Consider the following 56506-nt stretch of genomic DNA (forward strand, 5'->3'; position numbering starts at 1 on the left):
CGGCGCCCGGGGCGCGGGTGCAAGGCTTCGTTGGCGATCTTTCGAATGAAGCGGGGTGCGATGCGCTGGTGAAGGCGCACCCGCAGGTGGATATCCTCGTGAACAATCTCGGCGTTTTTCAGCAGCAGGACTTCTTCGAGATTCCCGATGCCGAGTGGCTGCGTTTCTTCGAAACGAACGTGATGTCGGGCGTGCGCCTCTCGCGCGCCTATGCGAATGCGATGGTCGCGCGCGGCTGGGGGCGCATCGTATTCATTTCTTCGGAGTCGGGGCTGAACATTCCCGCCGACATGATCCACTATGGCCTGACGAAAACCGCGCAGCTCGCGCTCGCACGCGGCCTCGCGAAGCGGCTTGCGGGAACGGGCGTCACGGTCAATTCGGTGCTGCCGGGTCCGACGCTTTCAGAAGGCGTGGCGAAGATGCTCGAGGAAGAAGTGGCCGCATCGGGAAGAACCGTAGAGGAAGTGGCCGCACAGTTCGTGCAGACGCATCGCGCCTCTTCCATCATTCGGCGTGCGGCAAGCGTGGAGGAGGTCGCGAACATGATCGTCTACGTGTGCTCGAAAGAGGCGTCCGCGACGACGGGTGCCGCATTGCGCGTGGATGGCGGCGTGGTGGATACCATCGCGTGATGCGCGGGTCTCGACCGCGTGAAAGCGTTTATTCGTAATACGAAACAGTTGTCGCGCTCAGGGAGCACGAAGTATCGCAGCCCGCGTGGGGCCTGCGATACTTCGCTCGCCGGTTATCCGCGTCGCACGACGCCGAGCACCAGCGTGACGAGGAAGATCACGAGGAAGATGAAGAACAGGATCTTGGCGATCGACGCCGCACCCGCTGCAATGCCGCCGAACCCGAACACGGCTGCGATGATCGCGATGATAAAGAAAATGACAGCGTATTGAAGCATGACGTCCTCCTGTGCCCGGAGCAGTCCGGCTCAAGGGTGGTCGCCGCGCCCCGGCGCCGCGTGCGGTCGCTCGATGCCCGGCATGTGGTGAGGGCCCACGACTAGCGGCCCCGACAGGACGGATTCGTGCGCCCGCCCATGCCGCACACGTGCAGCAAAGGGAATGCCTGAATGGAGGTGTCGGGCACGCGCGCCTGAAAAAAGCGCGCGCCATGAGCGATCAGACGACTTGGGGATGCCAGCCGGCGCGCTGGAATGCCGTGGCGAAGAAGAGCACCTGATAGCGGATCGAGTTCGACCAGTAGGACCAGTTGTGGCCGCCTGGTCGTTCCGCATAGTCGTGAGGCACGCCGAGTTCGATGAGCTTTTCATGCAACGTGCGATTGGACTGCACGAAAAAATCGCTCACGCCGCAGTCGATGGTCAACGCGATATGCGAACGTTCGAAATCCTGTGCATTGTCCACGATCGCGTTGCTGTTCCAGAACGACGCGTGCCGCATGGGGTCGCCGAACACGTGATCGATGCCGGGCTCGTCTTCGCAGTTGCGCGGATCGACCGCGCCGCTGATGCTACCGGCCGCGCCGAACGTCTCGGGCCGGTCCAGCGCGATGCGCAGCGCGCCGAAACCGCCCATGCTCAAGCCTGTGATCGCGCGCGCCTCGCGCGTGGCGATCGTGCGGAAATGCATGTCGACGTACGACACCACCTCGCCGCCCACGTATGTTTCATAACGACTACTCCGATCGTACGGGCTGTCGATATACCAGCTCTCATGACCGCCGTCCGGCATCACGAGCACCACATGGTAACGGTCGGCCAGCTTGCCGATGCGAGTGTTCGAAGTCCAGTCGGCATAACTGCCGCCCGAGCCGTGCAGCACATAGATCACCGGAAAGCGCGCGGCATGGTTGCCGCGCGCGTAGTCGTCGGGCAATACGACGGTCGCGTCGAATGAGCGCTGCATCGCGGCGCTGGGGATCGAGACGATACGCGTCTGGTATGCCCAGACGGGAGCACTGAGGAGCAGCGCCAGAACGAGCCAGCACGCGCGGAAGATAGCCATGAGAAGTCGCTCTTGTGTTGACTGCCACGAAAGACAACTGCTTTCATGGACTGTAACAAGGACCACTTACAGCCAAATTTCAATGCGGCCATTTAACTGCTCGCGAGGGTGTGAAAGATCACATGCGGCAAATGAAATGGCGCGACCCGTTCTGAGCGCGTCCGCTATCCCATGCGATCCCGCGCCGCCGCTTTCAATCGCCATTTCGCCGCCTGCGCTGCAGGCGCCCCTCCGGCTCGCCTTGATGCAGCAGGCCCTTTTGGCGCGGTGTGAGCGGGTCCGTCAAACACGGCTCCGCGTCGAGTTCCTGCTCGAAACGCTCCCACATGCCGGCAGGCGTATTGGCCGTACCCACGCGCGTGCCGATCGTGAGCCGGATCTGGTTGGCCCGGCTGATGGTGGAGCGCAGCCGGTGGATCTCCCAAAGCAGGCGCAACACGACAGGCAAGGGATTCCGGTCGTAAATGTCAGCCAACTCCGCAGCCGTGAGCGGTGGGAAGTGGCGATGATCGCGTCCCATTTTTCATAGCAGAAACACTGTATATTTATACAGGCTACCACATGTCAGAATGATTCTGAAGGATTGGGACGGAGGGACGACCATGTGCACGAACTACGCCGCCGCACGCCGCGACTACCTCTTCAGGCATTACGGCGTCATGCCGCCGGACGACCCGTGGCGCGACGAGATCTACAAGGACTACGCCGCGCCGGTAATTCGTCGAACGAGCGGCGGGCCCGAGCCACGCGAAGCCCTGCTTGCGACGTTCGGCATGGTGCCGCGCAAGCACATTTCGCCGGGCGTGAAAGTGTTCGACACGATGAACGCGCGCGCCGAATCGATAGGCGAGAAACGCAGTTTCTGCGACGCGTGGAAAAAACTGCAACTCTGCCTGATTCCAGCGGAGGCGTTCTTCGAGCCGAACTACGAGACGGGCAAGCCGGTGCGCTGGCGCGTCGGGCTTGCCGACGGCGCGCCGTTCGCCATTGCCGGTCTGTGGCGCGAGTGGGACGAGGGCGAGGAAGGGAAGGCGTACTCGTTCACGATGCTCACCGTCAACGCGAACGATCACCCGCTCATGAAGCGCTTTCACAAGCCCGGCGATGAAAAGCGTTCCGTGGTGATCGTGCCGGCTTCCGAGTATGAGAACTGGCTCGAAAGCCGGTCGATGGACGAGGCGAGGTCGTTTCTCAATCTTTATCCGGCGGAGCGAATGGCGGCGGAAGCGGACCCCGCGCCGCCGCGTGGGACGCCGAAACCGGTTTTGAACGAACAATAACGAAACGGCCCGGCATTGCCGGGTTGCTTCGCGGCTTCCAGCCCAGGTTGATTGCAACCGAACTACGCAGGTGCCTGGTCTGGCGGGATAAACCGGACGAGCAATGCCGCGACGAATGTCGTAGCCGCGGCAAAGAGAAACACGCCACTAGCTGATACGCCCACGAGCATGCCGGCAATCGCGGAACCGATTGGGAACCCCGACAGATTCAAGCTCATGGAAACCGAGAGAACTCGACCGAACTTCGAAGGCTCCGTTCGCCGTTGTCGTAGCGTCAGTAGTCCTACATCTATCGGACCAGCAGCCATGCCTGCGATGACCAACCCGATCACGAGACCTGCTGAACCTATACATGCTGCAACAGGCCAACAAGCGATAGCGGTTACCCCCATGCCAATTGCCATCACAATCCGCTCCCGTCCCGTCCTTCGAATCCGCCCGACAATCAAGGCACCAACTGCCCCAGAAAGGCCAACGATGGCCCAAAGAAAGCCTGTCAACCTGTCACTGGCTGGAGCCTGAAAATGCAACCCAATAATCACTGGGACCACGATCACCAGTGCACCCCACGTCATCTGATACAGGGAATAGGAAATTGCCAGTCCGCGCAGCGTAGGTTCTTTAACGACTAACGCTAGTCCGTCCATAGCTTGGCGCCATATTGAGCCTGTGCAGTTACTGTGGCCCCCAGCAAGCTGGATCGGAATGACGCACGAGGCTGCGATCCCATACGCGACGGCAACTACAGCGAAGGTGGCCGTCCCGCCAAGAAACGAGAACAACGCACCGGCCAGCGCGGGTCCCAGCACGTCTACAACTGCGTAGATAGCTGTGTCGACTGCGTTTATCCGATCAAGATCTGCTGCGGAAACCAGCCGCGGCAACAGGGTTCTGATCCCGGCAGCGCCAAGAGGATTCGTCAGCGAATAAATTGAACCGATCAGCAGGAGAGTCGACTGACTAGCCAAACCGAGTACATCAACGATGACCAGCGTTGCAACAAGCACACTGCTGACGATCAGGTCCATCACGATCGCCCGTTGAGCGCCCACCCGATCAAGAAGCGCTCCCAGGACTGGACTGACGATCAGGCCTGGCACCATTCCCGCGAACGACAACCACCCCGCGAATTCGTGTGATCCGAATCGGGACAATGCGTGGAGAATAATCAGGAGCGAGAACATGCGGCCGCCTAAACGAGACATGCAAGCCGCGATCAGCACCAGAGGAATATTTTCGATCGCTAACAACCCGCGGTAAGAGGTGCTTTCAGATCTCATGCCGATTGCCGTCCAGATAGCTGTCCATTTGATCCACCTCGATATGCCGTTATTCTCGCTGTGTTTGACGGATGTCCGCTTTAACACAGCCTGAACGTATCAGGAATCATCCCTGACTTGCACATACGGCAGACCTCTCGTATGGCCTGTCGAAACATTGGGCAGGCCCGCATCGGCAAGGCGAGGAGCAGATATCAATGAACTGTGCGGACTTCGCCACGCCATTGGCAAGCCATGGCTTCGTACAGGCGCGATCGTGAGGATGGTGGGCAGCCGCGTCTTCGTAAGAATCCGACATGATGAGGAGCAGTCCATATGAGTGTTGGATTTCAACCGCCCGGGAAGCTGAACGACCGCATCACGCGCGACTCGATGACTTGATGGAGAACGGCCAGCACGACTGTGCCCGCGGTGAGGATCAGCGCCACGCGATAATCGCCAGCGATCAGGACCGCACCTGCTGCATTGGCGCTGAACAGCAAGGGTAAGCCTATGCCGAGTACGATTTGCCATGCGCCACCCGGCATCACACTTGAGGGAAGAAAAACCATGCGGCTTAGCTCGGACACCATGAAATCCGCTGGTGCCAGGCGTTGTGTCACGAGCGCGGTGAGCGAGATCACCGCAAATACCACGATGATGGAGAGCACGCCAACCGCCAGAATCGCGAGACCGCCTATCCATGCTTCCATCGGGCGATGAGGCTGAGGATCGATGAGTGGCCAGCAGCACAGCAGCGCGACGACGGGAACCAGAAATCCTGGTTCTGACCAACGGAGTAGCTGGAGCGTGCGGCGTCTCAGCGGCATGATCAGCACGGGATCCAGGAGACCGCGGACCAGCCGCAGATAATACTGGTGGATTGAGCAGATGAAGCATTCCGCCGTTAGGGTCACCATCGTAGCCAGATAAAACACGAAGATCGCCTGTTCCCGGGTCCAGCCGTTGAGCGTATCCGTGTAGATGAACACCGTATGCAGGTAGAACAGGGTCAGCATCTGCGCGACAGCCTGGATGGTGATATAGGAGACGTAATTTCCCAGGTAATGAATCTGCCTGGCAAAGGCTTTTTCAATGAGCACCAGCATGTCAGCCCCCTCCCCCGGTGTAGGTATTGATGGCCCGATACCACATCAACTTGATCAGGAGCATGAACAGCAGGATGTAAAGCATCGCGACGGCTAGCTCGACAGCGCCGACAGGCACGTCACCGCTGATGATCAGAGCCGCTGGTGCGGCAATGAAGTACTGGAACGGATTGAACGCCATGAGTGGGCGGATGTACTCCGGCCAGTAGCCCGGTGGAATGATCGCTCCGCCCAGGAACGCGGTGATCGTGGTCAGGCAAGCCAACACGAAATCCGCCTGCATCAGCCAGAACGTCAGGAGACCCAGGAATACGCCGATGCAAAAACTCAAGACGGCGCCAGCGAGCAGGAAACCGATGATCAACAGCCCGTAGCTGAACAGTTCGGCTGGCGATCGAGACACCCTCTCGGGGTTGTTCAGCCAGTAGACGACGCACAGGATGAGAACCGGTATTGCATATAGGGCACCGCCGCCCAGATAAGCTGCGAACTTCTGTCCGATATAGCTGACCGGTCTTGCCACTTGCGTCTCGAGGCGTCCCTCGATAATTTCATCGGAGATCTCCTGAACCAGGTCGTAGCAGTTGTTCAAGCGAGACAGGTAAATCGTGAAGGCGCAGTAGTAGAGAAGCTTCTCTAGCGTAAACCCGTGTATTTCCTCGTGCGCGTCATAGACTGCGCTCCAGACAAAGAACTGAATCAGGAAGGCAACGCCGGTCGCAATGAAGAAATCGACGAACAGGACGCCGCGATCTACCAGCAGGACGCGTAGGCCATTGATGGCGAAAGGACGAAGCCGATCAATCATCCTCTTCTCCCATAACGTTCACCCGCGTGGTGTTGCAGAACGTGCGTTCCTCGTCGGTGGTCATGCCACGTGTTCGGAAGGTATCGATGAGGCGGGACTCCAGCAGGCCGCCGTTATCCCGTGACACGCCGAATTGCCGGAGCAGGTCGTCCATGGCCTTGACCTGGAACACGTTGCCGCCCTGGATGAACGCGATATGCGTGCAGCAGGCCGTCAAGTCGGTCACATCATGGGTCGTGAGCAAGGTGGCAACTTGCCGTTCCACGACAACGCGATTGATCAGTGTCCTGAGCTGCTGTTTGGACTCCATGTCAACGCCGATCGTGGGTTCGTCCAGCATCAGGACGCGAGGACGATGAGCCAATGCCAGCACCACTTCGCATTTGATGCGCTCGCCGAGACTCAGTTGGCGCACCGTACGGTCCATCAGCTTGTCGACGTGAAGCATGTCGGCAAAGAGGACAACATCCTCGCGAAACGCCTCGACCGGTACGCGATAGATGCGTCGAATTGCATCGAATGAGTGCCGTACGGGAAGATCCCACCAGAGCGATGTCTTGTGCCCGAACACAGCGGCGATCTGGTTAAGAAAGTGCGACGACAGGCGGCCCGGCTCATGCCCCAGAACTGAAATCCGGCCCGATGACGGTTTCAGGAGACCGGTTAGCAGCTTGATCATGGTTGACTTGCCGGCCCCGTTCGGGCCGACCAGCCCCAGGCACTCGCCAGCACGAATCTGAAGGTTCACCTGGTTGAGTGCCGTATGCGTCTCAAAAGTCGGCTTCAGCAATTGCCGCCACAGCGGACTCTCGTGACGACGGGTCCGATACATGCGGCTGACACCAACGACGTCGACCACGACAGTGCCGCGCTCCGTCTCGCGCTGTGCGTCTTCATTCATTGAATGATCCCAGCGATAGGCTCTGGCAAATTTAGAGCAGTGATTCTTGAATCTCCAGAAAAATTACATATCTCCTACTAGATTCCTACTTACACCTACCTTAGCTGTCAGGCTCCGGACGTAATGAGGTTAGAAATGGCAATCCGGACGACGCGCTCGTCATGACCAGGTTCGAGGAACCAGCCGATACCTGAATGGACCGCAAGCAGGCGCGAAAACGAAAACGCCAATTCTTTCCGCTTCAATCTGCAACTGCGGTGCAAACGAACAAAAGCCCGCGAACGACGCATCGTTCGCGGGCCTTGTGCATGCGAGCGCACCTGTCTCCAGTGCGCGACGACGGAATCAACTCATCGCATGCAAATAATGATAGAGCCCGGCCGCGGCCGCGCCGCCGGCAAGCGGCCCGAGCACCGGAATCCACGCATAGCGCCAGTCGCTGTCGCGCTTGCCCGGAATCGGCAGTAGCGCATGCATGATGCGCGGCGAGAGATCGCGCGCCGGGCTCATCGCATAGCCGGTCGGGCCGCCGAGCGAAATGCCGATGCCGAGCACGAGCAGCCCCACAGGCAGCGCATCGAGCGCGCCGAGCCCCACCTGCGGCGCGGCCAGATAGAGCACGCCGAGGATCAGCACGAAAGTGCAGATCGCCTCCGTCAACACGTTGTGCCGCTTGCTGCGAATCGCGGGCGCGGTGCAAAACACCGCGAGCTTGATATCCGGGTCGGCTTCTTTCGCGAAGTGCTGGCGATACGCGAGCCACACGAGCAGTGCGCCGGCCATACCGCCCAGCATCTGCGCCGCGATATAGCCGCCCACTTTCGACCACGCGAACTTGCCCGCCAGCGCGAGGCTGATGCTCACGATCGGATTGAGGTGCGCGCCGCTGAACGAGGCCGTCACGTAGACCGCCACGAACACGGCCATCGCCCAGCCCATCACGATGACGATGAGGTCGGCGCCCTTGCCCTTCGTTTTTGCTAGCAGCACGTTGGCGACAGCGCCGTTGCCGAGCAGCACGAGAATGGCCGTGCCGATGAATTCCGCAATATAGGGTGACATGATTGTCCAGTAGTCTCTCTGCCCGCGCTGTGCATACGCACGAGGCGCATGCAATCCAGCGGCGGGTTATGTTAGTTAGTTATGCTTTGTGACTGAAAGCCTGACCACATCGCTCAATGCGAGTCGTCGGCCCAGGCCTTGGCCGCGCGCACCGCCCGCTGCCAGCCCGCGCGGCAGGCATCGACCTGCGCAGCCTGCATCGACGGCGTGAAGCGCCGGTCGAGCTTCCACTGGCTCTGCAGTTCGCTCACGTTCTGCCAGTAACCGGTTGCGAGGCCGGCGAGATAGGCGGCGCCGAGCGCCGTGGTTTCGGTGATCTTCGGGCGCACCGCATTCACGCCGAGCAAGTCTGCCTGAAACTGCATGAGCAGGTTGTTCGCGCTCGCGCCGCCGTCCACGCGCAGCTCGCCCACGCTGATGCCCGAATCCGCTTCCATTGCGGCCAGCACGTCGAGCGACTGGTACGCGATCGAATCGAGCGCCGCCCGCGCCAGATGCGCCGAGGTCGTGCCGCGCGTCACGCCGAACAGGGTGCCGCGCGCACGAGGGTTCCAGTGCGGCGCACCGAGGCCAGCGAAGGCCGGCACGAGGTACACGCCGTCCGTATGCGGCACGCTCGCGGCAAGCGCCTCGATCTCGGGCGCGCTCTTGATGATGCCCATGCCGTCGCGCAGCCACTGCACCACGGCTCCTGCAATGAAAATGCTGCCTTCCAGCGCATAGTTGATCTCGTCGCCGATCTGCCAGGCGATCGTCGTCACGAGATTGTTCTTCGACTCGATGGGCTTCGCGCCCGTGTTCATCATCAGGAAGCAGCCCGTGCCGTAGGTGTTCTTCACCATGCCCGTGCTCGTGCACATCTGGCCGAACATCGCGGCCTGCTGGTCGCCCGCGATGCCAGCGAGCGGGATCTTCGAGGCGAACACCGTGGTCTTGGTCGGACCATAAATTTCGGATGACGAACGAACTTCGGGAAGCATGCTGCGCGGAATTTCGAGGGCGTCGAGCAATTCGTCGTCCCATTGGCGCGTGTGAATATTGAAGAGCATGGTGCGCGACGCGTTCGTCACGTCGGTCACGTGCAATTCGTGCTTCGTGAAGTTCCATACGAGCCAGCTGTCGACGGTGCCGAAAGCGAGCAGGCCTCGCCGCGCCTTTTCGCGCGCGCCGGGCACGTTGTCCAGGATCCAGCAGATCTTCGTTGCCGAAAAGTACGAATCGATCGGCAAGCCGGTTTTCGCGCGCACTGTCTCTTCGAGACCGCGTGCCTTGAGCGAGTCGCAGAAGTCGGCCGTGCGCCGGTCCTGCCAGACGATGGCGTTATAGATGGGATGGCCCGTCTCACGGTCCCAGACGATCGTCGTCTCACGCTGGTTCGTAATGCCGATTGCCGCGATGCTGGTGCCGTTCAGGCCCGCGCGCGTGACGGCCTCGGCGGCCACGCCGGCCTGCGTCGACCAGATTTCCTGTGGATCGTGCTCCACCCAGCCCGGTTGCGGATAAATCTGTTCGAACTCTTTCTGGGCAATCGAAACGATGTTGCCCGCGCGGTCGAAAAGCATGGCGCGCGAACTCGTGGTGCCCTGGTCGAGCGCAAGGATGTACTGTTCCGGCATGTCTCTCATCTCCATCTGTAAGTAGTTGTGCTAACGCGCCGGGAAAATCGGCGCGTGGCGATGCTCAAAGCTGCATAGAACTGCTTGACGTCGCTGAACGGCTCAAGCCGGCGAACTTCAGTGCTGCGCGGTCGCCGTCGCGCTTGTTGCGGCAAACCAGCCATCGATAGCAGCGGCCACGCCGGAAAGCGTGCCCGGCGCGACATGCAGGCCGAGCTTCGAGCGGCGCCACAGCACGTCTTCGGCGCGCGTCGCCCATTCGTTGTCGCGCAAATAGCGCAATTCGGCTTCGTAGATGCCGGGCGCGACCTCGGCGCCCAGCTCCGCGAGCGACTGCGCGTTGCCCACCAGACGCCCGGCGCGCGTGCCGTACGCACGCGCGTACCGGCGTGCCAGCGCGGCGGGCAGCCACGAGTGACGCTTCGCGAAGTCCTGCGCAAAAGGCTCGAAGCGCGCCTGCGCGATGTCGCCGCCGGGCAGCGGCGCGCCGGCTGTCCACGCCGGTGCGGTGCGATCAAGCGAGCGGCACAGCAGGTCGGACGCTTCTTCGGCCAGCTTGCGAAACGTCGTGATCTTGCCGCCGAACACCGAAAGTAGCGGCGCGCCCGCGGCCTCGTCGAGTTCGAGCTTGTAGTCTCGCGTGACGGCGGACGCATTCTCCGCGCCCTCTTCTTCGAGCAGCGGACGCACGCCCGAGTAGGTCCATTGCACGTCGGCCGGCGAGATCTTGCGCTTGAAATAGCGGTTGATCGATTCGCACAGATAGCGCGTTTCGTCGCCGTCGATCGAGACCTTCGCGGGGTCGTTGCGATACTCCACATCGGTCGTGCCGATCAGCGTGAAGTCATGCTCGTACGGAATCGCGAAGATGATGCGCTTGTCCGGGTTCTGAAAGATGTACGCATGGTCGTGGTCGAACAGGCGCTTCGTCACGATATGGCTGCCTTTCACGAGCCGCACGCTGTGCTGCGCGCCGCGCCCGAGCGCACCGTGCAGCACCTCGCCCACCCACGGGCCGGCCGCGTTGGCGATGGCGCGTGCGCGCACCTCGAAGGTGCTGCCGTCCGGGCGGCGCAGGAGCGCCTTCCATTCGCCACCCGCGCGACCCGCGCCATCCCCGCCGTTCGCGGCGTTCGTGCGCACCGCCGAAACGAGCTTCGTGCGTGTGACGATTTGCGCGCCGCGCTCCTTCGCGTCGAGCGCGTTGAGCACGACGAGGCGCGCGTCGTCGACCCAGCCGTCCGAATAGACGAAGCCGCGCCGGATCGAATCGACGAGCGGCGCGCCCGCCGCATGGCGGCGCATGTCGATACCGCGCGAGCCCGGCAACAGTTCGCGCTTCGCGAGGTGATCGTACAAAAACAGGCCCATGCGAATGAGCCACGCGGGACGCAGGTTCGGCATGTGCGGCATGACGAAACGCAGCGGCCACATGATGTGAGGCGCCGCGCGCAGCAGCGTTTCGCGCTCCTGCAGCGCCTTGCGCACGAGCCCGAACTCGTTGTACTCGAGATAGCGCAGCCCGCCGTGAATCAGCTTGGTGCTGCACGACGAGGTGTGCGAGGCGAGGTCGTCCTGTTCGCAAAGGAGCACCGACAGGCCGCGCCCTGCCGCGTCGCGCGCGATGCCCGCGCCGTTGATCCCGCCGCCCACGACGAGCAGATCGTACCGATTCTGTTGAGTCACCTGCTGTCCCTGAAGATAAATCGAACTTCGAAATGTTCGAATTCGAAATTTATCGAACATGAACGAAAAAGTAAAGGTTCGATTTCGACCTATGCGACGTGGATTTGCGCGAAATCGAACGAAAACGAAAAACCCGAAAATGAAATGGGGCGCGAATGCGGGGACTCCCAGGCGCGGTCCCAGGTCGCTTTTATGGAAGCAACGACCCTGCCCGCGCTCGAAACGCGCCGGATTTCAGAGGGTAAACAGCGAATACGTCTTGCGAAACGCGCCGAAAAAGCGCGCGCGAAGCCGCCGGCTACGCGGCGACGTGAACCTGCGTGCCCGCGGCCAGCACCGCCTCGCTCATTTCCGCGGGCAGCGGCTGGTCGGTGAAGAGCGCGTGGATCTGGCTCAGATGCCCCTGGCGCACGAGCGCCGGGCGGCCGACCTTCGAGTGGTCGGCCACGAGGTAGATCGTGCGCGCATGCTCGATGATGGCCTGCGCCACGCGCACCTCGCGCGTGTCGAAGTCGCGCAGCGTGCCGTCGGGCTCGATGGCCGAGGTGCCGATGATGGCGTAATCCACCTTGAACTGGCGGATGAAATCGATGGTGTGCTCGCCGACGATACCTTTGTCCCACGGCCGCACGACGCCGCCCGTGATCATCACTTCGCAATCGGGATAGCCGCTCATCAGGCTCGCCACGTTGAGGTTGTTCGTGACGACGCGCAGCCCTCGATGATGATTGAGCGCTCGGGCGACTTCCTCGGTCGTCGTGCCGAGATTGATGAAGAGCGATGCCTGATCGGGAATATGCTGGGCCGCTAGCGCCGCGATACGGCGCTTCTCCTCATGGAACATGTGCTGACGCGCGCTGTACGAGACGTTCTCGGAACTCGTCGGCAAACTCGCGCCACCGTGATAGCGGCGCAGGAGATTCATGTCGGCGAGCCAGTTCACGTCGCGGCGGATGGTTTGCGGCGTGACGTCGAAATGAGAAGCGAGATCGTCGACCGTGACGAAGCCGTCGCGTTGCACCCATTCGAGCATTTCCTGCTGGCGCGCGTTCAGGGTGAGGCGAGGATCTCGTGTCATGGGCTCGTTTTGCATACGGATGAGGACGGGCCTATTGTAGGGCTTGCCAACCCGATTCAGGAGACAGCCGATGCACACCCTAAGCAAATGGATGGCAGGCGCAGCCCTGTTCGCCGCGACCGCCATGCTTGCGCCGTTGCCCGCCGCCGCGCAAACGAACCCGGGTGCCCCGCAACTCGCCGCACCCGCGGGCGACGGCACCTTCCTTCTGACGATCTTCCTGAAACACGACGAGTCGAAGCCGCTGCCGAAGATCAATCAGCAGCTCGCGGAACAGGGGTTCTACAAGGCCTTTCCGCCGCCCGGCATCGAAGTGGTGTCGTGGTATGTGATGATGGGGATCGGCCAGGTCGTGACGCTGCGCGTGCCCGCCAACCGCCTGCGCGAGGTGAATCGCGCGATCGAGCAAACGGCATGGGGCGGCTACCACACCGAGTTCTATCCCACCTACGACTACAAGGCGCTCGCCGAACAGGCCCGCGCGCGCAACGGCGAATAGCCGGGTGATGACGCGTCGTCGACCGGCGCGTCTGGCAGACCATCGCCTCCGTCGCCGCGTGTGCGCTTTTTGTTGACCTTTATTTCCAATTTATTAGAAAATGCCTCCATCATCATGGAACGCGGCCAAATGGACAGTCCGAACGACCCCGGAATCAACGAGCGAATCGCCCGTTGCGTGCGCGACTTGCGCGCCACGCGCGGCCTGACGCTGGACGCACTGGCCGCGCGTAGCGGCGTGAGTCGTTCGATGATCTCGATGATCGAGCGAGGCGCCGCCAGCCCCACCGCGGTCGTGCTGGAGAAGCTCGCTGCCGGGCTTTCCGTGTCGATGGCGAGCCTCTTCGGCACGAGCAGCGAAGACACACCCGCCGAACCCCTGGTGCGCCGCGAACAGCAGGCGCAATGGCGCGACCCGCAGTCCGGCTATACGCGCAGGAGCGTGTCGCCGCCCAACTGGCCGTCGCCGATCCAGCTGGTCGAAGTCGATTTCCCGGCCGGCGCGCGCGTAGCCTACGAAACCAGCCGCCGCGAAAACGTGCTTCACCAGCAGGTCTGGGTGATGGAAGGACGTATCGACGTGGAGCTGGGCGATCAACGGCATTCGCTCCATGCGGGTGATTGCCTCGCCATGCGGCTCGACCGGCCCCTGATCTTCAGCAATCCGGGCACGCGGGCCGCGCGCTATGTCGTCGCCATCTGCGACATGAGCGGTGTCTGAACCCACGTAGCGCGGTCCAGCCTGCCACCCTTTTCATTTAAAGAGGATTCCCTATGAACTCGAAATCAAAGAGCGACGCTGTGCGCTTCATCGACTGCAACGAAGCGGAGCATGCGACGGCGATTCTCGAGATCCTCAACGACGCAATCGTCAATTCGACGGCGCTCTACGACTACAAGCCGCGCCCGCCCGAGGCGATGGCGGCCTGGTTCGGCGCCAAGCGCGCGAACGGCTTTCCGGTAGTGGGCGCCGTGGACGAGGCCGGCACGCTGCTCGGCTTCGCGAGCTGGGGCACGTTTCGCGCGTTTCCGGCGAACAAGTACACGGTCGAACACAGCGTGTACGTGCATCGCGACCAGCGCGGACGCGGCCTCGGCGAGCGCCTGCTCCTCGAGTTGATCCGGCGCGCCCGCGGGCAGCAGATTCATGTGCTCGTGGGCTGCATCGACGCGGCCAATTCCGGCAGCATCGCCCTGCACACGAAGCTCGGATTCACTCACGCAGGCACGATCAAGGAAGCGGGATTCAAATTCGGCCGCTGGCTCGACGCCGCTTTCTACCAGCTCAATCTGGAGATGCCCGCGCCGCCCGTGGACGGCTGAAGTACGCGCGCTTTCTTGCGCGCAGCCGCTCACGGGCCGCTCGCATCGAGGCGCACGCCGCGCGGGACGCGCGCAGGTTCACGTGACTGCGACTGAGGCGCTCGGCTTTTCGCCTGGCGCGCCGCGCTTGCCAGCGCACAACGAGCACAGCGCACCCTACTGCCGCAAGCACGGCCGCGCGAAACGGCTGCGACTCGAACGCCTTGATCGGCACGTGCAGCAGCACGATCGAAACGACCACGGCAGCCTGAATGAGGACCAACGAAAGCGAAGCGGCGATAACGTAGACGCGCAGGCGGTCGGTCGGCGGCTTCATGCGGCTGTACTCCCGGAAGGTTGCGCGAACAACGATGTCCAGCGTGGCTGGCACCAGCCTTGCCCCTCGCGACTGTCAGTCACATGGCGGCGCGCAACAGTGGGCAAGGTCATGCGATCGTGACCGCTGTTACCTGAAGAGAACCTTAAGAGAAGCTGCGTGCGATGACGTTTTTTCGTCTGACGAAATTTCCTTTTTTGGTCCATTCAGCGCTTACATAAGGTTGGCTTAAGTTGGCGCAGGGTACGCTGGAACGCTGCAACCCGTATGGCCAATGCAGTCATGAATCGCACCTACGAATATCGCGGCTACGCAATCCGCGTTGGCGTCGAAGCGAATGGCCCGGTCCCGCTCGAGCGCTCGGAAATCAAACGCCCTCGTTACGCGGCCGTGGTAAGCATCGCCTCAAGCGACAATCCCGCCGCGCCCTCGTCCGCCCTGAAAATCGACGACGCTGCCGGGCTCCCCTTCAGCTCCGATATCGACGCCTTGATGGGCGGCTACAGCGCGGCCCGCCGCCTGATCGACGAACAGCTCGCCGATACGCAAGGCTGACCCCCAAAGCCAAAAAAAGGTTCTTCGCGGATTTGCGCACTCTGAGTATGGCCCAGCGCATACGGGCTAGACGGATCAGCTATCTGCAAGAGCCAACAGCGCTTCACCCTTGGCGGCAGCCCGTTGAAAGGCGTCTCGCTGTGTAACCCTGCCGACATACTCCAGGAAGGCGTCACGCCTGGGCAGGGTCTCGAGCCCCAGACCCCAGCCAATATGCGATCCGACGTAGACGTCGGCCGCAGTGAATCGCTCTCCGGCAATGAAAGTACTTGAACGCACTGCGCGTTCGAGTTGGTCCACCGTGCGCTCATAGCTGCCGTGGCCGAAGAAGAACTCCTGCTCCGCAGCCGGCACGAACCCGGCTCGATGGTTGGTGACAGCCTGCTCGACCGGTCCCGCCGCGAAAAACATCCACCGGTAGTAGTTGGCCCGCTCTTGCGCAGTGGGCGCCAGGCCAGCGTCCGGGAAGGTTTCGGCGAGGTACGCGCAGATTGCCGCACTCTCCGATATCACCCGGCCGTCATGCACAATTGCCGGCACCTTGCCCATCGGGTTCACCTCCGTGAAAAAGCGACTACGCTCGTCGAGAATGCCATATGAGCGCGCGAGCGCTGCGCCGCCCCATCGATCCGCCTCGCTGGAGCGTTCGTAATCGAGCACAACCGTTTCGTACTCGCACCCTGCCTCTTCGAGCATCCAGTGCACGATGCGGCCGCGGGAGTTGGGGTTGGTATAAAACGTCAGTGGCAATGTCCCACTCACCCGAATCAGATCTTCTGCTTCGTTGCGCTCTCTCGCCTGCATCGTTACTCTCCTCTGGACATTCCGCCCGCTACGTGGATGACGGGACAAAGATAAAACATTGGCCGCACGGTCGCATCAGCTTGACACGCCAGATAACTTGCGGAGTACGCCAATCGCGAATACAGTGCGATCCACGCCGATTGCAGACGAAGGTTGCTCTCAAATCCTTCCTGAGCGGACGGCCTCCTCTATCCTGCAACTGGCGCAGCGAACGGTTCCTTCCCGTTCGCCAGGAATCTTCGACGCGTGTGGGGCCAGGCAGTCGAAGCCCTTAATTGCGCGTGGCGTCATCGAAGGCAAACTCAATGAAAGACGTTCGTGGGGACCGCTGCAAAGTGCCGGAATCCTTCTGGCGCGCCGTTGAGCTACAGGGACTGCGTTCTGAGGCGGTCCTGAGGGTGGCCGGTCTTCCTGCCATGCTCCGTCACGATGCAGCTGCGAGCATCAGCACCGCTGAGCTTTTCGCAATCTGGCGTGCCATCGAATCACTGTCAGGTGATGCAGGCTTCGGCATCAAAATGGTCCGAGACACCAGCACCGCAACGCATAAGCTTGCGTTCCTCGCCGCTACCTATGCCGAAAATTATCGTGATGGTCTGGCGAGGGTTATCCGATTCAAGCGGCTTTGCAGCCCCGATAAGCTCCATTGCGAGGAGAAGAACGGCCGTGTCTCGATCACGATCGAATGGCCGCACGGCACTGAGCCGGAGCCTGATCTCTCGGTCGATGCCAGCTTTGCAATGCTGATCGAGTTGGGACGGCGTGGAACGGGTCAACATCTAAGCCCGGTAGCGATCGAGTTCAAACGGGCCCGCCCCGTTACGGACTTCCACGACGCCTACTTCAACTGCCCGATCCGCTTCGGCGCGGCACAAAACCGGTTAGTTCTGGCTTGCGCCGATCTTGACCGCCCGTTTATCAATCACAACCCGGAGCTCTTGCATATGCTTGCGCCCGCGCTGGCGCAAGCGATGAGCGAACTGGAAGCGGAAAGCACCCTGGTCGAGCAAATCAAAACGGTGCTCAAACGGATTATGCCGAGCGGCCGACCCGAGATTACCAGTGTCGGTCGCGAGCTCGGCATGAGCGAACGCACTTTGCAGCGTCGGATTACAGCGGAAGGCACGACGTTCCGTGCGCTCCTCGGCGATGCTCGTCAGGAGCTTGGCATGCAGTTGCTGTCGGACCCCGCTTTAGAGATCCAGGAAGTGGCTTGGCTCTTGGGTTACCAGGATACCAACTCGTTCTATCGTGCCTTCCGTGAATGGGCGGACACGACGCCAGGGAGATGGCGTCAAATGAAACGACGATCAGCAAATAGCGGAAAGCACCCCGGTTGAGCAAATCACAACGGCGCCCAACCGGGTTATGCCCAGCGCCGTCCCGAGGTCGCCGGTGTCAGTTGTGAGCCAACCCGCGGCCGAAATCTGCGAAGAGCAAAAAAAAGCGCGAAGGCCCGAAGCCCTCGCGCGCTTTTGCAGGGACGCCTTACGAGCGCACCCCGCTTGGGGCTCAGTCGCGGTTCGCCTGCAACACCGTCAACGCGGCCATGTTGATGATGCGTCGCACCGTCGAGCTGGACGTCAGCACGTTCACCGGCGCATTCACGCCCAGCAGGAACGGGCCGACCGCCACGTTGCTGCCCGCACCCGTCTTGAGCAGGTTGTAGGCGATGTTGCCCGAGTCCACGTTCGGGCAGACGAGCAGGTTCGCGGCACCCTTGAGCTTCGAATGCGGCAGGATGCGCAGGCGCAGCGCTTCGTCCAGTGCGCAGTCCCCGTGCATTTCCCCATCGATTTCCAGGTCGGGATTCTTTTCCGTCACGAGCTTGAGCACTTCGCGCATCTTGGTGCCCGAGGCCGAGCTGCCCGAGCCGAAGTTCGAACGCGAGAGCAGCGCGACCTTCGGTGCGAGATTGAGCCACTCCATCTGACGCGCGGCCGCCAGCGTGAATTCGGCGATCTGCTCGGCGTTGGGGTTGTCGTTCACGTGCGTGTCGACGATCGCGACCGTGCGCTTGTCGAGCAGCAGGATGTTCATCGCCGCGTACGTATTCGCGTTGCGCTGCTTGCCGATCACCTCGTCGACGAAGCGCAGGTGGTCGTGATAGGCGCCCACCGTGCCGCACACCATGCCGTCGGCGTCGCCGAGGCGCACCATCATCGCGCCGATCAGCGTGAGGCGGCGGCGCATTTCCACACGCGCCATCTCCTTCGAAATGCCATCGCGGCAACGCAGTTCCCAGTAGGTCGTCCAGTACTGGTGGAAGCGTTCATCGTACTCGGGGTTCGTGACTTCCACGTCTTCGCCGAGCTTCAGGCGCAGACCGAATTTCTCGATGCGGGCGAGCAGCACCTCGGGGCGGCCGATCAGGATCGGACGCGCAAGCTTCTCGTCCACGATCACCTGCACCGCGCGCAGCACGCGCTCTTCTTCGCCTTCGGCGAACACGATGCGCGACTTGCCGCCGTCACGCACGAACTGCTTCGCGGCCGCGAAGATCGGCTTCATGAACGCGCCCGAGTGATACACGAACTGCTGAAGTTCGTTCGTGTAGGCGCCGAAGTCGTCGATGGGGCGCGTGGCCACGCCGTCTTCCATCGCGGCCTTGGCCACGGCCGGAGCGATTCGTACGATCAAACGCGAGTCGAACGGCTTCGGGATCAGGTACTTCGGCCCGAAACGCAGGTCGTAAGCGCCGTAGGCGGCGGCCACCGAGTCGTTCAGCTCTTCTTCCGCGAGCTTGGCGATAGCATGCACGGCCGCGATTTCCATGTTGCGCGTGATGGTCGTTGCGCCTACATCGAGTGCGCCGCGGAAGATGTACGGGAAGCACAGCACGTTATTGACCTGGTTCGGGAAATCCGAACGGCCCGTGGCGATCACCGCGTCCGGGCGCGCTTCGAGCGCGACCTCGGGGAAAATTTCCGGCGTCGGGTTCGCGAGCGCCAGAATGAGCGGCTTGTCCGCCATCTTCGTGACCATGTCGGCCTTGAGCACGCCGCCCGCCGAAAGGCCGAGGAACACGTCCGCGCCTTCGATCACTTCGGAAAGCGAGCGCGCCGAGGTGTCCTGCGCGAAGCGTTCCTTGTCCGGGTCCATCAGCGTCGTGCGCCCCTGGTAGACCACGCCGTCGATGTCGGTCACCCAGATGTTCTTGAGCGGCAGGCCCAGATCCACCATGAGGTCCAGACACGCGAGCGCCGCCGCGCCCGCGCCCGAGGTCACGACCTTGACCTTCGTGATGTCCTTGCCGATCACCTTCAGGCCGTTCATGAACGCGGCCGAAACGGTGATCGCGGTGCCGTGCTGGTCGTCGTGGAAGACCGGAATCTTCATGCGCTCGCGCAGCTTGCGCTCGACCGTGAAGCAGTCGGGCGCCTTGATGTCTTCCAGATTGATCCCGCCGAACGTGGCTTCGAGGCTCGCGATGATGTCCACGAGCTTGTCGGGATCGCTTTCGGTGATTTCGATGTCGAACACGTCGATGCCGGCGAACTTCTTGAAGAGCACCGCCTTGCCTTCCATGACCGGCTTGGAGGCCAGCGCGCCGATATTGCCGAGGCCCAGCACGGCCGTGCCGTTCGTGATCACGCCCACCAGGTTGCCACGGCTCGTGTAGCGAAACGAGTTCTGCGGATCTTCGACGATCTCCTCGCAGGCCACGGCCACGCCCGGCGTATAGGCAAGCGCGAGATCGCGCTGGGTGACGAGGGGCTTGCTGGCCGTCACCGAGATCTTGCCCGGCGTGGGGAACTGGTGATATTCGAGGGCGGCCTGACGATCGGTCTTGTTCATGTTCCTCACTCTGATGATGTGCCCCACGCACGGAAGGCGCGGCGGTCGTGTCCGAATGAGACGATTCTAGAGAGCCGTCATAACCTGCCCATTTTGATTTAGTATGGGGCCATTATTTTTTTGTTATGCCCCCGGTTATTGTGTCTTTCAGCATCGACGAAGTGACGAGGCGGTTGAATACGCGCCTGAAAATGCGCCATCTGGTGCTGCTCCTGCAGATTCGCCAGCACGGCTCGCTCACGCGCGTGGCGGAGCACATGGCGACGAGCCAGCCCGCCGTCACCAACGCGCTGGCCGAAATGGAGAGCATGTTCGGCGCGCCCCTTTTCGAACGTTCGTCGCGCGGCATGACGCCCACGGCGCTCGGCAACGTGGTGCTCGCGCGTGCCCAGGCCATGCTGCACGACCTCGATCACCTCGCGCGCGACATCGAAGCCGTGGTGGCCGGCCACGCCACGCGCGTGCACGTGGGCGTGATTCCGTTCATCTCGGGGCGCACGCTCGCGGCGGCGATCCGCGTTACCCAATCGCGCCTTCCGCAGCGCGTCACCATGACGATTCACGAAGGCACCAGCGACGCGCTCCTGCCGCAGTTGCGCGACCACACCCTCGATATCGTGATCGGCCGCGCGTCTTCTGCTGTCGATGTCTCGCAGCTGCGCTTCGAGGTGCTGCATCAGCAAAAGCCGCGGCTCATCGCGAGCCGGCGGCTCGCGGCGCGTCTCGCGCGCGGCAAGCTCAACTGGGAAAAGCTCGTCGAGCTGGACTGGATACTGGGCGCGCCGCACACGCCCATGCGCGAGCAGATTTCCGATCTCTTCCTGCACGCGGGCGTGGCGCCGCCCGTACCCATCGTGGAAAGCTACACGTCGCGGCTGATCGGCGAAATGATCGTTGCGAACGAAAACGCCGTGTCGATCGTGCCCGCCGATATCGCCGAGGAACTCGTGCACTTCGCGGGCGTGGCGATCGTGCCGTACACGCTCGACTGGACGCTGCCGCCCGTTGCCATGTTCACGCGTGCCGGCGTGCTGCGCGATGTCGATGCGACCTTTGGGCAGTCGCTGCGCGAGTTGTATCAGGAGGCGGAGAAGGCGCGGGGTTAGCGCCTTTTCCTGCAACTCGCTTTCCTGCTCTTCCAGCTCCAGCCCGTGCGTGCGGTCGTGGTCGAGCAGTTCGCGCACGAGTTCTTCCAGCGTCATGCGCCGAACGCCGTCGCGCAGCCCGCAGCGTAGCCGCTGCTCGGGCGTGAGGCGCTTGAGCGATGCGCAAAGACGGCGCCGGCCTTCGCTGAATTCGCCCATGGCCGTGACGAGATCCTGGCGCAGGTATGCGCGCGCTTCGGCGAGCGCCGTGCCGTCCACGGAGGCGATTTCCGGCAGTTGGACCTTGCGCACGGCGCTGAAACGCTCCGCAAAAACCGTGTCGAGATCGCGCAGATGGCAGGCGTACTCGAGCAACGAGAAGCCCGTGCCCTCTCTCAAACCCCTCGCCCGCCTCCAGCCGGAGCACGATATGCGTGTCGCCCGCGTTCGCGCCGTCGACATAGCGGTCCTTCAGATACGCATCCACGCTCACTGGCGCATGATTCGCCCCGCCGTGACCGACGGGTGTCGACGAACTGCCGCGCGAGGTCCTGAAAGAGATCGATGTCCTCGACGAGGACCACGCGCAAATTCCAGCGCGTGACGCTCATGGCATAGGCGCGCAATCGCGCCGTCCGCGATTCGATCTGCCGCGGGAAAGCGCCCGAGCGGGCCACGATCGCCGCGTTTTAGGTGTTTACCCGCGATCGTATTGTCAGCCAGTTATCGATATGCCGATAATACTCTCATGGATGTGAAAACTGCAGTGCGCGTCTTCGACGTGGTCAACCTCTTTGCCGAAGTCCGGCAACCGATGATCTACAGCGAGATTGCGCGTCGAACCGGGATCCCGCTGTCGAGCTGCCACGCGCTGCTACAGACGATGGTGGCCAAAGGCTATCTGTACGCGCCGGGCGTCAAGGCCGGCTATTACCCCACGCAGCGCCTGCTGCATGTCGCGCGCGACATCTGCAGCGAGGACCCGCTCACGCTGATGTTCCAGCCGCTGCTCACCGCGCTGCGCGACGCCACCGGCGAGACGGCCGCGCTCGCCACGCTCGCGGGCACCCGCGTGGTCTATCTCGACGTGATGGAGTCGCGCCAGAAGATTCGCTACAGCGACGAACCGGGCGGTTTCATGACCATCGCCAGCGCGGCGGGCAAGGCGCTGCTCGGCGCGCTGCCCCCGGCCGCGCGCCGCAAGCTGCTCGACAGTTGCGAGCCGCCGTTGCGCTCGGCCAGTGGCGCGGTCATCGAGCGCGGCGCGTTCGAGCGCGACGTCGAGCAGGGCGTGACCGACGGCTGGCATCGCTCGACGGGCGAAAGCGTGGAGGACGTGGCCGGTCTCGCGCGCGGCTTCCTGATTCATGGCGAAGCGTTTGCGCTCGTCATCGGCGCGCCCAAGGCGCGTCTTCTGAAGAACGAGCAGAACGCCGTGAAGGCGCTGCTCGAGGTGTACGCGCAAATCCCGCCCTCGCTGCTCACCGCTTGAGGCGCCTCCCGGACACTGCAGGTAGCGATGCACGAACGCGGCCGGTTGATCCGGCGCGCTTGGCTTCCCGAAGTTGGAGATAGACAGCATGCGTTGGAAGAACCGGCCGGAAGGCTCGACCTGGGGCGACTTCGGTCCCGACGATCAATTGGGCCGCCCCAATCTCATCGGCGCGGAGCAGGTGCTCAAGGGCGCGCAGGAGATACGCGCGGGTCTCACGTTCACGCTTTCGCTGCCGCTCGACTTTCCGGGCGAGAGCAAGCTGAACGTGCGCCGCCATCCGCCCGTGCTGCGTCCCACCTTCCGCGACGGCCTGCCCTATGTGAATTTTCCGTTCGCGCGCAACGAAGCGGGCGCCACCGACGTGGTGAGCGACGATCAGGTGTTGCTCTCGCTGCAATATTCCACGCAGTGGGACTCGCTCGCGCACGTGGGCGCGCGCTTCGACGCCAACGGCGACGGCGTGGCCGAGAGCGTTTACTACAACGGCTATCGAGCGAACGTGGACGTGATCGGCCCGATGGAATATCGCGCCGAAGACAATTTCGCACCTCACGCGTGCGGCGGCGAGCATAGCCATGCGGACGTGCTCGGCATCGAGCACCTCGCCGTGAAGGGCATGCAGGGCCGCGGCGTGCTGATCGATTTGACCGCGCATTTCGGCCGCGAATTGCGCACCGTGGGCTACGACGACCTGATGCGCGTGATCGAGGCCGACGGCGTGGAGGTCGAGCGCGGCGACATGCTGGTGCTGCGCACCGGCTTCGCGGAGATGGTGCTCGACATGAACCGCCAGCCCGATGAAGCCGTTTTGTCGAGCCACTGCAGCGCACTCGACGGGCGCGACGAGCGCCTGCTGCAATGGATCACCGATTCGGGCATCGCCGCGCTCGCCGCCGACAACTATGCCGTCGAGCGCTTTCCCGCGCGCGCGCCGGACACGCCCGGCGATCATCCGCTTTTGCCGCTGCATCACCACTGCCTCTTCAAGCTCGGCCTGCCGCTAGGCGAGCTTTGGTATCTGCGCGATCTCGCGCTGTGGCTGCGCGAACACGAGCGCTCGCGCTTCATGCTCACCGCGCCGCCGCTGCGGCTGCCGGGCGCGATGGGCTCGCCCGTCACGCCGGTCGCCACGGTTTGATCGACTCATTCGTATTCCTCTGTTTTATCCACATTCCTGAAAGAACATGGCGAAAGAAAGAGTCCTGATTACCGGCGGGGCCGCCGGCATCGGCGCCGCGTGCGCCGCGCGCTGCGAGGCCGACGGTTACGAAGCGGTCGTGATCGACCGCGTGGGCGACGGCATCCTGGCCGACCTCTCCGACACCCGAGCAACGGCGGCCGCGCTCGCCCGCGCGCTGGAAGGCGGACCGATCACGCGGCTCATCAACAACGTGGGCGTGGTCGTGCCCAACGATGCCGGGCACCAGACGCTCGAAGAACTCGAACGCGCGTGGGCGCTCAACGTGCGCTGCGCGCAGCAGTGCATGCAGGCGCTCCTGCCCGACATGAAAGCCGCAGGCTTCGGGCGCATCGTCAACATGTCGTCGCGCGCCGCGCTCGGCAAGGAGCTGCGCACGGCCTATTCGGCCACCAAGGCCGCGTTGATCGGCATGACGCGCGTATGGGCGCTCGAACTCGGCGCGTTCGGCGTCACAGCGAACGCCATTGGCCCCGGCCCGATCCGCACCGAACTCTTCGACCGCGCCAATCCGCCCGGCGCGCCACGCACGGAAGCCATCATCAACGCCGTGCCCGTGAAGCGCGTGGGCACGCCCGAAGATGTCGCGCACGCGGCGTCGTATCTGCTCGACGCGCGCAGCGGCTTCGTCACGGGCCAGGTGCTCTATGTGTGCGGCGGCATGACCGTCGGCTTCGCGGGGGTTTGACGATGGCGAGCCCTGAACCGCGCGTGCGACGACGTGCCGGCATCGTCGGTGCGGGCAGCATCGGCGTGGCGTTCGCCATCTGCTTCGCGCGGGCCGGCTGGCGCGTGCGTCTCTACGATCCCGACGCTGCGCGCCGCGCCGCCGCGCCTGAAGAGATTGCGTCGCGCCTCGACGATCTCACGCAATACGCGCTGCTCGACGAAAGCGCGAGCGAGATCGCCGCGCGCGTCTCGATTGTCGATACGCTCGAAGCCGCCGCGGCCCAGTCCGATCTGGTGCAGGAATGCGCGCCCGAGCGCGCCGGGCTCAAGCGCGAGATCTTCGCGCAGCTCGACCGCGCCGCGCCGCCCGAAGCGATCCTCGCGAGTGCTTCGTCGTTCCTCGCGGCGTCGAAGTTCGTGGACGAGGCGCTGACGGGCCACGCACGCTGCCTCGTCGCCCATCCCGGCAACCCGCCCTACCTCGTGCCCGTGGTCGAGATCGTGCCCGCGCCTTTCACTTCCGAAGCGGCGGCCGCACGCGCCATCACGCTTTACGGCGAAGCGGGCATGAAGCCCGTGCGCGTGAAGCACGAAGTGGAAGGCTTCATTTTCAACCGCCTGCAAGGCGCCGTGCTGCGCGAGGCGTATTGCCTCGTGCGCGATGGCGTCGCGACGGTGGAAGACATCGACACCGTGATGCGCGACGGTCTTGGCCCGCGCTGGTCGGTGATCGGTCCGTTCGAGACCGTCGATCTGAACACGCGCGGCGGCATCGCCTCGCATGCGCAGAAGATGGGGCCCTCGTACGAGCGCATGGGCGCAGAACGCGGCCAGCACGACCCGTGGACGCCCGAACTCGTCGCGCACGTCGAGGCGGCAAGGCGCGCGGCGCTACCGCTCGAACAATGGGACGCGCGCGTGAGCTGGCGCGACCGCCAGCTCATGCGGCTCGCCCGCCATCGCAAGACCCAAAGCCACGACGACTCATAAGCGCTCGCCAGTGCCCGTCACGCGCGCGCAGCGAGACCCGAAGAGACCCTACAACGACTACGATTCCGATAGAGAAACTTCCATGCAGAAAGTCACCGCATTCTTTACCGAGCTGATGCGCCGGTATTTGCCCGATCCGTTCGTCTTCGCGATCGGCCTCACCCTGCTGACGATGGCGCTCGCCGTGATCGTGCAAGGGCAAGCCGTCACGGCCCTCACCACGAGCTGGGGCAAGGGCTTCTGGGCGCTGCTCGCATTCACCACGCAAATGGCGGTGATTCTCGCGATGGGCTACGTGCTCGCGACGGCACCGCTCACCGACCGCTTCCTCAACCGCCTGGTGGCGCGCGTCAACGATCCGCGCATGGCCGTGATCGTCGCGACGCTGGTGGGCGGCATCGGCAGCTATCTGAACTGGGGCTTCGGCCTCGTGGTGGGCGGCATCGTCGCGCGCAAGCTCGCGCTGCGCGTGAAAGGCGTGCACTACCCGCTCATCATCGCATCGGCCTATAGCGGCTTTACGCTCTACGGCCTCGGACTTTCGGCGAGCATTCCCGTGCTGATCTCGACGAAGGGGCATCCGCTCGAGGCGCAGATGGGCGTCATTCCGCTCTCCGATACGATTTTCTCGCCCGCCATGCTCATCACGAGTCTCGTGACCATCATCACGCTGCCGCTCCTGAATGCCTGGCTGCATCCGAAGGCCGGCCAGCCGATCAAGGAGATCGACCGCGCCCTCGAAGAAAAGCAGCAGAAGGACGCTGCGCCCGGCGTGGATCTCGACGAAGGCAACACGCTCGCCAACCGCCTGAACAACAGCCGCCTTCTGAGCTACTTGATCGGCCTGATCGGCATGGGCTACGTCGCGCTGCACTTCGTGCAAGGCGGCTCGATCGACCTCAACCTCATCAACTTCTTCATTCTGTTTCTCGGCATTCTGCTGCTCGGCACGCCGATCCGTTATGTGGAGAAGCTCAACGAAGGCATTCGCACGATCAGCGGCATCATTCTGCAGTACCCGTTCTATGCGGGCATCATGGCGATCATGGCGTCTTCGGGTCTCGTCAATACGTTTTCCGAAGCGTTCGTGAAGGTCGCTACACCGGGCACGCTGCCGTTCTGGGGCTTGATCAGCTCGTTCGTCATCAACTTCTTCGCGCCTTCGGGCGGCGGCCACTGGGTCATTCAAGGCCCGTTCATGATCGAGGCGGCGAAGACGATCGGCGCCTCGGTGGGCCACACTTCGACGGCCGTGATGCTCGGCAACGCCTGGAACGACCTCGTGCAGCCGTTCTGGATCCTGCCCGCCCTTGCGCTCTCGAAGCTCAAGCTCAAGGACATCATGGGCTACACGGTCATCATGATGTTCTGGATCGGCATCGTCTATTCGGTTGCGATTCTCGCCTGGGGCTGACTGGATCTCACACGCGCGCTTTTCCGAACCCGCATCCTTACCGGAGACCATTCATGCTGTATCTCGTGCACATGCAGGTGCAAATTCCGCACGGCACCGACGCAGCCTTCGCCGACGCGCTGAAGGCCGAAGAAAAGGCGTTTTCGCAGAAGCTGCAACGAGAAGGCAAATGGCGCCACCTGTGGCGCGTGGCCGGCGAGTACGCGAATTACAGCGTATTCGACGTCGAATCGAACGATGAGTTGCACACGCTGCTTTGCGCGCTGCCGCTCTTCCCGTTCATGAAGATCAGCGTGACGCCGCTCGCCCAGCATCCTTCGGCCATCGCGCCGAACTGACGGGAGCGCGCCATGCCCTTTCTCATCGAAACATTCGACAAGCCCGGTCACGCCAAGGTGCGAGCACGCGAGCGCGACGCACATCTGGAATTTCTCGCGCGCAACAAGACGCTTTTGCTCGCGTGCGGCGCGAAGCTCAACGACGACGGCAGCAGCGCAGGCGGCGGCATCTATATCGTCGACGTCGAAACCCGTGAGGAAGCTGAGCGCTTCATCGCGCAGGACCCGTTCACGCTCGTCGGGCTGTTCGAGAGCGTGAAGATCGTGCGCTGGCGCAAGGCCTACGTCGACGGGACCTGCTACCTGTAGGCGCCACGCGCGCATCCTTTCGAACGTTCCGTTCGTTATCGACACTCGAACGGCGCCGTGCTCCCCTGTACGGCGCCGCTTTGGCCCGGCGTGTGCCTCCGCACGCCGGGCCGTTTTTCGTTTCCAGCTTTCCCGGGATTGCCCTCGTGGGCCCGTTGCCGCATCAAGCCGCGCGCTGGTAGTACAGGTTCTGCGGGTGACGCGCCTGCGCAAAGAAAAACCAGCGCTCGGCGACGAGGCCCGCGTACTGTACGACGCAAGCCGCGATCAGCAGCGTCGCGGACAGCGGTTGCAGCCCCTGGAGCACGACCACGAGCAGCGCGAGCGGCACCACGAAGACACCCGCAATAAACCCCCACTTGACCCGCCGCATCACCGCATCGGACTGGCCGTGAAAGAACTCGCGCAAATTGAAGGCGCTTGCCGTAAAGCCGCGCGAAATCTGCCTCACCTTGCTGGCCTGGATACCGGTGGCGGATTGCAGCGTCGAGCGCGGGTGCAGCCGTTCATTGCGAGCGAGCGTGGCGACGCGGCTCACGCAACCCGCCACCGTCAGCAAGCTCGCGACAAGTCCCAGCGCAGGCACGATGACGGGCGCGAACCAAGCTGCGCACGCCGTCGCCATCGTGAAGCCCGATGCGCAACCGAGCAGCACGAAATTCGCGAGCGTGAGCGGCGTTGCCCATTCCTGAAGGAAGCGCAGGCAGGCATAAATCATTGCCGTGCAAACGAAGAGGCTGATGCTCGCCAGCGCGGCTATCCCACCGGCGGCGAGCGACCATGACGCATTCATCCAGTGAGCCACGCCGTACAGGAACGTCGCAGCGAGAAACACGGGAAGCGCCAGACATTCGCGCGAAAGCCACGAAGTGCGCCACATGGCGATGGCGCGCCACGCGCGTTCCGGGTGCCCGAGATGGAAGACCGAGGCGACGAGTCCCAGCACGCCCAGCGTCAGCGCGAGCCCGGCCCCGAACACATAGAACGGCTGCGGAACGTGCAGCGATGCCGACCATTCCGGATGCAGCCGCATGAGCCACTCGACGCCGAACAGCGCAATCAGCAAGCCTTGCCCCGCGCCGCAAAGCGTGGTCAGGAAAACGACGGAAAATGCGGGTCTCATTCAAATCTCCGTGGTCGCTTCCGGTCGCGGGCGCGCGAAGAGCGACTTCACTCGTGTAGCAAACGCGGCCAGATTGAGCTTGCCGGCGTCCCGTTGCACATCGTGCCGCCCGGCGACAGGCATCGCAGGCGTGCCGCGCCGGATCGCGAGGCTCACCAGGTCGATGGGCTCGCCGAGATCGGGCATGTCGATGGGCGCGCCTGTCGACGCGCCGCTGCCACAGCCGCACGAACCGCTGCCGCAACTGCTGCCTGTCTTCTGCCGGGGCAAATAATGATTCGAAGGCCTGGTCCCCCACTCCGGCATCAATTGATAGCCGCCGCGCGCCTCTATCGCCTTCGACACCTCCGACTCGGGGTCGTGAATGTCCCCGAAAATGCGCGCCGACGTGGGGCACGCGAGCACGCAAGCCGGTTTGCGGTCGCGCTCGGGCAGCGCTTCGTTATCAATGCGGTCCGCGCACAGCGTGCACTTGGTCATTTCCTTGCGCGCTTCATCGAGTTCGCGCGCGCCATAAGGGCAGGCCCACGAGCAATACTTGCAGCCGATGCACTTGTCGTAGTCGACGAGCACGAGCCCGTCTTCCTTGCGCTTGAAGCTCGCGCCGGTCGGGCAGACCGGCACGCACGGCGGGTCTTCGCAGTGCAGGCACGATTTCGGGAAGTGAATGGTGTCCGAGTCCGGAAACTCGCCCGCCTCATAGGTCTGCACGCGGTTGAAGAAGGTGCCGGACGGATCGGCGTCGTAGGGGCGCACATCGGAAAGGCTGCCCGCCTGCCCCGAGGTATTCCATTCCTTGCAGCTCGTCACGCATGCGTGACACCCCACGCAGACGTTCAGGTCGATCACCAACGCCATTTGTGTCATTTCGGTGTCCTCCTTACTTGCGCGTTACGACATTGCGCAGGCGCGCAGCGAACTTGCCGCCGCCCGCGAAATACGCCTGCACCCGCCCGACCGGGCCGGTGGAACCCGGCAAAGGCCGCATCGGCTCGAACTGGGGCAGCGTGTGGTCGGCATCGGCCTCGGCCGGATAGACGCGCACGCGCACGTCGTACCACGCCGCCTGCCCCGTAACCGGATCCGAGTTGGAGACGCGCCGGCCTTCGTCGAAGGGCAGTTCTTCGGTAATCAGATGGTTGAGCAGGAAGCCGCGTTGCGACTCGTTGGCGTCCGGACCGAGATTCCACGCACCGGCCGCCTTGCCGATCGCGTTCCAGGTCCATACGGTGCCGGGCTCGACTGCCTCGCTGTAGCGGGCCATGCAGCGCACCTTGCCCCACTGCGACTCGACATAGATCCAGCCGCCGTCCTCGATGCCGTTTGCTTTCGCCATGCGCGGATTCAGGTAAAGGTAGTTCTCGCCGTGAATTTGCCGCAGCCACGCATTCTGCGAATCCCACGAGTGATACATGGCCATGGGGCGCTGCGTGACCGCCGCCAGCGGAAAGCGTTCGAGATCGGTTGCCGCGAGTTCCAGCGGCGCGTACCAGAACGGCAGCGGATCGAAATACTGCTCAACGCGCGCGCGCAAATGCTCTGGCGGCTGGCGCGCGTCAGTCTTGCCTTGCGCGGCGAGGCGGAACTTCTGCATCACATCGGAATACAGCTGGATAAGAATCGGTTCTCCAAATTTCCGGAATCCCTTCTCGACCGCGAACTGCAGGTAAGGCCCGTTCACGCCGCGCATGTACTGCATTTCCTCCGGCAGCGTGTAATGGAACACGCAGTTGTTCTTCGCGTACTCCTCCCATTGGCGGGGATTGGGCTCGCCCACGAGCGCCTTGTCGCCGTCCTTGCCGCGCCAGCCGATCAGGAAGCCGACACCGGAATCCGGCGCGGTCTGGAAATTGACGATGAAGTCCGGATAGTCCTTGAATTTGCGTTTGCCTTCCGCCGTCGTGAACGCGGGCAGTTTCAGGCGGCTCGCCAGTTCGACGAGCACTTCCTGGAAAGGACGGCACTCGCCGGTTCGCTCCAGCACCGGCACGCGCACGGAGTCCACCGGTCCGTCGAATTCGGAAATCGGGCGGTCGAGCATCGACATCGCGTCGTGCCGCTCCAGATAGGTCGTATCGGGGAGGATCAGATCGGCGAATGCCGTCATCTCCGACTGGAACGCATCGCACACCACGAGGAACGGGATCTTGTACTCGCCGTCCGGCCCGCGGTCGGTCAGCATCTTGCGGACCTCGCCCGTGTTCATCGACGAGTTCCACGCCATGTTCGCCATGAAGATCAGCAGCGTGTCGATGGGGTACGGGTCGCCTCGCCACGCGTTCGTGATGACGTTGTGCATGAGGCCGTGCACGGCAAGCGGGTATTCCCACGAGAACGCCTTGTCGATTCGCACGGGCTCGCCCGCTTCGTCGATGAAGAGATCGCCGGGCGCCGCTGGCCAGCCGAGCGGCCCCGACGGCAACGGCGTATTCGGCTTGACGTCGTTCGGACTGGATGGCGGCTTCGCCGACGGCGGCACTGCGCGCGGATACGGCGACTTGTGACGGAAACCACCGGGCCGATCGATCGTGCCAAGCAGCGACATCAGCACGGCCAGCGCGCGAATCGACTGAAAGCCGTTGGAGTGCGCGGCGAGTCCCCGCATGGCGTGAAAAGCGATTGGGTTGCCCGTCACGCTTTCGTGCTTTACGCCCCACGCGTCCGTCCACGCAATCGGCAATGTGATCTTGTGGTCGCGCGCCGTCTGCGCCATCTCGCGCGCGAGACGGCGGATCGTATCCGCCGTGATCCCGGTGATCTCCTGCGCCCACTCGGGCGTCGTCTCCTTGAAGCGCTCGCGCAACAGCGCGAAGGAAGGGGCGACGGGCGTGCCATCGGGAAGCACATAGCGTCCGTCGAGCGCGGGCTCGGCGCCGGGCGTGTGATGCTGCACCGCCTTGCCGGTCTTTTCGTCCCACCACAGATGGTTTTGCGGGAAGAGCGGATTGCCCGCGGCAAGCGCGGGATCCTTCACGAAGAGGCCGAACGTGTCGCTCTCCGTTCGCATGTCCAGCAGTTCGCCCGCGTTTGTGTAGCGCTTGACGAACTCGTGATCGTACGCGTTCGCCTCGATCAGCTCGTGGATCAGCGCCATGAACAGCGCGCCGTCCGTGCCGGGCCGAATGGGCACCCATTCGTCGGCGATGGCCGCATAGCCGGTGCGGATCGGGTTGATCGCGATGAAACGTCCGCCCGCGCGCTTGAACTTCGAAATGGCGATCTTGAGCGGATTGGAGTGATGGTCCTCCGCCGTGCCGATCATGATGAAGAGCTTCGCGCGGTCGAGGTCCGGGCCGCCGAACTCCCAGAACGAGCCGCCCATCGTATAGATCATGCCCGCCGCCATGTTCGCCGAGCAAAAGCCGCCGTGTGCCGCGTAGTTCGGTGTGCCGAACTGCCTCGCGAAGAGGCCGGTCAACGCCTGCATCTGGTCGCGGCCCGTGAACAGCGCGAATTTTTTTGGATCGGTGGCCCGCAGGTGCGCGAGGCGCTTTTCGATGGTTTCGAGCGCCACCTCCCACGAAACGGGCTCGAACTGCGCTTCGCCACGTTCCGCACTCCGCTTGCGCATGAGCGGCTGCGTGAGCCGCGCCGGGGAATACTGCTTCATGATCCCCGACGAACCCTTCGCGCAGATCACCCCCTGGTTCAGCGGGTGTTCCGGGTTGCCGTCGATATAGCGGACTTCCCCGTCGCGCAGATGGACGCGAATGCCGCAGCGGCACGCGCACATGTAGCAGGTCGTGGTCTTGATTTCCAGCTTTTCGTCTTGTGTTCGGGCGCCGTGTTCCACGAGCAGGCCTCCATTACGTCCGACAGGCGCCCGGTAAGGGCCGGCGCTCGCCATTCATACGGCAGAAATGGTATTCCCACATGATTGACCCATCAACTTTGCATTCCGGATATCAGCCATCACGGATTCCGATAGTTTTCCTTCGCCCCCCCCTGCTGCGGGAAATCCCGATTCCCCGAACGCCATCCCGCGCGGTATGGTCCAGCCCTTTGCAACTCCCCATCCCACACGTTTGCAAAGCATGGATATCCGAACAACGCGCATTCGCAATCAGTTGCAGGGGCGAATCGTCTCGATCATCAGAGGCGCGGTCCATTCCGAAGTCGATGTCGTCACTGCGGCAGGCCTCTTCACGTCCGTCGTCGAAACGGAGCTACTGGACTTGATCGGCTTGAAAGCGGGGTCCGCGGTCGTCGCAACCGTCAAGTCATCGGACGTCAAACTCGCGGCGGCTTGACGCGCCACGCACGTCATGGGGTTGCGCGCCGGGGGCTCCCATATAGTTGACTTTTCAAGTTAACCGCCGAAGCGGGAAGCGAGTATGCGACATGCGGGCCGTGCGCCTTTCAGGCCCATGCTTCACACGCCGCTGCACAGCAAACGCCGGAATGTCATCTTCAGGTCATGCGAGCGCGCCATCGTTGGGCCTACACCCACCCTGCGATGCCTGCGTCCGCGCGCGTCAGTCATGGAGTACGCGAGCGCTGGCTTCGCCCCTCTGCCCGCGAGGCGAGACGACATGACCCAAAAAGACATCCCCGAGAATGCACCCACCGAAAGCGGCGCCGGCGTCTCGCGTCGCGGCTTCCTCAAGCTTGCCGGCGCGTCGGGCTTCGCGAGCGCGGCCAGCGCCTTCGCGGGCAGCGCGAAGGCCGATGCCGCCGCACCCGACGGCACGCCCGAGCAGATCCACCTCACCTGGGGCGAAGACCCGACTCGCGAAGTCGTCGTATCCTGGGCCTCGCTCGCGTCTTCCACGAACCCGCGCGTGACCTGGAGCGCCGATCGCGGCAAGCGCGAGACCGTGCACGCCGTTCAGCGCACCTATACGGACGGGCTCACGGGCGCCGTCGTTTTCACGTATCACGCGCGGCTGCGCGGGCTGGACCCGGCCACGACCTATCGCTACGAAGTCACCGCCGATAACGACAGCCGCGCCGGCAGCCCCTTCAGTTCGAGTTTCTCCACGGCGCCGCGCGCTCGCGCGCCGTTCCGCTTCACGAGCTACGGCGACCTCGCCACGCCGAATACGGGCTGGGTGCTTTCGTCGCCGCAAAGCCGCTTCGCCGTGGAAGCGGTCGAGCGCTTCCAGCCGCTCTTTCATCTGTTGAATGGCGACCTCTGCTACGCGAACCTGAATCCCGCACACCAGACCGACGTGTGGCGCGACTTCGGCAACAACAATCAGAGTTCGGCGGCGAACCGTCCCTGGATGCCGTGCCCCGGCAATCACGAGATCGAGTTCTACAACGGCGCACAAGGCCTGAACTCGTATCTCACGCGCTATACGCTGCCCGACAACGGCACGCCGTTTCCAGGGCACTGGTACAGCTTCCGCGTGAGCAACGTGCTGTTCGTCTCGCTCGACGCCGACGACGTGGTCTACCAGGACGCCGCCGCCTTCGTGGCTGGCCCCAAACCGCTCACGCCCGCGGCCAGCACGGGCAATGCGCCGATCCCGCCGGGCACGTCGTTCTACGTGCGCGGGTACAGCAACGGCGAGCAGACCCGCTGGCTCGAAACGACGCTCAAGCGGGCGAGGCACGACGACGACATCGACTGGATCGTGGTGCAGATGCACCAGGACGCGCTCAGTTCGTCGAAGACGGGCAATGGATCGGACAAGGGCATACGCGAGGCATGGCTGCCTCTGTTCGACCGTTACGGCGTGGATCTCGTGGTGTGCGGCCACGATCACGATTACGAGCGCAGCTACCCCGTGCGCGGCTGCAATCATCATGCGGGCGTCGACGCGAAGACCGGTGCAATGGTGGATACGCTCCAGCCGCGCCCTGTTTCGCACGCGCAAGGTCCGGGCAACACGTTCGACACGAGCCACGGCACGATCCACCTGATCCTCGGCGGCGGCGGCACGAGCGCACCGCTCGACGTTTACGGCGTGAATGTCGGCAACGGCAATCCGCAAGCGCAGGTGTTCACGAAGCCCAATCACCCGGTGGCGGGCGCGACCCCGGGCACGTACGCGCGGCCGACGGCGGATGCGCGCGAAGACGCGATCTGGTCGGCGCAGCGCGATACGGGCACGGGCTATGGCATCGCGGTGTTCGACGTCGACCCGGGCACGCACGGCGGCAACACCACGATCACCTTGAACTACTATCACGCACCCGGCGCCGATCATGCGCCTACCGGGAATTATGAGTTGTTCGAAACGATTACGCTGTCGAAGGCGCGATGAGCAAAAACGCGGGGCGCTTGCGCCCCGCGTCGCGTTCAGACTTCGAGAGCCGCCTCCTGCCGCTCCCGCACCGCGACCGCACCGGACGCAAGCCGCCGATAGCGTGCCAATGCCCACAGCGGAAAATACGCCGTATAGCCGTGATACTTGAGGTAGTAGATACGCGGGAAGCCCGGCGCATTGTGCGAGCGATGCCACCAGAAGCCGTCGTCCTGCTGCACGGATAGCAGATACGCCACGCCGCGCCGCACGGATTCGGATTCCCAGTCACCGAACGCCATCTGCGCGAGCAGCGCCCACGCGGTGAAATTAGAGGCACTCTCGCCGCCATTGGTGCCGGCAAGGCGCTCATCGATGTAGCTGTCGTTGGTCTCGCCCCAGCCGCCATCCGCATGCTGGCGGGCGCGCAGCCATGCGAGCGCACGGGCGATGTACGGTTGGCGCGGATCCTCGCCCGCGAGCGCGAGACCCGCCAATACGCTCCACGTGCCGTAAATGTAGTTGGTGCCCCAGCGGCCCCACCAGCTGCCGTCGGGTTGCTGCGTCGCCTTCACGTACTCGATGGCGCGCGCGAGCGCCGCCTTGTCCCCGGCGCGGCCCGTCACGCCGAAGCACAGCAGCACGCGGCCCGTTACGTCCTCGGTTGGCGGATCGAGCAGCGCGCCGTGATCGGCGAAGGGAATGGCGTTCAGATAGAGGCGATCGCAGTCGGCATCGAAGGCGGCAAAGCCGCCGTTGCGCGATTGCAGGCCGCGCATCCAGTCGAGCGCCCGCGCCACCCGGGCGGCGTACGGATCCACGCCCGTCTTGCGCGCTTGTCCACGCCCGCGCCGATGCAGCATGGCCGCCACGACCGCTGTGTCATCGATGTCGGGATAGTAGGGGTTCTCGTACTGAAACGCCCAGCCGCCGACCGGGGTGTCGGGCTGCGCATTCTCGATCCAGTCGCCGCGCACGTCTTCCACCTGGCGCTCGGCGAGCCAGTCGTACGCGCGCGCGATGCGCTGCTGCAGTTCGTGATCGCTGAAGGCAACCGCCGCCGGATCGGCGGGCGCGACCGTGCGCGCCTGTTCGAGCGCCATGGTGCTCCACGCGGTGTCCCACACCGGGGAGAGACAGGGCTGGCAGTAAACACTGCCGTCCGCGCGTTCGACGAGCAGCTTCTCCAGCGCATTCTCGCAATCGCGGCGCAGCGGATGATCCTCAGGATACCCAAGCACCTGCATCATCTGGTAGCTGTAGACGATGGGCGGGAAAATGCCGCCCATGCCGTCCTCGCCATTCATGCGCTCCGCACACCAGGCTTCCGCGCGCTTCATGGCGCGCTGGCGCAGCGCGCGCGGCAGCAGCGGCTCGATATGGCGCACCGCGCGGTCCAGCGCGAGAAACAACCGGCGTATGCCCTTGCCGCGCGGGAAGTATTCCCGCTCCTCTTCCGCTGGGGTGACGAACAGTTCGGCAATCGATATGTCATGCGGGTTGGCCGCACGCGCCTTCAGCGAGCAAAGCGCGAGCAGCGGCACCATCGTCGTGCGCGCCCAATAGGCGACCTTGTACATCGAAATCGGCACCCACTTCGGGAACAGCACGAATTCAATCGGCATGAACGGCGTGGCGCGCCACGGCACCTGGCCGAAGGTCGCGAGCAGGATGCGCGTGAACACGTTCGACTTCGCCGCGCCGCCGAGCTTCAGGATGGTCTCGCGTGCGCGCACCATGTGCGGCGCGTCGGCTGCGTCGCCCGCCGCCTTCAGCGCGAAATAGGCCTTCACGCTGCACGAGACATCGGGCGCGCCGTCCACGTAGAGATCCCATGCGCCATGCGTCTGCAAACGCTGAATGGCGCGCAGATAGCGCGCCATCTTCTCCTGGCGCACGGTGTCGATCTTGCCCATGAAATGCATCATGAGGATATATTCGGCGGTGATCGTGGCGTCCGATTCGAGCTCGAAGCACCAGCTTCCATCAGCGTCCTGGAGCCGGACGAGCGCTTCGCGGCCGCGGATGATCGAGGCGTCGAGCGCCGCCATGGCGGCCGGGGAAGCGGAAAAAGGCGGGGCGAATTTTTTCATCGGCGAATCATACCATCCGTACGGAATGTTTAGCCGCAGAGCCTCGCAATGGTATGATTCACGACATGAAAGACTCCTCCGTCAAGGCGCCGGCGCGCGCGACAAGGCGCGGCGCGAAGGCGGCTGACGCGGTGGCCGCGCTTGCCAGTTCGGCGTCTTCGACCTCGCGGCCCCCTTCCCCACGCGATAACGGCGCACCCGCCGCCGGAACGCGCCGCAAGAAAGCCCCAATCCAGGTGCGTGCGCAGTTGCTGCAGGCGGCCTCCGATATCGCGACCGATCAAGGCGTGCCCGCCGTGACGCTGGACGCCGTGGCCGAACGCGCGGGCGTCACGAAGGGCGCGCTGCAATATCACTTCGCCAACAAGCAGGGCCTGCTCGATGCGCTGTTCGAGCAGACGATGGAGCGCTTCGAGCAGCAGATGCACGCGCGCATCGAAGAAGGCGTGGCGCAAGGCATGGCGAAGCATGGCGCCGCCGCGCGCGCCTACCTGCACACGACCATCGACGAGGCGAACCCGGCCGCCAGCACCAACGTGCTGCGGGTGCTGGTCGCCGCGATGATGACCGACACAGCGATCCGCGAGCGCTACGCCACGCCCATGCGCAAGTGGACGCGCCCCGACCCCCTGCCGCTAGAAGCCTCGGCACGCCTGATGATTTGCCGTCTCGCCGCAGACGGCCTGTGGATCTCCGACCTGCTCGGCTACCAGAACATGCCGCCGCGACTGCGCGCCGAAGTGGTGCGTCAACTGGAGCAATTGGCGCTCGCTGAAAACTGAACGCCCAGCGCGCCAGGGTCCACCCTCACCGCTGCGCCTTCGCGCGCGGCGCACTATGCAGAAATCGTCACCGCATACGGGCCGTTCGAGCAAGACGGCCAAAATCGCGCGGCCTACGATTGTCCGCATGAAAACCCTGACTGTCATCGATTCCCATACGGGCGGCGAACCCACCCGCCTCGTGATCGCAGGCGGCCCCGAACTGGGCCACGGCCCGCTCGCCCAGCGCGCGGCCGTTTTCCGGCGCGACTTCGACAACATGCGCGCGGGCATCGTCAACGAGCCGCGCGGCTCGGACGTCATGGTCGGCGCGCTGCTCTGCGAACCCCACGATCCGTCCTGTTCCGCCGGCGTGATCTTCTTCAACAACGTCGGCTTGCTCGGCATGTGCGGGCACGGCACCATCGGTCTCGTCGCTTCGCTCGCATATCTGGGGCGCATCGCACCGGGCGTGCATCGCATCGAAACGCCGGTGGGCAACGTCGAAGCCGAGCTGCACGGCGACGGCACGGTCACCGTGCGCAACGTCCCCGCATACCGCTACCGCCAGGCGGTGCCGCTCGACGTGCCCGGCTACGGCCGCGTGCATGGCGACATCGCCTGGGGCGGCAACTGGTTCTTTCTCGTCGCCGATCACAACCTGACGCTCGAGGCGAGCAACGTCGAAGCGCTCACCGAGGCGACCTGGGCCATGCGCCAGGCAATCGAGGCGAACGGCATTACCGGCGCCGATGGCGCGCTGATCGACCATATCGAACTCTTCGCGCATGCCGGCAAAGCGGGCGTGGACAGCCGCAATTTCGTGCTGTGCCCCGGCAAGGCCTACGACCGTTCGCCGTGCGGCACCGGCACGAGCGCGAAGGTAGCGTGCCTCGCTGCGGACGGCATGCTCGCACCGGGCGCGCTGTGGCGCCAGGAAAGCATCATCGGCAGCGTGTTCGAGGCGAGCTACGAGACCGCGCCCGAGCTGCCCGCCGGATACGTGCGCCCGAGCATACGCGGCAGCGCGCATATTAGCGCGGAGTCCAAACTGATTTTCTCCGACGACGATCCGTTCGCCTGGGGCATTCGCACGTGACGCAAGGTTCGAACGCTCGTCCCGATGTGATCGTGATCGGCGCGGGCATCGTGGGCGCGGCATGCGCGCATGAACTCGCGGCGCAAGGCCTGAACGTGCTCGTCATCGAGCGCGCGGGCGTGGGCGGCGGCGTGACGGCTGCCGGCATGGGCCACCTCGTCGTCATGGACGACACGCCCGCCGAATTCGCGCTGAGCGCGTGGTCGCTCGCGCTGTGGCACGCGCTCGCACCGCGGCTCGACGCGCGCCACGCGTTCGTGCGTTGCGGCACGCTGTGGGTTGCCGCGGACGAAGAGGAACTGGCGCTCGCGCAAACGCGCCAGCAAGCGCTTCAGCGCCAGGGCGTGGCGTGCTCCATGCTGGACGCGCGCCAGTTGCGCGAAGCGGAACCCGGCCTGCGCAACGGCCTCGTGGGCGGCATGATCGTCGACGACGACGCCGTGGTCTATGCGCCCGCCGTATCGGCATGGCTGCTCGAACAACCGGCTAGCGGCCGCATTAAGTGCCGGACGCAAACGCAGGTCGCACGCATCGACCGCGCTGGCGTGCATCTCGCCAACGGCGAAGTGCTCGGCGCGGGCGCGGTGCTGGTCGCCAACGGCCTGCAGGCGCTCGACCTGATGCCGCGTCTGCCGCTGCGGGCCAAGAAGGGGCATCTGCTCATCACCGACCGCTACCCCGGCACGATCCGCCATCAGATTCTCGAACTCGGCTATATCAAGAGCGCGCACAACGCGTGCGGCACTTCGGTCGCGTTCAACGTGCAGCCGCGGCCGACGGGCCAGTTGCTGATCGGCTCGTCGCGCCAGTTCGACAGCGCGGACCCCGCTGTCGAGCCCGCGATTCTCGCGCGCATGCTGCGGCGCGCCGCCGACTACCTGCCGCAATTGCCGGCGCTCAATGCGATTCGCGCATGGACGGGCTTTCGTCCCGCGTCGAGCGACGGCATGCCACTGATCGGCCCTGCCGAACCGTTCGCCGCCGACGACGGCCATCCGTCCACTTGGCTCGCCACCGGGCACGAAGGCCTGGGCGTGACCACAGCGCTCGGCACGGCAAAGCTGATCGCGGCGCAAATGCTCGGCCGCGGCGCCGACATCGACGCGACGCCGTATCTTCCCGCCCGCTTTGCTGTAGAGGGGACCGTGCATGTCTGAAGCCACGACGACCTTGACGGTCGATGGGCGCAACGTGGGCGTCGCGCCAGGCAGTTCGGTGGCCGCGGCCATTGCCATCGCGGCGAATGCGGGGCAGGCGGCGCTCGTCACGCGGCGTTCAGTGAGCGGCGCGCAGCGCGGGCCGTTGTGCGGCATGGGCATTTGCCAGGAGTGCCGGGTCACCATCGACGGCGTGCCGCACCGGCTCGCTTGCCAGACCGTCTGCGTCACGGGCATGAATGTCGTCACCGGGAACGCGGCGTCATGAAGTTCGATATCCTGATCATCGGCGCAGGGCCGGCCGGTTTGAATGCGGCGCGCACGGCCGCACAGGCCGGTGCGAGCATAGGCATCGTCGATGACAATGCGCTGCCCGGCGGCCAGATCTGGCGTCAGGGCCCCGAACATCGCGCCACCGGCCCCGCGCGCGCGTTGCTCGATGTCCTCGCCGCGCGCGCCAACGTCACGCTGCTGAGCGGCAAGCGCATCGTGCAGGCGCTGCCCGGACAGCAACTGCTCGCGGAAGGCGCCGACGGCGCGCTCATGCTCGCTTACGGCAAGCTCATCGTCGCCTCGGGCGCGCGCGAGCGCTTCCTGCCCTATCCCGGCTGGACCTTGCCGGGCGTCACGGGCGCGGGTGGCTTGCAGGCGCTCATCAAGGGCGGCATGCCCGTGCGTGGCGAGCGCATCGTCGTCGCGGGCAGCGGGCCGCTGCTCTGGGCTGCCGCCGCGACCGCGCGCGAGCACGGCGCGACGATCGCCGCGCTCGTCGAGCAAGCGCCGCCGCCGGCCGTGCGTCGCTTCGCTGCGGGCCTCGTCCATACCCCCGCGAAGCTCGCCCAGGCGCTGCGCATGCGCTTCGATCTGCGCGCCACGCCTTACTGGTGCGATGCGTACGTCACCGAGGCCATCGGCGCATCGCGCGTGACGCAGGTGCGCGTGCGGCGGGGCAGCGACGAGACGCTCGTCGACTGCGACCGCCTCGCCTGTGCCTATGGCCTAGTGCCGAATATGGGCCTCGGCGCGGCACTAGGCTGCGGTCTGGAACCGCGCGCGGGCTCTGCGGCAATCGCCGTGAACGAATTCCAGCAAACCTCGGTTGAATCGATCTACGCGGCCGGCGAATGCACGGGCGTGGGCGGCATGGAACTCGCCGCAGTGGAAGGGCGCATTGCGGCCCACGCCGCGCTCGGCGACAACGCCGGCGCACAGCGCCTGTTCACCGAACGCAAACGCTACCGCCGGTTCGCCGAACGCCTCCACGAAGCCTTCGACCTCAATCCCGCCCTGCGCACGCTTTCGCAACCGGACACCGTGTTCTGCCGTTGCGAGGACGTCGCCTGGCGCGATGTCGCCGGCCACGCATCGTGGCGCGATGCCAAGCTGCAGACGCGCTGCGGCATGGGCCCCTGCCAGGGCAAGATCTGCGGCGAGGCTGCGGCGTTCTGCTTCGGCTGGCCGCAAAACGGCCAGCGGCCGCCGTTCTCGCCCGCGCGCATCGACACCTTGCTGCAGGCGGAATCCGCCGAATAGCGCAGCACGCGCTTTTTGATTACTGCATGCGCGAGGGCGAGCGAAACGGCACAATAGCGGTCTTCCTCGATCCCGCCTTGTGCTCAAGCGATGCCCGAACTGGTCCTGCCCGCCGCCCTCGAAAACGCCACGTTCGCGCAGATGGTCGCGCATTTCGCCATGCTCGAACCGCTGTTCGACGCCATGCCCGACGTGGTGTTCTTCGTGAAGGATCACGAGGCGCGCTATGTGATCGCGAACACCACGCTCGCCGCGCGCTGCGGCTTCAAGGACAAGCGCGCGCTGCTCGGCAAGACGGCCGAGCAGGTCTTTCCCTCGCGCTTCGGGCACAGCTACACCGCGCAGGATCAGGCCGTCGTGCGGCTCGACAGCAGCCTCGTCGATCAGCTCGAACTGCATCTGTATCCCGGGCGGCAGCCGGGCTGGTGCCTCACGTCGAAAGTCCCGCTGCACGACGCGCGCGGCCGCGTGCTGGGCGTGGCGGGCATCTCGCGCGACCTGCAGGCCGCCGAAGGCACGCATCCCGCCTACCAGCGGCTCGCGGTCGCCGCGAAGTACATCCAGGACAACTATGCGCAACCCGTCAAGCTCGCGCAGCTCGCGAAGCTCATCGACATGTCGGTGGCGCAGATCGAGCGTTACTTCCACAAGATCTTCCACCTCACGCCGCGCCAGATGCTGCTCAAAGCGCGTCTCGACGCGGCCTCCATGCTGCTGGCGAGCGACCTGAGCATCACCGACATCGCCACGCAATGCGGCTATAACGATCACAGCGCGTTCACGCGGCAATTCAAGGCCACGGTGGGCATCACGCCGAGCCAGTATCGCGCGTTGCTGCAGGCGCACGAAAACGCGGAACCGTCCGGCGCCTAAGCGTCGCGGCGGCGCACCCAGGGTTTTCCCGCCGTGGAAGAAGGGAAGCAGCGGACTATGCAGATTTCGTCTTCCTGAGAAGCGAAAGGCCCCAAGCGTCAAACGATCTGGACAGCGATACTCCACTCATATTCAACAGGTACCGGCGCGAGCCGCTACGCATTCAAGGAGTGAGTCACAGTGAGCGCTATCCAGTGGAGCGGGGTGTTCCCCGCCGTCAGCACGCAGTTCAAGGCGGACTTCTCGGTCGACATCGACGCGACGCACCGGGTGGTGAGCAACCTCGTGAAGGACGGCGTGTCGGGGCTCGTGGTGTGCGGCACCGTCGGCGAGAACACTTCGCTCGCGACGCATGAAAAGATCGCGGTGATCGAAGCCGCGCGCGACGCCGCCGGCGGCAAGGTGCCGGTGATCGCGGGAATCGCCGAATTCACCACCGAGTTCGCGCGCCAGACCGTGAAGGAAGCGGCGCGCGTGGGCGTGGACGGCGTGATGGTGATGCCGGCGCTCGTCTATTCCGCGAAGCCGCACGAGACGGCCGCGCATTTTCGCGCCGTGGCTTCGAGCACCGACGTGCCCGTGATGGTCTACAACAATCCGCCGATCTACAAGAACGATGTCACGCCCGACATCCTTATCGCTCTTCAGGATTGCGAAAATATCGTCTGCTTCAAGGATTCTTCGGGCGACACGAGCCGCTTCATCGATCTGCGCAACGCCGTGGGCGACCGCTTCGTGCTGTTCGCGGGCCTCGACGACGTGGTGGTCGAAAGCGTGGCCGTGGGCGCGCAAGGCTGGGTCTCGGGCATGTCGAACGTGTTCCCCAGGGAGGGCGAAACGCTCTTCCGTCTCGCGAAGCAAAAGCGCTTCGACGAAGCGCTCGCGCTCTATCGCTGGTTCATGCCGCTGCTGCATCTCGACGCGCGCCCCGACCTCGTGCAGTGCATCAAGCTGTGCGAGGAACTGGTGGGCCGCGGCAGCGCCGTCACGCGCCCCCCGCGCCTGGCGCTCGAAGGCGAGGCGCTCGCACATGTGAAGGCCGTCGTCGAGAAGGCGCTGGCCACGCGCCCCGCCCTGCCGGACGTCGGACTCTGACCGCACCGTTCTCCCGATCCTTCTTCGCTTCATCGAAACCGGGCCGCACAGGCCCGGTTTGTCTTTTCACACGGATGCCATGTCCACTACCGCCACGAACGACGCACCGGCACAGGTCGTCCTCACGCTCGACGAAGTCTTCGCGCTCTCGCGCAACGTGCTGTTGCGGCACGGCATGTCCGAGGCGCATGCCGATGCGATCGCGCGCGTCATCACCCAGGGCCAGCGCGACGAATGTCATTCGCACGGCATCTATCGCCTGCTCGTCTGCGCGCGCTCGCTCAAGAGCGGCAAGGTCGATGCGCGCGTAGAGCCCACGCTGCGCGATCTCGCGCCCGGCGTGCTCACCGTGGATGCGCATTACGGCTTCTCCCTCCTCGCCTTCGAAACCGGTCTGCCCGTGCTCGCGCAGAAAGCGCGCAGCCAGGGCATCGCGGCAATGGCCATCAACCGTTGCTTTCACTTCTCGGCGCTGTGGCCCGAGGTCGAGGCCATTGCGGCGCAAGGACTCGTGGGCATCGCGATGAACCCGAGCCATAGCTGGGTCGCGCCGGCGGGCGGCACGCGCGGCGTGTTCGGCACGAATCCGCTTGCGTTCGCGTGGCCGCGCGAGGGGCGCCTGCCCTTCGTATTCGACTTCGCGACGAGCGCGATCGCGCGCGGCGACATCGAACTGCACGCGCGCGAGGGCAAGCCCATTCCGCCGCATTGGGCGCTCGACAGCGACGGCCAGCCGACCACCGATGCCCGCGCCGCGCTGGACGGCGCGATGCAGACGTTCGGAGGCCACAAGGGCTCGGCGCTCGCGGCGATGATCGAACTGCTCGCGGGCGCGCTGATCGGCGACCTCACGAGCATGGAGTCGCAAGCCTTCGACGAGGGCGCGGGCGCGAGCCCCTGTCACGGCGAACTCGTCATCGCCATCGATCCGCGCCGCTTCGGAGGCGACGGCTACGAAGCCGGCCAGGCGCGCGCGGAGCGGCTGTTCGCCGCGATTACCGCGCAGGGCGCGCGCCTGCCGTCGCAGCGCCGGTTCGAGGCGCGCGAGCGCAGCGAACGCGAAGGCGTGAAGGTGCCGCGTGCGCTATACGACGAGGTACTGAAACTGCTCGACTGAAGACGGATCGCGATCCGGCCTGGCGCTCGCGTGCGAGCCAGGAGCCGGAGCCCCGACGAGGCCCGCAGGACCCCGGAGAAACCCCACGCTTAAGCCCCGGTTAAGCCGGCATGAGCGACAATGAGGGGTTCAGATCCGGGGAGCGAGCGATGCGCCTGCTGGTAGTGGAAGACGACGAGATGATCGCCGAAACGGTGCTCGATTCGATGCGCCGCGAGGGCCATGCCGTCGACTGGGCGCGCGACGGGCGGGAAGCGGAGCTTTCGCTCGACAACGACGTGTACGACCTCGTGCTGCTCGATCTCGGGCTGCCGAAGAAAGACGGCATCGAGGTGCTCAACGACTATCGGCGCAAGGGCGGCGAAGCGGCCGTGCTGATCCTGACCGCGCGCGATTCGGTGACGGACCGCATCGCCGGGCTCGACGCAGGCGCCGACGACTACCTCATCAAGCCCTTCGATCTCGACGAGCTGGCCGCCCGCACGCGCGCCATGCTGCGCCGCCGCACGGGCCAGAAGCAGCCCGTCTACACGCATGGCAGCCTCGCGCTCGACCCCGCCGCGCACGAAGTGACGAAAGACGGCGAGAGCATCGCGCTCGTGCCGCGCGAATTCGCGTTACTGCGCGTGCTGATCGAGCAACCCGCACGCGTGTTCACGAAGGCCGAACTCGAAGAACGCATGTACGGCTGGGGCGAGGAAGTGGGCAGCAACGCCATCGAGGTCCATGTGCACAGCTTGCGCCGCAAGATCGGCACCGAGCAGATCGTGACCGTGCGCGGCGTGGGCTACCGGCTGAAGAGACCGGAATGAAATCCATCCGCGGCCGCCTGCTGGGCTGGCTCATCTGCGGCTTCGCGGCCACCTCCGTGGTGGCGGGCTTCGGCATTTTCCACACTGCGCGCGAGGAAGCCGGCGAACTCTTCGATTACGAGCTGCACGCCGTCGCGCGCTCCATGCCCGCGAACGTCGCGACCGCACGCGAGACCGAGCAGACGAGCCCAGGCTTCGAGGAGATCGCCGACGACCGCATTCTCATCGAGGTCTGGGACCGCGACGGCAAACTCGTCTACCGCTCGCAGGAAACGCCCGTCCTGCCGCGCCAGCCCGCGGGCTTTCGCACCATCGAGCACGACGAGGTGCATTGGCGCGTGTTCGTCCTCGCCCAAGCCGAGCGCTTCGTCCAGGTCGCCCAGCCCATCTCGGTGCGCGACACGCTCGCGCTGCGCCTCGCGCTCCACACGCTTTGGCCGCTCGCGCTGCTCGTGCCGGTGGCCCTCCTGCTCGTGCTGTTCGTCGTGACGCGCGGGCTCGCGCCGGTGCGCGCGCTGTCGGCCCTGCTCGCTTCGCGTTCGGCCCACGCGCTCGAACCGTTGGGCCTCGACGGCTCGGTGCCCGTCGAACTGCGCCCCCTCGTCGTCGCGCTCAACGATCTGCTCGATCGCCTGAACGCCGCCTCGCAGGCGCAGCGCACGTTCATCGCCGACGCGGCGCACGAACTGCGCTCGCCGCTTGCCGCGCTCAAGCTGCAATGGCAGGCGGCGCTGCACGACGGCACGCTGAACGGCGAGCCGCGCACGCTCGAGCGCATGCAAACCCGGCTGAACCGGACCATCCGCCTCGTGCAGCAGCTGCTCACGCTCGCCCGCGAAGACGCGCAGGCGCCCGCGCCAGCGGCCGTCGTGAGCTTGCGGCGGCTGGGCGAGCAGGCCATCGGCGACTTCTCGCTGCTCGCGGAGGAGAAAGGCATCGACCTCGGGCTGGAGTCGCGTCCGCCCGTGACGCCCGAGGACATCTGCAACGTGAGCGCCGACGCTCACGGCCTCAACACCTTGCTCAACAACCTGCTCGACAACGCGATCCGCTACACGCCGGCAGGCGGCAAGATCGATCTCGTGCTCACGCGCGCGCAGGGCACGCTCGGCTTCGAAGTCGTGGACAACGGGCCCGGCATTCCCGAAAGCGATCTCGAACGCGTGCTCGACCGCTTTTTCCGCGGCGATCATGCACAAGGCGCGGGCAGCGGGCTCGGTCTTTCGATCGTCGCGCGCATCGCGCAGCGGCAGGGCCTGACGTTCACGCTGCGCAACAACCCGGGCGGGCGCGGGCTCACCGCCGCGGTCACCGGGCTTCATGCATGCGAAGCCGCAGAGGCCAGCCCGGCTCCCGGCAAAACCGCCAGAGCCACGAGCGATTCGGCATAAGGCCCGCGCACGCCGATAACAGCGCCTGACGGGTCACTCGCCATTACGCCGACGGCGATTCGGGCGCAACAGCATGGTGCCCGTACACGTTGAGGAGATCCTCGCAGAACGCGCGCACGATGGGCTTCTCTGCTGCGCTGCGCTTGACGGCCAGATGCATCGGCACGTCGAAGCCGAACGTGGCGCGCCCGAGCACCCGGATGAGGCCGCGCTGCTCGAACGGTTCGGCATGATGCGCCGGCAGATAGCCGATGTGGCTGCCCGAAAGAATCAGGACCGTGGCCGCGTCGATGCTGTCTGCGATCGCCGTCACCTGGCGGTCGCCGATGCCCGCGAGCTCCTCGGGGATCGGATAGCTGCGCCACACCCAGTCGTGCTCGCGCAGATCGTCGACGTTGACGTGCGCCGCTTCGTGAAACAGCGCATGCCCGCGCCCGCAGCACAGCACCTGGCGCTCGCCGAACAGCTCGGTGTAGTCGAGGCCCGCCACGCGGTGCCAGAAGTAGCCGATCGCAATGTCGAGCTGATTGTTGACGAGGCTTTCCTCCAGCTCCTGCGGAGCGGCCACCTTCATCGTGAAGCGCACGGCCTGGTCGCGCTTGCGAAACACGCCGATCGCTTCGGCGAGCCGCGCGTTTTCGACGTGCGAAGCCTGCCCGATCAGGCCAATGCCGAGCGTGCCCACCAGCTTGCGGTCGATGTCGCGCACGCGCGCGACGAATTCATTGGTTGCCGCGACCAGCGCGCGCGCCGAGGGCACGAAACGTTCGCCCTTCGACGTGAGGCGAAAGCCGCCGCGCCCGCGCTCGCAAAGCTTGAAGCCCACGCGGGCCTCGAGCGCCGAAAGCTGCGTGCTGATGGTGGACTGCCGCACGCCGAGCGTGGCTTCGGCCGCCGTGATGCCGCGCGCGTCCACCACGGCGAGGAAGACGCGGATGAGCCGCAAGTCGAGGTCTGAGGTATTGGAAAACATGCTGCTCACATTGGAAAGCCCATCGCCTTGATGCCCTTGATCCACGCGCGCTTCCATCCGCCTTCGGCGTCGGCGCCGTCGAACGCATGGAACGTGACCTTCGCGGCGAGCCAGCGCACCGGCTCCGGCGGGATATACGACGGGCTCTGGTTGGCGATATCGAGCGCGCGCTCGGGGCTCTCGCGATCGAAGAGGATGTTCAGCCCCATGAACGCGCCGAAACGGCTGGCCGCCACGCCAAAGCCCGTGTAGCCCGCCACGAACACGGCCTTGCCGTTCAGATAGCGCTTGGCGAACACGGACCCGCGCGAACAGTAGTCGATCGGGCCGCCCCACGCATGCGAGAAGCGCACATCGCAAAGCTGCGGGAACGTGCGATAAAACGCCTGCGCGAGCCGATAGTAGGTCTGCGCTTTCTGGTCCTGCGGCGGATTCGGATCGCCGTCGAAATGATAGCTGACGAGGCCGCCGAAGATGATGTTGTTGTGCTTCGTGAGCCGGAAGTAATTAAGCTGCGTGCGGGTATCGTAAATGCCCTGGCGATTTTTCCAGCCGATGCGCGCGAGTTGCTCGTCGGTGAGCGGCTCCGTGGCGAGCACATGGTCGCGCACCTGCAGCACGCGGCGATTGATGTCCGCAATGCCGACCTTGGCGGTGCCGCTGCCGAACACCACGCGCGGGGCGCGCACGCTGCCTTCAGGCGTTTTGACAAAAACGGTCTCGCCTTCGTCGACGACTTCGACGAGCGGCGTGTGCTCGTAAAGCTTCACGCCGAGCGAAAGCGCCGCGCGCTTGAGGCCCCACGCGAGCTTCGCCGGATGCACGATGCCGCTGCGATTGCGCGACCACAGGGCACCGGCGAACAGCGGCGAATCCAGTTGCTCGCGTGTCGCTTCGCGCTCGAGCATGACGACGTCGTGCCCGTAGCGCCTGTGCAGCTCGTAGTCGGCGCGCAAGTGCTCGACATGCGCCGGATCGACCGCCACCGTCATTTCGCCGTTCCATTCGATGTCGGCGTCGATGCCGTAGCGCTCGAGCGTTTCCTCCAAGCCGTCCAGATTGCGATGGCCGAATGCTTCGAGCTGCGCGATGTCGTCGGGAAACACGCGCACGGCATTGGGCAGGCCGTGCATCACCGAAGTCGAGATGATGCCGCCTGCGCGGCCCGAAGCGCCATGCGCGACCTTGCCCGCCTCGATCAGCACGACGTTCAGATGCGGCATCAGCTCTCTCGCCTGCACAGCCGCCCAGAGCCCCGTAAAGCCGCCGCCGACGATCAGCAAATCGGCCTTTACGTTGGCCGTGAGCTTCGGCTCGGCCGGCGGCTCGGCGCGATTGTCGAGCCAGTACGGAAAGAAGCGCGTGCGCGAAAGCGCCTCTTGCACGCCGATTGCAGCGGGTGCCGGCGATTCCACTTCAAATTGTGCAGGGGTGCTCATCATCGTTTTCACAGCATTGAATGAGACAAACGGAGCCGCCGCCGTGGGAGGCGGATCGCTTCAGGCCGGTTCGAGCACGACGTAGAACTTCTTCGCGTCCTCGATCGTTTCCCAACGGCCGGCGAAGCCGGCGGGCAGCAGATAGCCCTGGCCCGCCGTGAACTCCTTGCGGCCGCCGGCGGCGTCGGTCAGCGCGATCCTGCCTTCGACGAGCCACACCGCCTCGTCGGCGGTCGTGGCCGGAAAGTCCACCGCGCCGACCCTGCCTTCCCACCAGCCGATCACATAGCTGTTGTTCTTGCCGGCGGCGGCGCGCCAGTCGCGCTCGTCCATGCCGAACTCCAGCTTCGTGAATTCGCCGATGCCAGCGCCGAGCGGCACGATGTCGTGAATCAGTTTGCTCATTTGCGTCGTTTCGAGTTGATGGGGTAAGGCCAACGTTACCGACTGGCGCGGCCGCGGTATGCCCCCCCGCGAGGGGGGCAAGCTGCATTTTTCGGCCGTTTTTCCCGAGCCATGCCCCCTTTTCGGCGGCCAAAACCCTTCGGCTATAATGGCCCGGCCTACACGAAAGGGGCGCGCCATGCGGCTCAACGTACCCCCGATCAACCGCGATCAACCCGATTTCCCGCTCTCGTTCAAGACCCTCGGCAACGTGATCGAGGCCGTCGGCACGCCCGATTTCGTGCCGCGCCTCACGCTGTTGATGAACGAGGTCCTGCCCGTCAACGTGGTCCACATCGAGCGCTCGCGCGTGGACAGCACGATGCCCACGGGCTTTCGCTGCGAATGGATCGGCAGCGGCGGCGTGGGCATGGATTCGGGCGCGATCTCGGACGTGATGACGCTCTATTACGACCGGTTCTACGAAAGCGATCCGCTCTTCGCCGGCCTTCGCGGCAAGACCGGCACGATGCTCGTGGTGCGCGATATCGGCGCCATCGAGCCGGGCGAATTCCGCCGCCGCCTCTTCGACGAGGCGCGCATCGCCCACGAATGCGTGCTCGCGCGCGGCACGCGGCATGCCCAGCACTCTATCGCGCTCGAACGCGCGCTGCGCGAGCCGCCTTTTACGCTCGCGGAAATGAACCGTTTTCGCGGCGTGAGCGAGTTTCTGTTTCCGCTGCTCGAATTGCATGCCTCGACTAGCGCCGCCCGGCGCATCGCCCATGCGGCGCCCTTCATGCATCCGCTCGCGCAGTTCGACGCACGCATCGCGCGAGACGCCGTGCGGCTCTCCAAACGCGAATACGAGACCTGTGCGCACCTCATCACGGGCAAGACCGTGCCCGAGGCCGCGCAGATCCTGGGCGTGCAGGTCGCAACGGCCGAGTCGTACGTGAAGCGCGCCTTTGCGAAGCTGGGCGTGCGCACCAAGCGCGAACTGATCGCGTGGGGCCACGCCGCGGGTTGAACGCCGGCCGGTCACCGGCGTCGCCTACCGAATTAAGGACGCACATACATCGAGCCGCATCGATGTAAACATCTCAACTTCGATATTTGGCCGCGCTCGATCTCCCCTACCATCGCCCGATCGATTTGACTCTAACGATCGGAGATTCGTCAGATGGAGCGCCAATTCAACCAGCCGATGGGCGGCAACGAGATGCCGCGGTTCGGCGGCATCGCCACCATGATGCGCCTGCCGCAGGCCGAGACCACCGAAGGGCTCGACGTCTGCTTCGTGGGCGTGCCGCTCGACATCGGCACCTCGAACCGGTCCGGCACGCGTTTCGGGCCGCGCCAGATCCGCTCGGAATCGGTGCTGCTGCGCCCCTACAACATGGCGACGCGCGCGGCGCCTTTCGATTCGCTGCAGGTCGCCGATATCGGCGACGTCGCAACGAATCCGTATGACCTCAAGGACTCGATCCGTCTGATCGAAGCCGCTTACGACCGCATCGTCGCGACGGGCTGCCGCCCCATCACGCTCGGCGGCGATCACACGATTGCCTGGCCGATCCTGCGCGCGCTGCACAAGAAGTACGGCAAGGTTGCCGTCGTCCACATCGATGCGCATGCCGACGTGAACGACACCATGTTCGGCGAGAAGATCGCGCACGGCACGCCGTTTCGTCGCGCCGTGGAAGACGGCCTCCTGCAATGCGACAAGGTCACGCAAATCGGTCTGCGCGGCACCGGCTACCACGCGGACGACTTCGACTGGTGCCGCAAGCAGGGCTTCACGGTCGTCCAGGCCGAGGCCTGCTGGAACCGCTCGCTCGCGCCGCTCATGGAAGAGGTGCGCGCACGCGTGGGCGACACGCCCGTGTACCTGAGCTTCGACATCGACGGGCTCGATCCCGCCTTCGCGCCCGGCACCGGCACGCCCGAGATTGGCGGGCTCACCATCCATCAGGGCCTCGAGATCGTGCGCGGCATGAAGGGGCTCAACGTGGTGGGCGCCGATCTCGTGGAGGTCTCTCCACCGTATGACCAGGCCGGTACGACCGCGCTCGTGGGCGCGAATCTCGCCTTCGAGATGCTCTGCATCATGCCGGGCGTCGCTTACCGCTAAAGCGCGAGGAGAACCAATATGGTCGCGAATGCCGGGCGCTGCGTCGATAACCAGGCTCTCGTTCTTCCCGCCGCATTGATTGCGGGCACAACGTTCTCCGCCGGGAGCGAAGTGCGTTCGCCCGTCTGCAATGCATCGACGGGCGAAACGATCGGCTGGCAGGAGCACGCGAGCGCCGAACTCGTCGATCGCGCCGTGCACGCCGCACACGATGCGCTCATTGCGTGGCGTCATACGACGCCCGCCGCACGCGGCAAGCTGCTGCGCAAGATCGCCGAACTGCTGGAAGCCGATCGCGCGCGCCTGTGTGCCATGCAGATGCAGGTCAGCGGCAAGCCGCCGTTCGAAGCGGACCTCGACGTGAGCGACGCCATCGCCACATTCATCTACTATGCGGGCCTGTGCGAGGACGCGTCGGTGTTCGCGGCCGACTCCGTGGCCGTGCCGGACGCCACGCTGCTGGCCGAACGTATGCACGAACCGGTGGGCGTCTGCGCGCTGATCGTGCCATGGAACTTTCCGATGGTCACCACGGCGTGGAAGCTCGCGCCCGCCCTGGCCGCAGGCTGCACGGTGGTCATCAAGCCTTCGGAACTCACTTCGCCCGTCGAGCACATGCTGGCCGGAATCGTGTCGGAAAGCGGTGTGCCCGATGGCGTGGTGAACGTGGTCAACGGCGGGGGCGAGGTGGGCGCGTGGCTCACGACGCATCCGCTCGTCGACAAGATTTCGTTCACCGGCAGCACGGCGTCGGGCCGCAAGGTCATGCAGGCCGCCGCCGAGGACATGAAGCGCATCACGCTCGAACTCGGCGGCAAATCCGCGCTGATCGTGCGCGAAGACGCCGACGTGACGCACGCCGTTTCGCTGGCCGTGGGTGGCGCGTTCACCAACGCCGGGCAGATGTGCTCGGCAACGTCGCGCATACTCGTGCACGACAACCTGTACCGCAAGTTCATGGCCGCGTTCGAGACTGCTGTGCGAGCCATCGTCGTCGGCCCGCCCCAGGTTGCCGACGTGGCGATGGGACCGCTCATCAGCGCCGCGCAGCGCGCACGCGTGGCGGCGCTCGTTGCGCAAGGCGTGGAGGCGGGCGCGCAGGTCGCGTTCGCCGGCCAGCTCGACCCCGCGTGCACCGACGGGTTCTTCATGGCGCCGATGGTGGTAGCCGAGCCCGCGGCGGACAACGTGCTGTGGACCGACGAAGTCTTTGGGCCCGTAGCCTGCGTGAGATCGTTCCGTTCGGATGACGAAGCAATCTCGCTTGCCAACGATACGCGTTATGGACTCGTCGCCACGGTTGTCACAAACAATGAAAGTGCGGCGCGACGCTACAAGGCGCAGCTGCGCGCCGGCCTCGTCTGGGTGAACACGCCGCAACTGATCTTTCCGCAAGTTTGCTGGGGCGGTCTCGGGCTCAGCGGCATAGGCCGCGAGTTGGGGGTGGCGGGCTTGCGCAGTTATCAGGAGATGCGTCACACGGTCGGCCTGCGCAGCGGCTCGCTTCCTGCTGGCCTTTAAACGGCACCTTGAATCGGCCTTGCACGCCTCGCGCCTGGCGAGACCTGCGAGGCCGCGTCATTTTGACAGGCCGCAGCGCCGTTGGCGGCGGTGATGGCGATCCCGGCTCCATGGCATAATTCGCCGGTTATTCCCGCCACTTCACGCTACGCGCCGTGCGCCGATTCCATCTCAGGCTGGGCAGTTTATTGGGGATGTTTGCACTCCTCATGGCGACGCTCGCGCCCGTGGTTTCGCACCTGCTTGCCGCACAGGCGATGCAGACGGCGCAAGGCAGGGTGGAACGCTCGCCCTGCGGCATGCCTTCGATGCAGCACCCCATGCACGGCGCGAGCGGCACAAGCGTCGATGCAACCACGCACGCGGCAACCGGCGACATGCAGGACTGCGGCTACTGCAGTTTCTTCGCGCACCTGCCCGTCGTGCCCGGCGTGCCCGCCACCCTGTTCCTCGTTGGCGAGCTCGTGCAGGCGCGCATCGCGGCGCGCTTCGAAAGCGTTCGCCTCGTCGCGCCAGCGAGCCCCATCCACGCACGCGCTCCTCCGCTGTCCTGATCCGATCGAAACCGCTTGCCCCGGCGGCGCGCCACGCGTGTCGCCGGGTTCGCACGCGCGCCGCCGTGGCTCGCGCGCGTGCTTCGCTCATCGACAGGACAACTCATGTCTGACCCATCGCCGTTCAGCCGCGCGTCGCTGAACGTGCTCGCACGCGTTCTCGCCTCCAGCGCTATCGGTTGCGCACTGCTGCTCGGGCCGTGCGCGGCGCATGCGCACGCCATTGCCGGTGACCGCGTGTTTCCCTCCACCCTCGCCGTAGACGACCCCGGTGTCGGCGACGAGGCCAACCTCGAATTCGGCCATCAACGCGTGCCGGGCGACGCCGGCGACCAGAGCACCAACACCTTTTCCTTCGAGTACGACAAGCTCATCACGCCGAGGCTCGCGCTCTCCGTGGATGGCAGCTACGTCATGCAGAACAACCCCACGGCCCGCGGTTTCGACAACTTCGGCGTGGGGCTCAAGTACCTGCTCTACGTGAACGACGCGCATGAATTCATGACGTCGGTGGGCATGAACGCCGAACTCGGCGGCACGGGCAGCCGCGCCATTGCCGCCAACTACTCGACGATCTCGCCGAAAGTCTTCGCCGGCAAGGGCATGGGTGACCTGCCCGACTCGCTCGCGTGGCTGCGTCCCATCGCCATCACCGGCGAGGCAGGACCGGCGTTCACGACAGGCGGCGGCCAGCCGAACGCGTTCGACTACGGCTTCACGTTCCAGTACAGCCTGCCCTACCTGCAACAGCACGTTCACGACGTCGGCCTGCCGCAACCGTTCTCGAACCTGATCCCGATCGTGGAAGTGCCCCTTTCGCGCAGCCAGGGACAAACCACCGGAACCGTCAACCCCGGCTTCATCTGGATGAACCGTTACGGCCAACTCGGCATCGAGGCGCAGATACCGATCAACCGGGCAAGCGGCTCGCATGTCGGGATCCTCGCGCAAGTCCATATTTTTTTCGACGACGTCGCGCCGCGCACGCTCGGCAAGCCGCTCTTCCCGTAAATCACAGAATCAAACAGGAGATTCACCATGAAACTCGCCACATTGCGCACGGCTGTCGCCACGATCGCGCTCGTTGCCGCGCACCTCGCCTGGGCGCACGCTTATCCGAAGCATCAGGAGCCGCCAGCCGGGTCCACCGCGCCGGCCACGCTCACTACGGTCGTGATCGACTTCGACGACGCGCTCGAGCCCGCCTTCAGCTCCATCGACGTGCTGGACGCGCAGGGCAAGTCGGTCATTCGCGAGAAAGCGAAGGTCGATGAGAGCAACGACAAGCGCATGTCGGTGGCGCTCAATGCATTGACGCCAGGGAAGTATTCGGTGGTGTGGGTGGCGGTGGCCGCCGATGGTCATCGCACGAAAGGGCACTACGCGTTCAACGTGAAATGAGCGAGCGCCGATGAAACGAGGCCACGCGGCAACGTCCTGCGACGTTGCCGCATCGGCCTTCGGAAAGGCGGCTAGAGGGCCCGGACTTCGAATGCGTCGGGCGAACCGTTCAAGGCGTCGTAGAGCTCGGCAACCGGTAAATCGCCGATTTCCTTGTGGATATAGGCGGTAAACGCGCGATCGTACAGCGCGCGCCCGGCCTCGGTCTCCATCGTCATGTCGAAGCCGTCGAGGACCAGGCCGGCGATCTCGTCGGCTTCGAGCAGGATGTGTTCAGCTTTCTTTCGTTCCATCGCGGGACTCCGTTACACCAGGACCAACTTCCACCATTTCGGGCCGCCTCGAACGCCGCAGACGGGACACGACGCTCAGCAGGTCGTCGAGCATGACAGGCTTCTTGAGGTGCGCATTGAAGCCGGCACGTTCCGCCTCGCGTCTGTCGGCGTCGAGGCCATATCCGCTGAGCGCGATGCAGATCACCGATTTCATCGCGGGCTCTTTGCGCAATTTGGCGACGAACTCCAGTCCGTCCATGTCCGGCATGCCGAGATCGGACAGCACGATGTCCGGCGCGTTGCCGTCGAGCATCGTCAACGCTTCGGCGCCGCTCGTCGCCGTTTGCACCGTCGCGCCCTCTCCCTCGAGCAAGAGCTTGAACGTTTCGACGGTTGCCGAATCGTCGTCGACCATCAGGATACGCAGCCCCTTCAAGGCATCGGCGGCCTCGCCATTGTCGTCGACGTGCACGCTGCTCAGTGTGCGGTGCGCCGGCAGCGTCACGGTAAAGGTCGCGCCGCGGTCGGCGCCGTCCGACTCCGCGCGCACGGCGCCGCCATGCAAGGTCACGAGATCCTTCACCAGCGCGAGTCCGATACCCAGCCCCGAACGGCGCATGCCCGGATCGCGGCCCTGCTCGTACATCTCGAAGACGTGGGGCAACAGCGCGGGCGCGATGCCGCTACCCGTGTCCGCCACCCACAGGACGGCCTCGCCGTGTTCGTTGACCTGCAGCGAGACATTCACCGAACCGCGCGACGTGAACTTCAGCGCATTGCTGACCAGATTCCAGACGACCTGCTCGATGCGAGTCAGATCGGCATAAATGATGACGGGCGTCTCGCTCATCGAGACGTTGAGTGCGATGCCTTGCTGGCTCGCTTCCTCGCGAACGGCGTCGGTCACGCGCTGCACGATCTCGCGCATGTCGATCACCGTGCGCACCATCGAAAGCTTGCCGGTGCGCACACGCGACACGTCGAGCAGGTCATCGATGATCTGCGCCTGT

At 64.7% G+C, this 56506-nt stretch carries 54 protein-coding genes and 3 pseudogenes (2 of these 57 only partly in view); 33 read left to right on the top strand and 24 right to left on the bottom strand.

The annotated features are described in order from the left end of the window. On the top strand, positions 1 to 635 hold the 3' portion of the coding sequence (locus tag VSR34_RS06505; RefSeq protein ID WP_342962150.1) for an SDR family oxidoreductase. It extends 160 nt beyond the left edge of the window; the window shows 635 of its 795 coding nt (coding positions 161-795); its start codon lies off the left edge, out of view; the stop codon is at positions 633 to 635. Positions 636 to 748: 113 nt separating this feature from the next. Here VSR34_RS06505 and VSR34_RS06510 read toward each other — a convergent pair whose 3' ends face one another. The 3 genes from VSR34_RS06510 to VSR34_RS06520 form a co-directional block, all read right to left on the bottom strand. Further along, positions 749 to 913, bottom strand: a complete 165-nt coding sequence (locus VSR34_RS06510; protein WP_028210724.1) for a DUF1328 family protein — start codon at positions 911 to 913, stop codon at positions 749 to 751. Between the two features lie 220 nt (positions 914 to 1133). After that, complete coding sequence (locus VSR34_RS06515) at positions 1134 to 1979, bottom strand: alpha/beta hydrolase family protein (RefSeq protein ID WP_028210723.1); 846 nt, start codon at positions 1977 to 1979, stop codon at positions 1134 to 1136. Between the two features lie 193 nt (positions 1980 to 2172). Then, the gene (locus VSR34_RS06520; RefSeq protein WP_028210722.1) at positions 2173 to 2499 is read right to left on the bottom strand and encodes a hypothetical protein; all 327 of its coding nucleotides are present in this window, start codon (positions 2497 to 2499) and stop codon (positions 2173 to 2175) included. Between the two features lie 82 nt (positions 2500 to 2581). Here VSR34_RS06520 and VSR34_RS06525 point away from each other — a divergent pair, with 82 nt between their 5' ends. Continuing rightward, positions 2582 to 3259: an SOS response-associated peptidase family protein gene (locus VSR34_RS06525; protein WP_028210721.1), complete on the top strand. Its 678-nt coding sequence runs from the start codon at positions 2582 to 2584 to the stop codon at positions 3257 to 3259. A gap of 62 nt (positions 3260 to 3321) precedes the next feature. Here the strand turns inward: VSR34_RS06525 and VSR34_RS06530 are convergent, their stop codons facing one another. The 8 genes from VSR34_RS06530 to VSR34_RS06565 form a co-directional block, all read right to left on the bottom strand. Next, positions 3322 to 4539 (bottom strand): MFS transporter, encoded by a 1218-nt coding sequence (locus VSR34_RS06530; protein WP_036018254.1) that lies wholly within the window; start codon positions 4537 to 4539, stop codon positions 3322 to 3324. Between the two features lie 329 nt (positions 4540 to 4868). Next, positions 4869 to 5627, bottom strand: coding sequence for an ABC-2 family transporter protein (locus VSR34_RS06535; RefSeq protein ID WP_342962151.1), 759 nt, complete (start codon positions 5625 to 5627; stop codon positions 4869 to 4871). A gap of 1 nt (position 5628) precedes the next feature. Then, a complete protein-coding gene (locus VSR34_RS06540) occupies positions 5629 to 6435 on the bottom strand; it encodes an ABC-2 family transporter protein (RefSeq protein ID WP_036018252.1) in 807 nt (268 codons plus the stop codon). Further along, entirely contained in the window at positions 6428 to 7336 is a 909-nt protein-coding gene (locus VSR34_RS06545) for an ATP-binding cassette domain-containing protein (protein ID WP_028210718.1), read from the bottom strand. The genes VSR34_RS06540 and VSR34_RS06545 overlap by 8 nt, the downstream gene beginning before the upstream one ends. Before the next feature lie 345 nt (positions 7337 to 7681). Beyond that, entirely contained in the window at positions 7682 to 8398 is a 717-nt protein-coding gene (locus VSR34_RS06550; RefSeq protein ID WP_028210717.1) for an MIP/aquaporin family protein, read from the bottom strand. Between the two features lie 113 nt (positions 8399 to 8511). Further along, the gene (gene glpK, locus VSR34_RS06555) at positions 8512 to 10014 is read right to left on the bottom strand and encodes a glycerol kinase GlpK (RefSeq protein ID WP_028229947.1); all 1503 of its coding nucleotides are present in this window, start codon (positions 10012 to 10014) and stop codon (positions 8512 to 8514) included. A 117-nt stretch (positions 10015 to 10131) separates the two neighbouring features. After that, positions 10132 to 11700: a glycerol-3-phosphate dehydrogenase gene (gene glpD / locus VSR34_RS06560; RefSeq protein ID WP_342962152.1), complete on the bottom strand. Its 1569-nt coding sequence runs from the start codon at positions 11698 to 11700 to the stop codon at positions 10132 to 10134. Positions 11701 to 11998: 298 nt separating this feature from the next. Further along, on the bottom strand, positions 11999 to 12778 hold the full coding sequence (locus VSR34_RS06565; protein ID WP_028210714.1) for a DeoR/GlpR family DNA-binding transcription regulator: 780 nt from the start codon (positions 12776 to 12778) through the stop codon (positions 11999 to 12001). Between the two features lie 70 nt (positions 12779 to 12848). On the opposite strand from VSR34_RS06565, the gene VSR34_RS06570 reads away from it, so the two are divergent. The 3 genes from VSR34_RS06570 to VSR34_RS06580 all read left to right on the top strand — a co-directional run bounded on the left by VSR34_RS06570 (position 12849) and on the right by VSR34_RS06580 (position 14599). Next, positions 12849 to 13277, top strand: coding sequence for a hypothetical protein (locus tag VSR34_RS06570; protein ID WP_028210713.1), 429 nt, complete (start codon positions 12849 to 12851; stop codon positions 13275 to 13277). Between the two features lie 129 nt (positions 13278 to 13406). Beyond that, entirely contained in the window at positions 13407 to 13997 is a 591-nt protein-coding gene (locus VSR34_RS06575) for an XRE family transcriptional regulator (protein WP_244145258.1), read from the top strand. A gap of 53 nt (positions 13998 to 14050) precedes the next feature. Further along, entirely contained in the window at positions 14051 to 14599 is a 549-nt protein-coding gene (locus tag VSR34_RS06580; RefSeq protein WP_028210711.1) for a GNAT family N-acetyltransferase, read from the top strand. Here the strand turns inward: VSR34_RS06580 and VSR34_RS06585 are convergent. After that, positions 14562 to 14915: a hypothetical protein gene (locus VSR34_RS06585; protein WP_028210710.1), complete on the bottom strand. Its 354-nt coding sequence runs from the start codon at positions 14913 to 14915 to the stop codon at positions 14562 to 14564. The genes VSR34_RS06580 and VSR34_RS06585 overlap by 38 nt on opposite strands. A gap of 282 nt (positions 14916 to 15197) precedes the next feature. Here VSR34_RS06585 and VSR34_RS06590 point away from each other — a divergent pair, with 282 nt between their 5' ends. Then, entirely contained in the window at positions 15198 to 15470 is a 273-nt protein-coding gene (locus tag VSR34_RS06590) for a hypothetical protein (protein ID WP_028210709.1), read from the top strand. Between the two features lie 75 nt (positions 15471 to 15545). Here the strand turns inward: VSR34_RS06590 and VSR34_RS06595 are convergent, their stop codons facing one another. Beyond that, complete coding sequence (locus VSR34_RS06595; RefSeq protein WP_042288055.1) at positions 15546 to 16274, bottom strand: glutathione S-transferase family protein; 729 nt, start codon at positions 16272 to 16274, stop codon at positions 15546 to 15548. A 305-nt stretch (positions 16275 to 16579) separates the two neighbouring features. Here VSR34_RS06595 and VSR34_RS06600 point away from each other — a divergent pair, with 305 nt between their 5' ends. Next, positions 16580 to 17614 (top strand): AraC family transcriptional regulator, encoded by a 1035-nt coding sequence (locus tag VSR34_RS06600; RefSeq protein WP_028210707.1) that lies wholly within the window; start codon positions 16580 to 16582, stop codon positions 17612 to 17614. 172 nt (positions 17615 to 17786) lie between these two features. Here VSR34_RS06600 and VSR34_RS06605 read toward each other — a convergent pair whose 3' ends face one another. Beyond that, positions 17787 to 20072, bottom strand: coding sequence for an NADP-dependent malic enzyme (locus VSR34_RS06605; RefSeq protein WP_342962153.1), 2286 nt, complete (start codon positions 20070 to 20072; stop codon positions 17787 to 17789). Positions 20073 to 20212: 140 nt separating this feature from the next. On the opposite strand from VSR34_RS06605, the gene VSR34_RS06610 reads away from it, so the two are divergent. Beyond that, positions 20213 to 21178 carry a LysR family transcriptional regulator gene (locus VSR34_RS06610; protein WP_342962154.1) on the top strand — a complete coding sequence of 322 codons (966 nt, stop codon included), beginning with the start codon at positions 20213 to 20215 and terminating at the stop codon, positions 21176 to 21178. Between the two features lie 12 nt (positions 21179 to 21190). Here VSR34_RS06610 and VSR34_RS06615 read toward each other — a convergent pair. Further along, positions 21191 to 21550, bottom strand: a pseudogene (locus tag VSR34_RS06615) (DinB family protein); the annotation flags it as partial. Positions 21551 to 21905: 355 nt separating this feature from the next. On the opposite strand from VSR34_RS06615, the gene VSR34_RS06620 reads away from it, so the two are divergent. From VSR34_RS06620 to VSR34_RS06650, 7 genes are all read left to right on the top strand, one after another. After that, on the top strand, positions 21906 to 22649 hold the full coding sequence (locus tag VSR34_RS06620) for a helix-turn-helix domain-containing protein (RefSeq protein ID WP_028210704.1): 744 nt from the start codon (positions 21906 to 21908) through the stop codon (positions 22647 to 22649). Between the two features lie 88 nt (positions 22650 to 22737). After that, the gene (locus tag VSR34_RS06625) at positions 22738 to 23790 is read left to right on the top strand and encodes a cyclase family protein (protein WP_028210703.1); all 1053 of its coding nucleotides are present in this window, start codon (positions 22738 to 22740) and stop codon (positions 23788 to 23790) included. Between the two features lie 46 nt (positions 23791 to 23836). Continuing rightward, complete coding sequence (locus VSR34_RS06630) at positions 23837 to 24538, top strand: SDR family oxidoreductase (protein WP_028210702.1); 702 nt, start codon at positions 23837 to 23839, stop codon at positions 24536 to 24538. Between the two features lie 23 nt (positions 24539 to 24561). Beyond that, a complete protein-coding gene (locus VSR34_RS06635; protein ID WP_342962155.1) occupies positions 24562 to 25509 on the top strand; it encodes a 3-hydroxyacyl-CoA dehydrogenase in 948 nt (315 codons plus the stop codon). Positions 25510 to 25591: 82 nt separating this feature from the next. Next, positions 25592 to 26923 carry a TIGR00366 family protein gene (locus VSR34_RS06640; RefSeq protein ID WP_028210701.1) on the top strand — a complete coding sequence of 444 codons (1332 nt, stop codon included), beginning with the start codon at positions 25592 to 25594 and terminating at the stop codon, positions 26921 to 26923. A 53-nt stretch (positions 26924 to 26976) separates the two neighbouring features. Beyond that, positions 26977 to 27261, top strand: a complete 285-nt coding sequence (gene catC, locus VSR34_RS06645; RefSeq protein WP_028210700.1) for a muconolactone Delta-isomerase — start codon at positions 26977 to 26979, stop codon at positions 27259 to 27261. 12 nt (positions 27262 to 27273) lie between these two features. After that, complete coding sequence (locus VSR34_RS06650; protein ID WP_028210699.1) at positions 27274 to 27570, top strand: YciI family protein; 297 nt, start codon at positions 27274 to 27276, stop codon at positions 27568 to 27570. Positions 27571 to 27733: 163 nt separating this feature from the next. On the opposite strand, the gene VSR34_RS06655 is transcribed toward VSR34_RS06650, so the two are convergent. From VSR34_RS06655 to VSR34_RS06665, 3 genes and pseudogenes are all read right to left on the bottom strand, one after another. Continuing rightward, complete coding sequence (locus tag VSR34_RS06655) at positions 27734 to 28693, bottom strand: DmsC/YnfH family molybdoenzyme membrane anchor subunit (protein ID WP_342962156.1); 960 nt, start codon at positions 28691 to 28693, stop codon at positions 27734 to 27736. A 204-nt stretch (positions 28694 to 28897) separates the two neighbouring features. Beyond that, positions 28898 to 29560: pseudogene (locus VSR34_RS06660) on the bottom strand (4Fe-4S dicluster domain-containing protein); the annotation flags it as partial. A gap of 13 nt (positions 29561 to 29573) precedes the next feature. Continuing rightward, on the bottom strand, positions 29574 to 32486 hold the full coding sequence (locus tag VSR34_RS06665) for a molybdopterin oxidoreductase family protein (protein ID WP_342962157.1): 2913 nt from the start codon (positions 32484 to 32486) through the stop codon (positions 29574 to 29576). 241 nt (positions 32487 to 32727) lie between these two features. On the opposite strand from VSR34_RS06665, the gene VSR34_RS06670 reads away from it, so the two are divergent. Together VSR34_RS06670 and VSR34_RS06675 are read left to right on the top strand one after the other, a co-directional pair. Continuing rightward, the gene (locus tag VSR34_RS06670; RefSeq protein WP_028210696.1) at positions 32728 to 32943 is read left to right on the top strand and encodes a TOBE domain-containing protein; all 216 of its coding nucleotides are present in this window, start codon (positions 32728 to 32730) and stop codon (positions 32941 to 32943) included. 282 nt (positions 32944 to 33225) lie between these two features. Continuing rightward, positions 33226 to 34905 (top strand): metallophosphoesterase family protein, encoded by a 1680-nt coding sequence (locus VSR34_RS06675; protein WP_342962158.1) that lies wholly within the window; start codon positions 33226 to 33228, stop codon positions 34903 to 34905. A gap of 35 nt (positions 34906 to 34940) precedes the next feature. Here VSR34_RS06675 and shc read toward each other — a convergent pair whose 3' ends face one another. Continuing rightward, a complete protein-coding gene (shc, locus tag VSR34_RS06680) occupies positions 34941 to 36977 on the bottom strand; it encodes a squalene--hopene cyclase (protein WP_342962159.1) in 2037 nt (678 codons plus the stop codon). 65 nt (positions 36978 to 37042) lie between these two features. Between shc and VSR34_RS06685 the strand changes: the two genes are divergently transcribed. From VSR34_RS06685 to VSR34_RS06730, 10 genes are all read left to right on the top strand, one after another. After that, positions 37043 to 37759 carry a TetR/AcrR family transcriptional regulator gene (locus VSR34_RS06685; protein WP_342962160.1) on the top strand — a complete coding sequence of 239 codons (717 nt, stop codon included), beginning with the start codon at positions 37043 to 37045 and terminating at the stop codon, positions 37757 to 37759. 118 nt (positions 37760 to 37877) lie between these two features. Beyond that, on the top strand, positions 37878 to 38837 hold the full coding sequence (locus VSR34_RS06690) for a 4-hydroxyproline epimerase (protein ID WP_342962252.1): 960 nt from the start codon (positions 37878 to 37880) through the stop codon (positions 38835 to 38837). After that, a complete protein-coding gene (locus VSR34_RS06695) occupies positions 38834 to 39994 on the top strand; it encodes an FAD-dependent oxidoreductase (RefSeq protein ID WP_342962161.1) in 1161 nt (386 codons plus the stop codon). Before VSR34_RS06690 ends, VSR34_RS06695 begins: the two co-directional genes overlap by 4 nt. Continuing rightward, positions 39987 to 40262, top strand: a complete 276-nt coding sequence (locus VSR34_RS06700) for a 2Fe-2S iron-sulfur cluster-binding protein (protein WP_342962162.1) — start codon at positions 39987 to 39989, stop codon at positions 40260 to 40262. The genes VSR34_RS06695 and VSR34_RS06700 overlap by 8 nt, the downstream gene beginning before the upstream one ends. Next, positions 40259 to 41527 (top strand): FAD/NAD(P)-binding oxidoreductase, encoded by a 1269-nt coding sequence (locus VSR34_RS06705; protein WP_342962163.1) that lies wholly within the window; start codon positions 40259 to 40261, stop codon positions 41525 to 41527. The genes VSR34_RS06700 and VSR34_RS06705 overlap by 4 nt, the downstream gene beginning before the upstream one ends. A 90-nt stretch (positions 41528 to 41617) precedes the next feature. After that, entirely contained in the window at positions 41618 to 42400 is a 783-nt protein-coding gene (locus VSR34_RS06710) for an AraC family transcriptional regulator (protein WP_342962164.1), read from the top strand. Between the two features lie 180 nt (positions 42401 to 42580). Further along, a complete protein-coding gene (locus VSR34_RS06715) occupies positions 42581 to 43495 on the top strand; it encodes a dihydrodipicolinate synthase family protein (RefSeq protein WP_154671123.1) in 915 nt (304 codons plus the stop codon). A 79-nt stretch (positions 43496 to 43574) separates the two neighbouring features. After that, on the top strand, positions 43575 to 44612 hold the full coding sequence (locus VSR34_RS06720) for an Ldh family oxidoreductase (protein ID WP_342962165.1): 1038 nt from the start codon (positions 43575 to 43577) through the stop codon (positions 44610 to 44612). A 149-nt stretch (positions 44613 to 44761) separates the two neighbouring features. After that, the gene (locus tag VSR34_RS06725) at positions 44762 to 45424 is read left to right on the top strand and encodes a response regulator (protein ID WP_028210686.1); all 663 of its coding nucleotides are present in this window, start codon (positions 44762 to 44764) and stop codon (positions 45422 to 45424) included. Then, positions 45421 to 46815: an ATP-binding protein gene (locus tag VSR34_RS06730; protein WP_342962166.1), complete on the top strand. Its 1395-nt coding sequence runs from the start codon at positions 45421 to 45423 to the stop codon at positions 46813 to 46815. Before VSR34_RS06725 ends, VSR34_RS06730 begins: the two co-directional genes overlap by 4 nt. Before the next feature lie 43 nt (positions 46816 to 46858). Here VSR34_RS06730 and VSR34_RS06735 read toward each other — a convergent pair whose 3' ends face one another. From VSR34_RS06735 to VSR34_RS06745, 3 genes are read right to left on the bottom strand one after another with little or no spacing between them, the layout of a single operon-like run. After that, complete coding sequence (locus tag VSR34_RS06735) at positions 46859 to 47788, bottom strand: LysR family transcriptional regulator (protein ID WP_028229924.1); 930 nt, start codon at positions 47786 to 47788, stop codon at positions 46859 to 46861. 5 nt (positions 47789 to 47793) lie between these two features. Continuing rightward, positions 47794 to 49230 (bottom strand): FAD-dependent oxidoreductase, encoded by a 1437-nt coding sequence (locus VSR34_RS06740; RefSeq protein ID WP_342962167.1) that lies wholly within the window; start codon positions 49228 to 49230, stop codon positions 47794 to 47796. Positions 49231 to 49287: 57 nt separating this feature from the next. Continuing rightward, positions 49288 to 49632, bottom strand: a complete 345-nt coding sequence (locus tag VSR34_RS06745; RefSeq protein ID WP_342962168.1) for a cupin domain-containing protein — start codon at positions 49630 to 49632, stop codon at positions 49288 to 49290. Positions 49633 to 49810: 178 nt separating this feature from the next. Here VSR34_RS06745 and VSR34_RS06750 point away from each other — a divergent pair, with 178 nt between their 5' ends. The 6 genes from VSR34_RS06750 to VSR34_RS06775 all read left to right on the top strand — a co-directional run bounded on the left by VSR34_RS06750 (position 49811) and on the right by VSR34_RS06775 (position 55221). Next, a complete protein-coding gene (locus tag VSR34_RS06750; protein ID WP_342962169.1) occupies positions 49811 to 50641 on the top strand; it encodes a helix-turn-helix transcriptional regulator in 831 nt (276 codons plus the stop codon). A gap of 153 nt (positions 50642 to 50794) precedes the next feature. Beyond that, on the top strand, positions 50795 to 51745 hold the full coding sequence (gene speB / locus VSR34_RS06755) for an agmatinase (protein ID WP_028210680.1): 951 nt from the start codon (positions 50795 to 50797) through the stop codon (positions 51743 to 51745). Positions 51746 to 51763: 18 nt separating this feature from the next. Beyond that, positions 51764 to 53266 (top strand): aldehyde dehydrogenase family protein, encoded by a 1503-nt coding sequence (locus tag VSR34_RS06760; RefSeq protein ID WP_051390796.1) that lies wholly within the window; start codon positions 51764 to 51766, stop codon positions 53264 to 53266. Positions 53267 to 53460: 194 nt separating this feature from the next. Beyond that, the gene (locus VSR34_RS06765) at positions 53461 to 53820 is read left to right on the top strand and encodes a DUF2946 domain-containing protein (protein WP_051390795.1); all 360 of its coding nucleotides are present in this window, start codon (positions 53461 to 53463) and stop codon (positions 53818 to 53820) included. Between the two features lie 105 nt (positions 53821 to 53925). Further along, positions 53926 to 54831, top strand: a complete 906-nt coding sequence (locus VSR34_RS06770) for a hypothetical protein (protein WP_342962170.1) — start codon at positions 53926 to 53928, stop codon at positions 54829 to 54831. 27 nt (positions 54832 to 54858) lie between these two features. Then, positions 54859 to 55221: a copper resistance protein CopC gene (locus VSR34_RS06775; RefSeq protein WP_028210677.1), complete on the top strand. Its 363-nt coding sequence runs from the start codon at positions 54859 to 54861 to the stop codon at positions 55219 to 55221. Between the two features lie 71 nt (positions 55222 to 55292). Here the strand turns inward: VSR34_RS06775 and VSR34_RS06780 are convergent, their stop codons facing one another. Together VSR34_RS06780 and VSR34_RS06785 are read right to left on the bottom strand one after the other, a co-directional pair. Further along, entirely contained in the window at positions 55293 to 55514 is a 222-nt protein-coding gene (locus VSR34_RS06780) for a hypothetical protein (RefSeq protein WP_028210676.1), read from the bottom strand. After that, positions 55495 to 56506, bottom strand: a pseudogene (locus VSR34_RS06785) (CheR family methyltransferase); it runs 3142 nt beyond the window's last position. The gene VSR34_RS06780 and the pseudogene VSR34_RS06785 overlap by 20 nt, the downstream one beginning before the upstream one ends.

Source organism: Paraburkholderia sp. JHI2823, from assembly GCF_038900695.1.
Taxonomy (GTDB): Bacteria; Pseudomonadota; Gammaproteobacteria; order Burkholderiales; family Burkholderiaceae; genus Paraburkholderia; species Paraburkholderia mimosarum.

Excerpts from the sequence above, each read along its gene's own strand:
- VSR34_RS06510 (WP_028210724.1), bottom strand. The coding sequence starts at position 913 with ATGCTTCAATACGCTGTCATTTTCTTTATCATCGCGATCATCGCAGCC.
- VSR34_RS06515 (WP_028210723.1), bottom strand. The coding sequence starts at position 1,979 with ATGGCTATCTTCCGCGCGTGCTGGCTCGTTCTGGCGCTGCTCCTCAGT.
- VSR34_RS06520 (WP_028210722.1), bottom strand. The coding sequence starts at position 2,499 with ATGGGACGCGATCATCGCCACTTCCCACCGCTCACGGCTGCGGAGTTG.
- VSR34_RS06525 (WP_028210721.1), top strand. The coding sequence starts at position 2,582 with ATGTGCACGAACTACGCCGCCGCACGCCGCGACTACCTCTTCAGGCAT.
- VSR34_RS06530 (WP_036018254.1), bottom strand. The coding sequence starts at position 4,539 with ATGAGATCTGAAAGCACCTCTTACCGCGGGTTGTTAGCGATCGAAAAT.
- VSR34_RS06535 (WP_342962151.1), bottom strand. The coding sequence starts at position 5,627 with ATGCTGGTGCTCATTGAAAAAGCCTTTGCCAGGCAGATTCATTACCTG.
- VSR34_RS06540 (WP_036018252.1), bottom strand. The coding sequence starts at position 6,435 with ATGATTGATCGGCTTCGTCCTTTCGCCATCAATGGCCTACGCGTCCTG.
- VSR34_RS06545 (WP_028210718.1), bottom strand. The coding sequence starts at position 7,336 with ATGAATGAAGACGCACAGCGCGAGACGGAGCGCGGCACTGTCGTGGTC.
- VSR34_RS06550 (WP_028210717.1), bottom strand. The coding sequence starts at position 8,398 with ATGTCACCCTATATTGCGGAATTCATCGGCACGGCCATTCTCGTGCTG.
- glpK (WP_028229947.1), bottom strand. The coding sequence starts at position 10,014 with ATGCCGGAACAGTACATCCTTGCGCTCGACCAGGGCACCACGAGTTCG.
- VSR34_RS06565 (WP_028210714.1), bottom strand. The coding sequence starts at position 12,778 with ATGACACGAGATCCTCGCCTCACCCTGAACGCGCGCCAGCAGGAAATG.
- VSR34_RS06570 (WP_028210713.1), top strand. The coding sequence starts at position 12,849 with ATGCACACCCTAAGCAAATGGATGGCAGGCGCAGCCCTGTTCGCCGCG.
- VSR34_RS06575 (WP_244145258.1), top strand. The coding sequence starts at position 13,407 with ATGGACAGTCCGAACGACCCCGGAATCAACGAGCGAATCGCCCGTTGC.
- VSR34_RS06580 (WP_028210711.1), top strand. The coding sequence starts at position 14,051 with ATGAACTCGAAATCAAAGAGCGACGCTGTGCGCTTCATCGACTGCAAC.
- VSR34_RS06585 (WP_028210710.1), bottom strand. The coding sequence starts at position 14,915 with ATGAAGCCGCCGACCGACCGCCTGCGCGTCTACGTTATCGCCGCTTCG.
- VSR34_RS06590 (WP_028210709.1), top strand. The coding sequence starts at position 15,198 with ATGAATCGCACCTACGAATATCGCGGCTACGCAATCCGCGTTGGCGTC.
- VSR34_RS06595 (WP_042288055.1), bottom strand. The coding sequence starts at position 16,274 with ATGCAGGCGAGAGAGCGCAACGAAGCAGAAGATCTGATTCGGGTGAGT.
- VSR34_RS06600 (WP_028210707.1), top strand. The coding sequence starts at position 16,580 with ATGAAAGACGTTCGTGGGGACCGCTGCAAAGTGCCGGAATCCTTCTGG.
- VSR34_RS06605 (WP_342962153.1), bottom strand. The coding sequence starts at position 20,072 with ATGAACAAGACCGATCGTCAGGCCGCCCTCGAATATCACCAGTTCCCC.
- VSR34_RS06620 (WP_028210704.1), top strand. The coding sequence starts at position 21,906 with ATGGATGTGAAAACTGCAGTGCGCGTCTTCGACGTGGTCAACCTCTTT.
- VSR34_RS06625 (WP_028210703.1), top strand. The coding sequence starts at position 22,738 with ATGCGTTGGAAGAACCGGCCGGAAGGCTCGACCTGGGGCGACTTCGGT.
- VSR34_RS06630 (WP_028210702.1), top strand. The coding sequence starts at position 23,837 with ATGGCGAAAGAAAGAGTCCTGATTACCGGCGGGGCCGCCGGCATCGGC.
- VSR34_RS06640 (WP_028210701.1), top strand. The coding sequence starts at position 25,592 with ATGCAGAAAGTCACCGCATTCTTTACCGAGCTGATGCGCCGGTATTTG.
- catC (WP_028210700.1), top strand. The coding sequence starts at position 26,977 with ATGCTGTATCTCGTGCACATGCAGGTGCAAATTCCGCACGGCACCGAC.
- VSR34_RS06650 (WP_028210699.1), top strand. The coding sequence starts at position 27,274 with ATGCCCTTTCTCATCGAAACATTCGACAAGCCCGGTCACGCCAAGGTG.
- VSR34_RS06655 (WP_342962156.1), bottom strand. The coding sequence starts at position 28,693 with ATGAGACCCGCATTTTCCGTCGTTTTCCTGACCACGCTTTGCGGCGCG.
- VSR34_RS06670 (WP_028210696.1), top strand. The coding sequence starts at position 32,728 with ATGGATATCCGAACAACGCGCATTCGCAATCAGTTGCAGGGGCGAATC.
- VSR34_RS06675 (WP_342962158.1), top strand. The coding sequence starts at position 33,226 with ATGACCCAAAAAGACATCCCCGAGAATGCACCCACCGAAAGCGGCGCC.
- shc (WP_342962159.1), bottom strand. The coding sequence starts at position 36,977 with ATGAAAAAATTCGCCCCGCCTTTTTCCGCTTCCCCGGCCGCCATGGCG.
- VSR34_RS06685 (WP_342962160.1), top strand. The coding sequence starts at position 37,043 with ATGAAAGACTCCTCCGTCAAGGCGCCGGCGCGCGCGACAAGGCGCGGC.
- VSR34_RS06700 (WP_342962162.1), top strand. The coding sequence starts at position 39,987 with ATGTCTGAAGCCACGACGACCTTGACGGTCGATGGGCGCAACGTGGGC.
- VSR34_RS06705 (WP_342962163.1), top strand. The coding sequence starts at position 40,259 with ATGAAGTTCGATATCCTGATCATCGGCGCAGGGCCGGCCGGTTTGAAT.
- VSR34_RS06710 (WP_342962164.1), top strand. The coding sequence starts at position 41,618 with ATGCCCGAACTGGTCCTGCCCGCCGCCCTCGAAAACGCCACGTTCGCG.
- VSR34_RS06720 (WP_342962165.1), top strand. The coding sequence starts at position 43,575 with ATGTCCACTACCGCCACGAACGACGCACCGGCACAGGTCGTCCTCACG.
- VSR34_RS06725 (WP_028210686.1), top strand. The coding sequence starts at position 44,762 with ATGCGCCTGCTGGTAGTGGAAGACGACGAGATGATCGCCGAAACGGTG.
- VSR34_RS06730 (WP_342962166.1), top strand. The coding sequence starts at position 45,421 with ATGAAATCCATCCGCGGCCGCCTGCTGGGCTGGCTCATCTGCGGCTTC.
- VSR34_RS06735 (WP_028229924.1), bottom strand. The coding sequence starts at position 47,788 with ATGTTTTCCAATACCTCAGACCTCGACTTGCGGCTCATCCGCGTCTTC.
- VSR34_RS06740 (WP_342962167.1), bottom strand. The coding sequence starts at position 49,230 with ATGATGAGCACCCCTGCACAATTTGAAGTGGAATCGCCGGCACCCGCT.
- VSR34_RS06745 (WP_342962168.1), bottom strand. The coding sequence starts at position 49,632 with ATGAGCAAACTGATTCACGACATCGTGCCGCTCGGCGCTGGCATCGGC.
- VSR34_RS06750 (WP_342962169.1), top strand. The coding sequence starts at position 49,811 with ATGCGGCTCAACGTACCCCCGATCAACCGCGATCAACCCGATTTCCCG.
- speB (WP_028210680.1), top strand. The coding sequence starts at position 50,795 with ATGGAGCGCCAATTCAACCAGCCGATGGGCGGCAACGAGATGCCGCGG.
- VSR34_RS06760 (WP_051390796.1), top strand. The coding sequence starts at position 51,764 with ATGGTCGCGAATGCCGGGCGCTGCGTCGATAACCAGGCTCTCGTTCTT.
- VSR34_RS06765 (WP_051390795.1), top strand. The coding sequence starts at position 53,461 with ATGTTTGCACTCCTCATGGCGACGCTCGCGCCCGTGGTTTCGCACCTG.
- VSR34_RS06770 (WP_342962170.1), top strand. The coding sequence starts at position 53,926 with ATGTCTGACCCATCGCCGTTCAGCCGCGCGTCGCTGAACGTGCTCGCA.
- VSR34_RS06775 (WP_028210677.1), top strand. The coding sequence starts at position 54,859 with ATGAAACTCGCCACATTGCGCACGGCTGTCGCCACGATCGCGCTCGTT.
- VSR34_RS06780 (WP_028210676.1), bottom strand. The coding sequence starts at position 55,514 with ATGGAACGAAAGAAAGCTGAACACATCCTGCTCGAAGCCGACGAGATC.